At 37.4% G+C, this 57,671-nt stretch carries 49 protein-coding genes and 2 pseudogenes (1 of these 51 only partly in view); 32 read left to right on the forward strand and 19 right to left on the reverse strand.

Translation table 11 applies throughout. The annotated features are described in order from the left end of the window. Together HMPREF0693_RS01200 and HMPREF0693_RS01205 are read left to right on the forward strand one after the other, a co-directional pair. A pseudogene (locus tag HMPREF0693_RS01200) lies at positions 1 to 631 on the forward strand (hypothetical protein); the annotation flags it as partial. Between the two features lie 71 nt (positions 632 to 702). Further along, a complete protein-coding gene (locus HMPREF0693_RS01205) occupies positions 703 to 2,154 on the forward strand; it encodes an AMP nucleosidase (protein ID WP_004242872.1) in 1,452 nt (483 codons plus the stop codon). An 82-nt stretch (positions 2,155 to 2,236) separates the two neighbouring features. Here the strand turns inward: HMPREF0693_RS01205 and HMPREF0693_RS01210 are convergent, their stop codons facing one another. Together HMPREF0693_RS01210 and HMPREF0693_RS01215 are read right to left on the reverse strand one after the other, a co-directional pair. Then, positions 2,237 to 3,229: a tyrosine-type recombinase/integrase gene (locus HMPREF0693_RS01210; protein ID WP_004242875.1), complete on the reverse strand. Its 993-nt coding sequence runs from the start codon at positions 3,227 to 3,229 to the stop codon at positions 2,237 to 2,239. 307 nt (positions 3,230 to 3,536) lie between these two features. Further along, positions 3,537 to 4,574, reverse strand: coding sequence for an isoaspartyl peptidase/L-asparaginase family protein (locus tag HMPREF0693_RS01215; RefSeq protein WP_004242876.1), 1,038 nt, complete (start codon positions 4,572 to 4,574; stop codon positions 3,537 to 3,539). Between the two features lie 713 nt (positions 4,575 to 5,287). Between HMPREF0693_RS01215 and HMPREF0693_RS01220 the strand changes: the two genes are divergently transcribed. Genes HMPREF0693_RS01220 through HMPREF0693_RS01230 form a run of 3 tightly spaced genes read left to right on the forward strand, consistent with a single transcriptional unit; the run spans position 5,288 to position 10,254 of the window. Next, positions 5,288 to 6,361 (forward strand): HlyD family secretion protein, encoded by a 1,074-nt coding sequence (locus tag HMPREF0693_RS01220; protein ID WP_004242877.1) that lies wholly within the window; start codon positions 5,288 to 5,290, stop codon positions 6,359 to 6,361. Further along, positions 6,358 to 9,126: a ribosome-associated ATPase/putative transporter RbbA gene (rbbA, locus tag HMPREF0693_RS01225; RefSeq protein ID WP_004242879.1), complete on the forward strand. Its 2,769-nt coding sequence runs from the start codon at positions 6,358 to 6,360 to the stop codon at positions 9,124 to 9,126. The genes HMPREF0693_RS01220 and rbbA overlap by 4 nt, the downstream gene beginning before the upstream one ends. Continuing rightward, the gene (locus HMPREF0693_RS01230) at positions 9,127 to 10,254 is read left to right on the forward strand and encodes an ABC transporter permease (RefSeq protein ID WP_004242881.1); all 1,128 of its coding nucleotides are present in this window, start codon (positions 9,127 to 9,129) and stop codon (positions 10,252 to 10,254) included. Between the two features lie 27 nt (positions 10,255 to 10,281). On the opposite strand, the gene kdpE is transcribed toward HMPREF0693_RS01230, so the two are convergent. Genes kdpE through kdpA form a run of 5 tightly spaced genes read right to left on the reverse strand, consistent with a single transcriptional unit; the run spans position 10,282 to position 18,042 of the window. After that, on the reverse strand, positions 10,282 to 10,965 hold the full coding sequence (kdpE, locus tag HMPREF0693_RS01235; RefSeq protein WP_004242882.1) for a two-component system response regulator KdpE: 684 nt from the start codon (positions 10,963 to 10,965) through the stop codon (positions 10,282 to 10,284). Beyond that, on the reverse strand, positions 10,962 to 13,664 hold the full coding sequence (kdpD, locus tag HMPREF0693_RS01240) for a two-component system sensor histidine kinase KdpD (RefSeq protein ID WP_004242883.1): 2,703 nt from the start codon (positions 13,662 to 13,664) through the stop codon (positions 10,962 to 10,964). The genes kdpE and kdpD overlap by 4 nt, the downstream gene beginning before the upstream one ends. Positions 13,665 to 13,668: 4 nt before the next feature. Continuing rightward, a complete protein-coding gene (gene kdpC / locus HMPREF0693_RS01245; protein ID WP_004242884.1) occupies positions 13,669 to 14,262 on the reverse strand; it encodes a potassium-transporting ATPase subunit KdpC in 594 nt (197 codons plus the stop codon). A gap of 10 nt (positions 14,263 to 14,272) precedes the next feature. Further along, complete coding sequence (gene kdpB, locus HMPREF0693_RS01250; protein WP_004242885.1) at positions 14,273 to 16,330, reverse strand: potassium-transporting ATPase subunit KdpB; 2,058 nt, start codon at positions 16,328 to 16,330, stop codon at positions 14,273 to 14,275. Positions 16,331 to 16,341: 11 nt separating this feature from the next. Further along, entirely contained in the window at positions 16,342 to 18,042 is a 1,701-nt protein-coding gene (kdpA, locus tag HMPREF0693_RS01255) for a potassium-transporting ATPase subunit KdpA (protein ID WP_004242886.1), read from the reverse strand. Positions 18,043 to 18,377: 335 nt separating this feature from the next. Here kdpA and HMPREF0693_RS01260 point away from each other — a divergent pair, with 335 nt between their 5' ends. Together HMPREF0693_RS01260 and HMPREF0693_RS01265 are read left to right on the forward strand one after the other, a co-directional pair. Beyond that, positions 18,378 to 19,064: an ankyrin repeat domain-containing protein gene (locus HMPREF0693_RS01260; RefSeq protein WP_004242887.1), complete on the forward strand. Its 687-nt coding sequence runs from the start codon at positions 18,378 to 18,380 to the stop codon at positions 19,062 to 19,064. Then, positions 19,064 to 19,525: a nucleoside deaminase gene (locus tag HMPREF0693_RS01265; RefSeq protein ID WP_004242888.1), complete on the forward strand. Its 462-nt coding sequence runs from the start codon at positions 19,064 to 19,066 to the stop codon at positions 19,523 to 19,525. The genes HMPREF0693_RS01260 and HMPREF0693_RS01265 overlap by 1 nt, the downstream gene beginning before the upstream one ends. A 63-nt stretch (positions 19,526 to 19,588) precedes the next feature. Here the strand turns inward: HMPREF0693_RS01265 and dmsD are convergent, their stop codons facing one another. From dmsD to dmsA, 4 genes are all read right to left on the reverse strand, one after another. Further along, on the reverse strand, positions 19,589 to 20,200 hold the full coding sequence (gene dmsD / locus HMPREF0693_RS01270; RefSeq protein ID WP_004242890.1) for a Tat proofreading chaperone DmsD: 612 nt from the start codon (positions 20,198 to 20,200) through the stop codon (positions 19,589 to 19,591). Between the two features lie 139 nt (positions 20,201 to 20,339). Continuing rightward, positions 20,340 to 21,200 (reverse strand): DmsC/YnfH family molybdoenzyme membrane anchor subunit, encoded by an 861-nt coding sequence (locus HMPREF0693_RS01275; protein ID WP_004242891.1) that lies wholly within the window; start codon positions 21,198 to 21,200, stop codon positions 20,340 to 20,342. 1 nt (position 21,201) lies between these two features. Then, complete coding sequence (locus tag HMPREF0693_RS01280) at positions 21,202 to 21,819, reverse strand: DMSO/selenate family reductase complex B subunit (protein ID WP_004242892.1); 618 nt, start codon at positions 21,817 to 21,819, stop codon at positions 21,202 to 21,204. Between the two features lie 11 nt (positions 21,820 to 21,830). Beyond that, positions 21,831 to 24,275 carry a dimethylsulfoxide reductase subunit A gene (gene dmsA / locus HMPREF0693_RS01285; RefSeq protein WP_004242893.1) on the reverse strand — a complete coding sequence of 815 codons (2,445 nt, stop codon included), beginning with the start codon at positions 24,273 to 24,275 and terminating at the stop codon, positions 21,831 to 21,833. Positions 24,276 to 25,000: 725 nt separating this feature from the next. On the opposite strand from dmsA, the gene HMPREF0693_RS01290 reads away from it, so the two are divergent. The 7 genes from HMPREF0693_RS01290 to HMPREF0693_RS01320 all read left to right on the forward strand — a co-directional run bounded on the left by HMPREF0693_RS01290 (position 25,001) and on the right by HMPREF0693_RS01320 (position 31,903). Continuing rightward, on the forward strand, positions 25,001 to 26,314 hold the full coding sequence (locus tag HMPREF0693_RS01290; RefSeq protein WP_020945636.1) for a PfkB family carbohydrate kinase: 1,314 nt from the start codon (positions 25,001 to 25,003) through the stop codon (positions 26,312 to 26,314). Beyond that, positions 26,314 to 27,258 carry a tripartite tricarboxylate transporter substrate binding protein gene (locus HMPREF0693_RS01295; protein WP_004242895.1) on the forward strand — a complete coding sequence of 315 codons (945 nt, stop codon included), beginning with the start codon at positions 26,314 to 26,316 and terminating at the stop codon, positions 27,256 to 27,258. Before HMPREF0693_RS01290 ends, HMPREF0693_RS01295 begins: the two co-directional genes overlap by 1 nt. A gap of 30 nt (positions 27,259 to 27,288) precedes the next feature. Beyond that, positions 27,289 to 27,723, forward strand: a complete 435-nt coding sequence (locus HMPREF0693_RS01300) for a tripartite tricarboxylate transporter TctB family protein (protein ID WP_004242896.1) — start codon at positions 27,289 to 27,291, stop codon at positions 27,721 to 27,723. 18 nt (positions 27,724 to 27,741) lie between these two features. Further along, positions 27,742 to 29,229 carry a tripartite tricarboxylate transporter permease gene (locus HMPREF0693_RS01305; protein WP_004242897.1) on the forward strand — a complete coding sequence of 496 codons (1,488 nt, stop codon included), beginning with the start codon at positions 27,742 to 27,744 and terminating at the stop codon, positions 29,227 to 29,229. Between the two features lie 132 nt (positions 29,230 to 29,361). Continuing rightward, positions 29,362 to 30,357 carry a dihydroxyacetone kinase subunit DhaK gene (locus HMPREF0693_RS01310; protein ID WP_004242899.1) on the forward strand — a complete coding sequence of 332 codons (996 nt, stop codon included), beginning with the start codon at positions 29,362 to 29,364 and terminating at the stop codon, positions 30,355 to 30,357. After that, positions 30,357 to 30,968 (forward strand): dihydroxyacetone kinase subunit L, encoded by a 612-nt coding sequence (locus HMPREF0693_RS01315; protein WP_004242903.1) that lies wholly within the window; start codon positions 30,357 to 30,359, stop codon positions 30,966 to 30,968. Before HMPREF0693_RS01310 ends, HMPREF0693_RS01315 begins: the two co-directional genes overlap by 1 nt. A gap of 23 nt (positions 30,969 to 30,991) precedes the next feature. Then, a complete protein-coding gene (locus HMPREF0693_RS01320; protein ID WP_004242905.1) occupies positions 30,992 to 31,903 on the forward strand; it encodes a dihydrodipicolinate synthase family protein in 912 nt (303 codons plus the stop codon). Between the two features lie 94 nt (positions 31,904 to 31,997). Here the strand turns inward: HMPREF0693_RS01320 and HMPREF0693_RS01325 are convergent, their stop codons facing one another. From HMPREF0693_RS01325 to HMPREF0693_RS01335, 3 genes are all read right to left on the reverse strand, one after another. Next, positions 31,998 to 32,969 (reverse strand): threo-3-hydroxy-L-aspartate ammonia-lyase, encoded by a 972-nt coding sequence (locus HMPREF0693_RS01325; RefSeq protein WP_004242906.1) that lies wholly within the window; start codon positions 32,967 to 32,969, stop codon positions 31,998 to 32,000. Further along, positions 32,966 to 33,364: a RidA family protein gene (locus HMPREF0693_RS01330; protein WP_004242908.1), complete on the reverse strand. Its 399-nt coding sequence runs from the start codon at positions 33,362 to 33,364 to the stop codon at positions 32,966 to 32,968. Before HMPREF0693_RS01330 ends, HMPREF0693_RS01325 begins: the two co-directional genes overlap by 4 nt. A gap of 314 nt (positions 33,365 to 33,678) precedes the next feature. After that, entirely contained in the window at positions 33,679 to 34,437 is a 759-nt protein-coding gene (locus HMPREF0693_RS01335; RefSeq protein ID WP_004242909.1) for a GNAT family N-acetyltransferase, read from the reverse strand. Between the two features lie 839 nt (positions 34,438 to 35,276). Between HMPREF0693_RS01335 and leuE the strand changes: the two genes are divergently transcribed. The 5 genes from leuE (at position 35,277) to yqfB (ending at position 38,695) form a co-directional block, all read left to right on the forward strand. Further along, positions 35,277 to 35,924, forward strand: a complete 648-nt coding sequence (gene leuE, locus HMPREF0693_RS01340) for a leucine efflux protein LeuE (RefSeq protein WP_004248051.1) — start codon at positions 35,277 to 35,279, stop codon at positions 35,922 to 35,924. 104 nt (positions 35,925 to 36,028) lie between these two features. Next, positions 36,029 to 36,646, forward strand: coding sequence for a pyridoxamine 5'-phosphate oxidase family protein (locus tag HMPREF0693_RS01345; RefSeq protein ID WP_004242912.1), 618 nt, complete (start codon positions 36,029 to 36,031; stop codon positions 36,644 to 36,646). 120 nt (positions 36,647 to 36,766) lie between these two features. After that, the gene (locus tag HMPREF0693_RS01350) at positions 36,767 to 37,378 is read left to right on the forward strand and encodes a DNA-3-methyladenine glycosylase family protein (RefSeq protein WP_004242913.1); all 612 of its coding nucleotides are present in this window, start codon (positions 36,767 to 36,769) and stop codon (positions 37,376 to 37,378) included. Between the two features lie 79 nt (positions 37,379 to 37,457). Further along, a complete protein-coding gene (locus HMPREF0693_RS01355; protein WP_004242916.1) occupies positions 37,458 to 38,321 on the forward strand; it encodes a methylated-DNA--[protein]-cysteine S-methyltransferase in 864 nt (287 codons plus the stop codon). A gap of 44 nt (positions 38,322 to 38,365) precedes the next feature. Further along, the gene (gene yqfB / locus HMPREF0693_RS01360; protein ID WP_004242917.1) at positions 38,366 to 38,695 is read left to right on the forward strand and encodes a N(4)-acetylcytidine aminohydrolase; all 330 of its coding nucleotides are present in this window, start codon (positions 38,366 to 38,368) and stop codon (positions 38,693 to 38,695) included. A gap of 94 nt (positions 38,696 to 38,789) precedes the next feature. Here the strand turns inward: yqfB and HMPREF0693_RS01365 are convergent, their stop codons facing one another. Next, on the reverse strand, positions 38,790 to 40,532 hold the full coding sequence (locus HMPREF0693_RS01365; RefSeq protein ID WP_004242918.1) for an ABC-F family ATP-binding cassette domain-containing protein: 1,743 nt from the start codon (positions 40,530 to 40,532) through the stop codon (positions 38,790 to 38,792). 472 nt (positions 40,533 to 41,004) lie between these two features. Here HMPREF0693_RS01365 and ddlA point away from each other — a divergent pair, with 472 nt between their 5' ends. The 6 genes and pseudogenes from ddlA to HMPREF0693_RS01395 all read left to right on the forward strand — a co-directional run bounded on the left by ddlA (position 41,005) and on the right by HMPREF0693_RS01395 (position 46,305). Next, on the forward strand, positions 41,005 to 42,105 hold the full coding sequence (ddlA, locus tag HMPREF0693_RS01370) for a D-alanine--D-alanine ligase (RefSeq protein ID WP_004242920.1): 1,101 nt from the start codon (positions 41,005 to 41,007) through the stop codon (positions 42,103 to 42,105). A 35-nt stretch (positions 42,106 to 42,140) separates the two neighbouring features. Next, positions 42,141 to 42,524: a VOC family protein gene (locus HMPREF0693_RS01375; RefSeq protein ID WP_004242922.1), complete on the forward strand. Its 384-nt coding sequence runs from the start codon at positions 42,141 to 42,143 to the stop codon at positions 42,522 to 42,524. A gap of 257 nt (positions 42,525 to 42,781) precedes the next feature. Continuing rightward, positions 42,782 to 43,159, forward strand: a complete 378-nt coding sequence (locus tag HMPREF0693_RS01380; protein WP_223231925.1) for a lysozyme inhibitor LprI family protein — start codon at positions 42,782 to 42,784, stop codon at positions 43,157 to 43,159. Between the two features lie 189 nt (positions 43,160 to 43,348). Continuing rightward, positions 43,349 to 43,870, forward strand: a complete 522-nt coding sequence (locus HMPREF0693_RS01385) for a carbapenem self-resistance protein CarG family protein (RefSeq protein ID WP_004242928.1) — start codon at positions 43,349 to 43,351, stop codon at positions 43,868 to 43,870. A 216-nt stretch (positions 43,871 to 44,086) separates the two neighbouring features. After that, positions 44,087 to 44,886 (forward strand): annotated as a pseudogene (locus HMPREF0693_RS01390) (MetQ/NlpA family ABC transporter substrate-binding protein). Positions 44,887 to 45,021: 135 nt separating this feature from the next. Beyond that, positions 45,022 to 46,305 carry a cystathionine gamma-synthase family protein gene (locus tag HMPREF0693_RS01395; RefSeq protein WP_004242933.1) on the forward strand — a complete coding sequence of 428 codons (1,284 nt, stop codon included), beginning with the start codon at positions 45,022 to 45,024 and terminating at the stop codon, positions 46,303 to 46,305. Positions 46,306 to 46,373: 68 nt separating this feature from the next. Here HMPREF0693_RS01395 and HMPREF0693_RS01400 read toward each other — a convergent pair whose 3' ends face one another. After that, the gene (locus tag HMPREF0693_RS01400) at positions 46,374 to 46,919 is read right to left on the reverse strand and encodes a GNAT family N-acetyltransferase (protein WP_004242934.1); all 546 of its coding nucleotides are present in this window, start codon (positions 46,917 to 46,919) and stop codon (positions 46,374 to 46,376) included. Between the two features lie 196 nt (positions 46,920 to 47,115). Here HMPREF0693_RS01400 and HMPREF0693_RS01405 point away from each other — a divergent pair, with 196 nt between their 5' ends. After that, the gene (locus HMPREF0693_RS01405) at positions 47,116 to 47,961 is read left to right on the forward strand and encodes a helix-turn-helix domain-containing protein (protein ID WP_004242935.1); all 846 of its coding nucleotides are present in this window, start codon (positions 47,116 to 47,118) and stop codon (positions 47,959 to 47,961) included. A gap of 6 nt (positions 47,962 to 47,967) precedes the next feature. On the opposite strand, the gene ydeE is transcribed toward HMPREF0693_RS01405, so the two are convergent. Beyond that, the gene (ydeE, locus tag HMPREF0693_RS01410; protein WP_004242937.1) at positions 47,968 to 49,152 is read right to left on the reverse strand and encodes an efflux MFS transporter YdeE; all 1,185 of its coding nucleotides are present in this window, start codon (positions 49,150 to 49,152) and stop codon (positions 47,968 to 47,970) included. A 262-nt stretch (positions 49,153 to 49,414) separates the two neighbouring features. On the opposite strand from ydeE, the gene accA reads away from it, so the two are divergent. Together accA and HMPREF0693_RS01420 are read left to right on the forward strand one after the other, a co-directional pair. After that, positions 49,415 to 50,377, forward strand: coding sequence for an acetyl-CoA carboxylase carboxyl transferase subunit alpha (gene accA, locus HMPREF0693_RS01415; RefSeq protein WP_004242938.1), 963 nt, complete (start codon positions 49,415 to 49,417; stop codon positions 50,375 to 50,377). A 72-nt stretch (positions 50,378 to 50,449) separates the two neighbouring features. Beyond that, positions 50,450 to 51,337 (forward strand): LysR family transcriptional regulator, encoded by an 888-nt coding sequence (locus tag HMPREF0693_RS01420; protein WP_004242940.1) that lies wholly within the window; start codon positions 50,450 to 50,452, stop codon positions 51,335 to 51,337. Positions 51,338 to 51,340: 3 nt separating this feature from the next. On the opposite strand, the gene HMPREF0693_RS01425 is transcribed toward HMPREF0693_RS01420, so the two are convergent. Continuing rightward, on the reverse strand, positions 51,341 to 52,843 hold the full coding sequence (locus HMPREF0693_RS01425) for an MFS transporter (RefSeq protein WP_004242941.1): 1,503 nt from the start codon (positions 52,841 to 52,843) through the stop codon (positions 51,341 to 51,343). Positions 52,844 to 52,997: 154 nt separating this feature from the next. Between HMPREF0693_RS01425 and HMPREF0693_RS01430 the strand changes: the two genes are divergently transcribed. Together HMPREF0693_RS01430 and HMPREF0693_RS01435 are read left to right on the forward strand one after the other, a co-directional pair. Then, complete coding sequence (locus HMPREF0693_RS01430; protein WP_004242942.1) at positions 52,998 to 53,594, forward strand: TetR/AcrR family transcriptional regulator; 597 nt, start codon at positions 52,998 to 53,000, stop codon at positions 53,592 to 53,594. A gap of 433 nt (positions 53,595 to 54,027) precedes the next feature. After that, positions 54,028 to 55,032, forward strand: a complete 1,005-nt coding sequence (locus HMPREF0693_RS01435) for a hypothetical protein (RefSeq protein ID WP_004242943.1) — start codon at positions 54,028 to 54,030, stop codon at positions 55,030 to 55,032. Between the two features lie 132 nt (positions 55,033 to 55,164). Here HMPREF0693_RS01435 and HMPREF0693_RS01440 read toward each other — a convergent pair whose 3' ends face one another. Then, positions 55,165 to 56,763 carry an ABC-F family ATPase gene (locus tag HMPREF0693_RS01440; RefSeq protein WP_004242947.1) on the reverse strand — a complete coding sequence of 533 codons (1,599 nt, stop codon included), beginning with the start codon at positions 56,761 to 56,763 and terminating at the stop codon, positions 55,165 to 55,167. 251 nt (positions 56,764 to 57,014) lie between these two features. On the opposite strand from HMPREF0693_RS01440, the gene HMPREF0693_RS01445 reads away from it, so the two are divergent. Together HMPREF0693_RS01445 and HMPREF0693_RS01450 are read left to right on the forward strand one after the other, a co-directional pair. Beyond that, on the forward strand, positions 57,015 to 57,470 hold the full coding sequence (locus HMPREF0693_RS01445; protein ID WP_004242949.1) for a YaiI/YqxD family protein: 456 nt from the start codon (positions 57,015 to 57,017) through the stop codon (positions 57,468 to 57,470). A gap of 56 nt (positions 57,471 to 57,526) precedes the next feature. Further along, positions 57,527 to 57,671, forward strand: the 5' portion of a protein-coding gene (locus HMPREF0693_RS01450; RefSeq protein ID WP_004242950.1) for an amidohydrolase. Its footprint extends 1,256 nt past the window's final position; 145 of the gene's 1,401 nt are visible here — the first part of the coding sequence; it begins with the start codon at positions 57,527 to 57,529; its stop codon lies beyond the right edge, outside the window.

Raw genomic sequence — 57,671 nt, forward strand, 5'->3', positions numbered from 1 at the left:
AAATATAAAAAAGGCACTAATAAAAGATATAAATAGAAATACTTATATTATCAATGGTGAAGAAATAAAAAGTAAAGATCAAGACGAGGCAATGAAAGAATTTGAAACTTTAACTAAAGATATCTCAGAGGAAAATAAAAAGGCAATTTATTATTTACTAAATCAAGAAGGGATAACCTTAATTAAATCATATAATGATTCTTTTGATTACTACACATTAACAACATCTTTTTCTATGAGTAATGTTGTTAAGCAAGAACAAATTTATAGTATAAAGACTCTTTCTGATGATTTAATTGAATTAAAAATAAAATTTTTTAAAAAAAGTAGCGATAAAATAAATCTAGCTATTCCCTTAGCTCAACCATTTGAAAGTAAGTTATATAATTTTATCTATGATATGGTTGCTATTAATAATAATATCGAAATAACTTATGATAAAATTTTAAATGAAAAGATGAAAGAGATAATAAAACAACTAAATAATAAAAAACCAAGGCTAGGAGAGCTATTCTCCCATCTATTGAGTCGAAATAAAATCATTAAAGAAGACAGCGTTGATATTACGTTAAAACTAAATAAAGGACAACTAGTCTCATTAGGTGGAGAATGCTCATATAATTTTTATTAATTTTATTCTTTGGTCAAAATAGAGCTTCTTGCTATGATGTGAAAAACGTGAGAATAAGTAGAGGCTCCTTTATGTCAAAACCTCATAACCCAGAAATTCAAAAAATTATTAATGAGTTAAAACAACAATATCAAAATGCTGTTGATGCCTTACGTAATGCTATTATTATGTATGCTCAAGATGGAAAATTACCTGATATAAAACAAAGGGCTGAAGGTCTATTTGCTTATCCGCAATTAACCGTACATTGGTATGGTGATGTTAAAAAAGAAGATAAAACAAGAGCTTATGGGCGTTTATCAAAATCAGGTACCTATTCTACTACTATCACCAATCCAACTTTATTTGAAAATTATTTAACTGAGCAACTGCAACTTATTGCGGATGCTTATCATGTCTCTTTTGAAGTGACGGCCTCAAAACAAGAGATACCATATCCTTTTGTCATTGATGGCACTGGCATTGGTTTTGATCGGTCAATGAGCGCCTCTTTAGCAAAATATTTTCCGACTACCGATCTCTCTAAAATTGGTGATGATATTACCGATGGTTTAATTGATGACAGCGAGCTTTTACCTCTTTCACATTTTGATGCACTACGGACGGATTTTTCTTTGGCTCGTTTAAAGCATTATACCGGAACTTTACCTGAAGATGTGCAACCTTATATTTTATTCACCAATTATAACCGCTATGTGGATGAGTTCGTTCGTTGGGCCTGTGCACAAGTTGCTGATAAAAATAGTCCATATTGTGTACTTTCTTGTGCAGGTTTTCAGCAAATAACCGCCGATACGGTTGATCCGGAAAAATTAATTTCTGATCTGACATGGAAAAAATATCAAATGCCCGCCTATCATTTAATTGCAAAAGAAGGGCCGGGAATAACATTAGTGAATATTGGTGTTGGGCCGTCAAACGCCAAAACAATTTGTGATCATCTGGCAGTTTTACGTCCTCATGTTTGGTTAATGATTGGTCATTGTGGAGGCTTAAGAGAAAGCCAATTATTAGGTGATTACGTTTTAGCTCATGCTTATTTACGAGATGATCATATTTTAGATGCTGTATTACCGCCAGATATTCCTATTCCTAATATTGCTGAAGTTCAGCGTGCACTTTATGATGCCACTAAAGCTATTAGCGGTAAGCCTGGACATGAAATCAAACAACGATTAAGAACAGGAACGGTTGTGACAACAGATGATCGCAATTGGGAATTACGTTTTTCAGCAACATCAAGGCGATTTAGTTTAAGTCGAGCCGTTGCCGTGGATATGGAAAGTGCCACTATTGCCGCTCAAGGTTATCGTTTTCGCGTTCCTTATGGCACTTTGTTATGTGTATCTGATAAACCGTTACATGGTGAAATAAAATTACCAGGACAAGCTAATCACTTTTATGAAGGTGCGGTATCAGAGCATTTGCAAATAGGTATTCATGCAATTGAGTTATTAAAAGACGAAGAAGATAAATTACATTCTCGTAAATTAAGAACCTTTAATGAGCCGCCATTTAGATAAGCCATAGCTAAAATTAATAAGATGAAAATTTATATACCCAATATCATTGATTGAATTGGGTATATTTTTACAATATAAAAGGCTAAAAACGTAAATGTCGAGCCGCTTTTCTAAGACGATCATCACCACGTCTATCATAGCGCTGTGTAGTCATAATACTGGCATGACCCATGGCATCTTTTACGGTTACAATATCTTCGCCATTATCTAACATTGCAGAGGCAAAAGTGCGTCGCAGATCGTGAGGAGCAAATTTATCAATGCCACTTTCTTGTTGGCGTGTCTCTAAAATATAATAAATGGCTTGGTCTGTTATTCGTTCATCCGTTACATCATCAAAGCGGCGAATACGTGTGAAAAGGGCGCCATCTTGTGATCCCCTTATTTCATCGATCCATAATTGAACACGCTCCCAAGTATCTTCTGGCATATAGGATATTCTTTCTTTATTACCTTTTCCTCTAACAATAAAAGCTTGATCACGAAATTGAATATGCTCGTAATTAAGCGCAACAATTTCTGAACGGCGTAATCCACAGCCAAGTAGTACACTTAATATGGCCGCATCTCTTAAACCTTTTGAGGAGTGGTCTTTTTCACAACAGCGAAAAAGTGCGCGAATTTCATGTCCAGTAAGCGCTCGACCTTTAGGTAATCGACTGCCTCTTACCGATTTAACTTGGCGAATATGTTGATAGCTTTCTGTATCCATCAATTTCATCGCCCATGCTTCTAAAGCGACACCTTTTAGTGCAGCTAAATAAGTGTTAATCGTGGCGGGTGCTTTATCCGCATTAGATAACATGTCGATAATTGCTTGAATATGGTGGCGGCGAAGTGCTCCCCATTGGCAATGCTTTATTGAAGAGAAGCCAATCATTTTTGCCACGATTGTTAAAAACGATCCCATCGTTTGGCGACTACGTTTAGAGCCTAAACTGCGTAAATAAGCCAGTGCAGGGTTAGTTTGTGTCGGAGAGGTGAAAGTTGCATTGAGATCTAATAATGGTTGTTTTTCCGCCAATACAAGTGATGTTTCTGGTGTTATTTCTTGATCGTCGTGGTGAAAATCCACAGCAATTTCCTTATTAAATTAATATAACTATGCTGAATATTCTAACAGATCTAAAAAAGAAAAAAGCTACTTTTTCAAAGGATCATTTTAATAAGTAGAGGCGATCATGTTTGTTTTTAGTGCATAATGTTTGTTTTATAAACGGTTTTAGAGTGCAAAGTGAACAGTGGGTTTTACCCATGAAAGGAATAAAGAGATCAAAATAGGGGGATGATCGTGGAAATGGCTTAATATTATGCCCTTGGTTTATCTGTATTTTTTATAACAGTCGCTAAAAACCAAAGGCATAGTTTTAAAATAATGAAGGTTAATCTTTATAAATGGCGACTAGTGGTTTGCCATCATTACCAATGGTGCCTCGATACATTCCTTCAGAGTTAAAGCTCATCGTATAGTTTCCAGATTTGTCTAATACGATAACACCACCACTTCCATTTATCGCTTTTACTTCATCAAGTGCATTTTGTGCCGCTTGCTCTAGAGGTAGTTTTTGATATTTAACTTGGGCTGCAATATTAAATGCGGTCAGCGTTCTAATAAACATTTCACCTGATCCTGTTGCCGATACCGCAACCGTTTCATTATCCGCATAATTACCTGCACCGATAATAGGAGAATCGCCCACACGACCATAACGTTTATTGGTCATCCCACCTGTTGATGTTCCCGCCGCTAAATTACCATGTTGGTCTAATGCAACAGCGCCAACAGTGCCATATTTATAATCATACATCATCGGATCAGCAAAAAGAGCCGCAGTTTTACCATCATGATCTAATACAACTTGTTCTTTTTCTAATGCTTTTTGTAGTTGTTGCCAACGATATTCAGTACGAAAATAACTCGGATCAACGATGGTTAACCCTTGCTCTTTGGCAAAAAGATCAGCCCCTTGAGAAACCATCATAACATGTGGACTTTTTTCCATTACCGCAATCGCGGCATTAATCGGATTTTTTACTGTGGTAACACCAGCAACAGCACCCGCTTTGCGCGTTTTACCATCCATAATAGAAGCATCAAGTTCGTTTCTACCATCGTGAGTAAAAACAGCACCTTTACCTGCATTAAAAAGAGGAGAGTCTTCCATAACATTAATCGATTTTTGTACGGCTTCAATACTGGTGCCTCCACTATTTAAAACAGCATATCCAGCATTTAATGCTTCGGTCAGTTTGGCTTTATATTCTTTTTCTTGCTCTGGGGTGATGGTATCTTTCGTTATTGTACCTGCACCACCATGAATAACGAGGCGGATAGGGGCTTGTGTATTATTAGCTAACGCAGAAGAGGCAAAAAGAGTACAAAGGGTAAGTGTAGCGAGCTTATAGTTAATGTTTTTCATATAAACCTTCTCTTAATCGGATTGAGTTGTGTATTTGCAGGGAAGTTATTACTTTAATTGTATATTGTTATTTGATATATAATTATTAACTGCAATAATCACTATATAAAAACTTTACCTAATAAGTGGTCTGATGACAGGCAAAAATAACAAATAATTTCAATTTAAATTAATGCTATAATAATCAAACTGTTATATTTAAGGAGTTTTATGCAATTAATTTAAAATTAAATCTTGCAAATAAAATATTAAAATAAAAGTATGTTGGTTATTATTTATTTTTAATGTTGTTAAATTTATAGCAAAATCAAAAAATAGCTAACTCCATCAACATTAAATATGTGACTTCGATCAATTATCGTAACCAAGTGTTATTATTATATTTTGATTTTAATGAAGCTAATGGATGCTAAATTTTATACATTTTGTGTGTTATCTCGAATAATCAAATTTTGATAGTGTATTATGTGATAAAAGTACTACATTAAATTCACACAACACACTATCATATTCTTATTATATTTTATAATTCATATGGTTAACTTTTGTTTTTCTCTTTTTTTATTTTATTTTAATTCGCTTTATATATATAAATGGACTATTTTTAAAGAAGATGAAATAAAATTAAAAATTGTTATTTAACTATTTTCTTACACACAGTAAATCACAAAAAATTGGGTTATTTATGGCAAAAGGAAGGTTAAATAATTTATATGAAAAATCAAAAAACGAATCGTTTTTTTGTTTACGGCATTATTATTGTTGCAATTATTGCAGCAGGTATTTTTTGGTGGAAAACACAAGCACCAGCACTCCCTGATGGGTTTGCTCAAAGTAATGGGAGAATTGAAGCTACTGAAATTGATATTTCAACCAAAACACCAGGAAGAATTGACACTATTTTGGTCAAAGAGGGGGATTTTGTTAAAGCGGGTGAAGTGTTGGCAACAATGGATACTCGTACCTTAAAAGAGCAACTTCATGAAGTTCAAGCCCAACTAGAGCAAGCCAAAAGTAGCGTTATGACGGCAGAGTCGGCACTTTCTCAACGTCAAAGTGAGCAAGTTGCAGCGCAGGCGGTTGTTCGTCAGCGTATTGCAGAGCTTGACGCATCAGTAAAACGCCTTAATCGCTCTCGGGCATTAGTTAAAACAAAAGCAATTTCCATTCAACAACTGGATGATGATATAGCAAGAACCGAAGGGGCTCGTGCTGCTGTTGAAGCTGCAAAAGCACAAGTGACTGCAACCATTGCGGCAATTGATTCGGCAAAGTCTGGAATTATTCAAGCAAAAACCAAAGTTGATGCAGCAACAGCTACCGAACGACGTATTATGGCTGAGTTGGATGATAGTATCTTAAAAGCTCCTCGTAATGGCCGTGTACAATATCGTGTTGCGGAACCCGGTGAAGTGCTAGGCGCTGGCGGTCGAGTGTTAAATATGGTCGACCTTAGTGATGTGTATATGACATTCTTTTTGCCAACTGAAGCCGCTGGTAAAGCAGCCTTAGGCAGTGATGTCCATATTATTTTGGACGCAGCCCCACATATTGTGATCCCTGCGAAAACGACTTATGTTGCCAGTGTTGCACAGTTTACCCCTAAAACGGTTGAAACTGACAATGAACGTTTGAAACTGATGTTTCGTGTAAGAGCGAGGATCTCCCCTGAATTACTAGAGAAACACCTTGAATATGTCAAAACAGGTTTACCGGGACGTGCCTATATTCGCTTAGATAATAGCCAACCTTGGCCGACTGATTTAGAGGTGAAATTACCACAATGAGTCAACTAATGAGAACGCAAAGTCATTCTCATATCATTGAATTGACTCATGTATCCCAACATTATGGTGATACCAAAGCACTTGATGATGTGACATTGACTATTCCTGCCGGAAAAATGGTCGGCTTAATAGGCCCGGATGGTGTCGGAAAATCGAGTTTAATTTCTCTTATTTCAGGAGCCAGAGAAATTCAGCAAGGGCAAGTGATAGTACTTAATGGTGATATGAATGATGTTAATCACCGGCGAGCTGTTTGCCCCAAAATTGCCTATATGCCACAAGGGTTAGGTAAAAATCTTTATCACACACTTTCTGTTTTTGAAAACGTCGATTTCTTTGGTCGCTTATTTGGTCAATCCAAACAAGAGCGAGAAGAGCGCATCAATGATTTACTTGAAAGTACGGGGTTAGCGCCTTTTAAGGATAGACCTGCGGGTAAACTATCTGGTGGTATGAAGCAAAAACTGGGGCTTTGCTGTGCATTAATTCATGATCCACAATTGCTGATCCTCGATGAACCCACCACAGGGGTTGACCCATTATCACGGGCGCAATTTTGGGAGTTAATTAATCGTATCCGTAAACGTCAAACCAATATGAGCGTATTGGTTGCGACGGCTTATATGGAAGAGGCTGAGCGTTTTGATTGGCTGGTTGCAATGGATGCAGGTAAGGTTTTAGCCACAGGTCATGCGGAAGAATTAAAGGCGCAAACGGCGACAGATGAATTAGAAGCTGCTTTTATTGAGCTTTTACCGGAAGAAAAACGCAAAAACCATCAAAAAGTGATTATTCCTCCACGGGATAAAAGTGATGACGATATTATCGCCATTGAGGCCAAAGAATTAACAATGCGCTTTGGTCAGTTTGTTGCTGTTGATCATGTCAGTTTTCGTATTCCTAAAGGCGAAATTTTTGGTTTTCTAGGCTCGAATGGTTGTGGTAAATCCACCACCATGAAAATGCTTACAGGTTTACTTGAGGCAAGTGAAGGGCGCGCTTGGTTATTTGGGCAAGAGGTTGATCCAAAAGATATCGAAACCCGTAAACGCGTTGGTTATATGTCGCAAGCATTCTCACTGTATAGCGAATTAACGGTTCGACAAAATTTAGAGCTACATGCCAAACTCTTTCATATCCCAGAACAGGATATTCCTCAACGTATCAAAGAAATGAGTGAGCGTTTTAATTTGACCGATGTGGAAGATATGATGCCTGACGGTTTACCTTTAGGTATTCGACAACGCTTATCGTTAGCGGTGGCAGTGATCCACAAACCAGAAATGCTGATCCTTGATGAACCCACCTCTGGGGTTGACCCTATCGCTCGAGATATGTTCTGGAAGCTGATGGTTGATCTCTCAAGACGTGACGGTGTCACTATTTTTATCTCTACCCACTTTATGAATGAAGCGGCGCGCTGTGACAGAATGTCTCTGATGCATGCCGGAAAAGTGCTAGTGACAGATACTCCGGCTAATTTAGTGAAAAATAGTCAATTTGATACACTAGAAGAAGTATTTATTGATTATTTGAAAAAAGCATCCGGTGAAACAGAAACGCCCGATATTGAAGATAAACAGCTACAATTGCCTGCCTCTAGTGAAGAAAGTGCGGAAAAAGCGTTAAAACAACGATTTAGTTTACGCCGTTTATTTAGTTATAGCATTCGTGAGGGGATGGAATTACGCCGTGACCCAGTGCGCCTTACCTTAGCATTACTAGGCACGGTAATATTGATGTTTATTATGGGTTACGGCATCAGTATGGATGTTGAAAACCTACGCTTTGCCATTATGGATAGAGATCAAACAGGGCTAAGTCAGGCTTATAGTCAAAACCTATCAGGCTCTCGCTATTTTATTGAAAAAGCGCCGATTACCGATTATAACCAACTTGAGCGTCGTCTCCGCAGTGGTGATATTACTGTTGCGATTGAAATTCCGCCTAATTTTGCTCGAGATGTTGCTAAAGGACATGAAGTAAAAATAGGGGTTTGGATTGATGGCGCGATGCCAAATCGTGCAGAAACTGTCCGTGGGTATATTCAGGCAATGCATCTAACTTGGATGTTAGATATGGCCATGCGTCAACCTACCAATATGGTTGATCAATTTTCCCCCATTGATATCGAAACCCGTTATCGTTATAACCCTGATGTAAAAAGTTTACCCGCTATAGTACCTGCGGTTATTCCGTTGTTGTTGATGATGATCCCCGCGATGTTAAGCGCCTTGAGTGTGGTACGTGAAAAAGAGCTAGGCTCTATTATTAATTTATACGTTACTCCGGTCACTAAAGCCGAGTTTTTATTAGGCAAACAGATCCCCTATATTTTATTGGGAATGTTTAACTTTTTTATGCTCTGTGCGCTTTCGGTATTTGTTTTTGGTGTCAGTTTTAAAGGAAGCATGTTGACACTCTCATTAGGGGCGTTGCTTTATATCACTATTGCTACGGGAATGGGATTACTGATTTCTTGTTTTATGAAAAGTCAGATTGCGGCTATTTTTGGTACTTCAATTATTACCTTAATTCCTGCTACACAATTTTCCGGCATGATTGACCCAGTATCATCCTTAGAAGGTATTGGTAAATGGATAGGGCATATTTATCCGACTTCTCACTTTCTTACTATCACTCGAGGAACGTTTTCAAAAGGACTTAACTTATTTGATTTGCCTTGGTCTTTTATTCCGTTACTTATCACGATCCCCATTGTGATTGGGCTGAGTGTCTTTTTCTTGAAAAAGCAGGAGGCTTAAATGTGGCATACCGTACAAAATATTTTTAATTTAGGAATAAAAGAGTTACGAAGTTTATCCCGTGATAAGGCGATGCTGGCATTAATTGTGTTTGCCTTTACCGTATCAATATACTCATCGGCTACTGTAACACCGGGCTCATTACACCATGCGCCGATAGCGGTGGCTGATCAGGATAAATCTCAACTTTCGGCTCGTATTGTCAATAGCTTTTATATGCCTTACTTTTTACCCCCTGCAGATATTACACCCGAGCAGATTGATGGTTTATTAGATAGAGGAACTTATACTTTTGCGTTAGATATTCCGCCTAATTTTCAACGCGATCTACTCGCAGGACGTAAGCCAGAAATTCAAGTCAATATTGATGCAACACGGATGAGTCAAGCTTTCTTAGGAAATAGCTATATTCAAAATATCGTTATGGGAGAAGCGAAAACTTTTCTTGCTAAAGAGCGCACTAACGATCCACTGCCTGTGGATTTAGAAGTTAGAATGAGCTTTAACCCAAACTTAACACAATCTTGGTTTGGCTCTGTTATGGCGATAATCAATAACATTACCATGCTATCTATTGTATTAACCGGAGCGGCATTAATACGAGAGCGAGAGCATGGCACTATTGAACACTTATTAGTTATGCCTGTCACACCATTTGAGATCATGCTTTCTAAAATATGGTCAATGGGATTGGTTGTATTGTTAGCGTCAGCCATGTCTTTAGTACTAGTGGTTAAATCACTGCTACATGTGCCGATCGAAGGCTCTGTTTTGTTATTTATGTGTGGGGTGGCGTTAAGTTTATTTGCAACGACATCCATTGGTATTTTCTTAGGCACTATGGCGCGCTCAATGCCACAATTTGGTTTATTGATGATTATGGTATTGTTGCCATTAAATATGTTGTCTGGAGGGATGACCTCAAGAGAGAGTATGCCTCAGTTTGTACAAGATGTGATGCAAACTATGCCAACCACACATTTTGTCAGCCTTGCACAAGCGATATTGTATAGAGGCGCAGATTTCTCGATTGTTTGGCCTCAATTTATCGTTTTAATTATTATTGGCTCAGTCTTTTTTGCATTGGCACTGTTACGTTTTAGAAAAACGATATCTGCAATGGCTTAGTCGTTATGATAAACCGAAAAAAGAGACTTAAGGCATAAAACGATAACCGATCCCCGTTTCAGTAATTAAGTGCACTGGACAGGTGGGATCGGTTTCTATTTTCTGACGTAGATGCCCCATATAAATTCGCAAATAATGGCTATGCTCTACAAAGTTAGGCCCCCAAACATGCTGCATTAAATGACGTTGAGTTAATACTTTTCCACTATTGTTGACAAGTTCACTGAGTAGACGAAACTCGGTCGGAGTAAAGTGAATGGGTACGCCTTGGCGAGTGACTATTCTTTTAACCCAATCAATAGTGATATCACCAAATGTAAATTGAGTCGTTTCTGTTTCTTGTTTGACAAAGCGACGTAATGAAGCACGAACCCGAGCTAGTAATTCACTCATACCGAAGGGTTTAGTTAAATAATCATCAGCTCCAGCGTCTAAAGCATCAACTTTATCTTGTTCAGAATCTCTGGCGGATAACACAATAATCGGCGTGCTACTCCATTGACGGAAATCTTGAATAAAGCAAAGCCCATCTTTATCAGGTAATCCCAGATCAAGAATGACTAAATCAGGTTTTCTTGATGCTGCCTCTATTAATCCTCGTTGACATTCTGAGGCGTCATAAACACGAAAACCTTCGTTCTCTAATGCAAGGCGAACGAATCGTAAGATCTCTTTTTCATCTTCAACAATCAATATGTTATATGGCGTCACTGTTTTATTTCAATCTCATCAATATTCGGTAGTGATTTTAAAGGTAAAACAAAGTGAAAACTGGCTCCACCTTTTTTATTATTTTCAGCCCAAATTTTACCTTCATGTAAGTGGATAATAGCACTGCAAATAGCAAGACCCAGCCCAACCCCCGGAATGGCGGACTCTTTTACTGCACGTGAAAATTTATTAAAAATAAGCTGCAATTGTTCAGTGGGAATACCTGCGCCTTCATCCCAAACTTCAACATGAATTTGATCCTCTTCAACCGTAGCTTTTATGCCTAATTTGGTTTGTGATGCGGTATATTTGACTGCATTTTCTAACAAATTAGTTAACACGCGCTCAATTAACAGACTATCGCAATAGAGTAATAAATCAGCTGGAATATCAATTTGTAATGGGTGTTTATCAAGTAAATAAGAGAGTGAACGTACTGCACTTCCAGCAATTTCTTGCAGTAAATTCCACTGCAGGTTGACTTGGATACCCCCTGATTGAATACGTGCCATATCCAGTAAATTGTTGACTAAGCGAGAGGTCGTCAAAATTTGTTGGCGGATCTGACTGACTTGTTCAGTATGAGCAGAGCCTTCAGCACTTAAGTCTAGAAGAAGAATTTCAGACTGGCCAAACAGGACGGTAAGTGGTGTTTTTAGATCATGAGAAAGGGCGGCTAAGAGCGCATTTCTTAATTGTTCTCGTTCTATATTAATACGAGATTGTTCGGCCATTTCCGCCTGCTGTAACCGTTCAAGAGCATTGGCAATTAGGCCATTAAATGTCTGTAGGAGTTGCTGTTGTTCAGGAATAAGTACTTGGCGTAGATTATTTGGCTCAATCGCTAAAATCGCTAATACTTGTTGAGATGCGCTAATAGGGTGCAACTGATAAGGGACACTAGGTAGGGTATCCGTTCCTGCACCTGCGATTTGATCTTTATCCCAACACCAACGGGCAATACCACTATCAATGGGAAGTTGTCCCATACCTTCAGCATTGTATGGCGTTAATTCACCATGATGATTAGGCATTAATAAACAAACTTTGGCATCAAAAGCACTTGATAAAAAATGATAACTAGTACGTACCACTTCTTCTAAAGTCAGTGCCCGACTCAGCTCTCGGGTCATTTCAAATAAATGACGAGTACGTTGTTCTCTATAACGAGCAACCCGGGTTTGATAACGCATTCCCGCAGTTAAATTGCCCACCACTAACCCAACAATGAGCATTACGGAAAAAGTCACTAAATACTGCATATCTAATACAGCCAGTGAAAAATGCGGTTGTACAAAGAACAAATCAAAACTTATCACATTGATTAAAGCGGCAAAAATAGAAGGGCGACGACCAAAAAATAGCGCGATAAGAACAACGCCTAATAAATAAAGAGTAACTAAATTCGCCTTATCTAACGCTAACAAAAAAGTACGTGAAAAAAGCGTAATAGCTAGACATAAACCAATAGCTGTTAGATAGCCTTTAAGATTTTGACGCCATTTATCATTTTGTGGCACAAATGTTTTTGTTTTATAACGCGGCTCTTCTTCATTTAAAGCGACACTGATAACATGTAAGTCAGGTGCATAACGCGCTAACCTTTCTGCGAAACGCATGCGAACCCAACGTTTTAACCATTGCCACTTTTGATAGGGGCGTTGACCGATAATCACCTTGCCTAAATTATGCTCTCTGGCATAGCGGATCACCGCTTTTTCCGCTTGATTATCAGAAAGGATCGCCGTTCTTGCCCCTAGGTGTTGTGCTAACTTGAGGGAATGTAAAATAGCACGGCGTTTATGCTCACCTATCTGATGTAGCTTTGGTGTTTCAACATAAATAGCATGCCATTGGCAACCAAAAGCAGCAGCATAACGAGCAGCAGTACGCACTAATTTATCATTTCTTCCATGAGCACCAAGACAAACCATTAAACTATCAGTAGTATGCCAAACAGGCGTACCACCTTGGCTATCACGGAATTCTTTTACTTGGGAATCAACGCGATCTGCCATTCGTCTTAGGGCAAGCTCTCGTAATGCAATCAAATTACCTTTACGAAAAAAATGCTCTATTGCACGCTCTGCTTGTCCTGCCAGATAAACTTTGCCTTCATTTAAGCGCTGTTGTAGGTCGTCTGGTGGTAAGTCGACCATAACTACTTCATCGGCATTATCAAAGATATAATCAGGAATCGTCTCTTGAACGCGAATGCCAGTAATACTACCAACAATATCATTAAGACTTTCAATATGTTGTACATTAATGGTGGTTAAAACATCGATGCCCGCATCAAGTAACTCTTCAACATCTTGCCAACGTTTTGGATGACGACATTTATGTGGATTACTAAAAGCCAATTCATCCATTAAGATCACCGCAGGATGTCTTGCTAAGGCCGCATCTAAATTAAAGGCAGAGAGCTTTCTACCACGATAATGTAATTTTAATGGCGGTAATAACGGTAATCCCTCAAGTTGTTGTGCCGTTTCTTGGCGCTGATGGGTTTCTACAACCCCAGCTAAGACATCAATACCTTGCTGATGTAAACGTTGAGCTTCTTGTAACATGGCGTAGGTTTTACCTACGCCGGCACAGGCACCAAAAAAGATCTTTAATCGTCCTCGATGGGGTGCTCGCGTTAATGCCAGCAAATCATCAGGAGAAGGGCGTTGCCACTGCGGAGCTTGTTCCATTTTATTACCCGCTCACTTTATTGTTTTTTTCTGCACTCAATCTATCAAGTGCCTGATTGAGTTTAAAGACATTCACCACAGGTTCACCTAAAAATGGTATTAATGGCGATGTCGTATTTTCTGTAATTAATTGTTTTATTTCATTTATTGTGAATTGACGTAATAACGCAATATGCGGTGCTTGGTAATAAGCGGCAGCCAATGAAATATGAGGATCAAGCCCACTGGCGGAAGCAGTCACTAAATCAACAGGAACGACTTGATGATTATCAACCCTTTTTTGCCATAAACGAACACCTACAGCCACTTTCTCGCTTAAGAGTGGATTTGATATAGCAAGTTGGCTAGCGCCGGAAGCCATACTATTGTAAGGCATTTCACTTGTCATTGAGGGGCGACCTTGAAAGTAATCGGCTCGATTAAATGACTGTCCAATCAATTCAGAGCCAATCAGTTTATCGTCCTGATAAACCAGTGAACCATTTGCTTGCCAAGGGAAAAACAATTGAGCTAATCCGGTTATAAATAAAGGATAGGCTAATCCAGTGATAAGTGTCAGTAATACTAACATCACTAAAGATGAACGAAAAAGATGCATAGTATTCTCCTTAAAGCCCAATAATAGCTAAAATCATATCGATGAGTTTAATGCCTAAAAAAGGAACAATTAACCCACTTATTCCGTATAAAGAGAGATTACGGCGTAATAATGAATGAGCAGAAACAGGACGATAATGCACACCTTTCAACGCTAAAGGGATCAAAAAGACGATGATCAAAGCATTAAAAATAACGGCTGATAACATCGCGGATGCTGGGGAGTGTAATCCCATAATATTGAGCATATTCAATTGTGGATATGTCACCGCAAAAGCTGCGGGAATAATGGCAAAATATTTTGCGATATCATTGGCAATACTAAAGGTGGTTAGGGCGCCACGGGTCATAAGCATTTGTTTACCAATATGAACGACTTCAATTAATTTGGTGGGATTTGAGTCCAAATCAACCATATTGCCTGCTTCTTTAGCGGCTTGCGTTCCTGAATTCATGGCCACAGCAACATCGGCTTGCGCTAAAGCCGGCGCATCATTAGTACCATCTCCGGTCATAGCGACAAGTCGACCTTCTGATTGATATTGACGGATCAACGCCAGTTTAGCCTCTGGAGTGGCTTGCGCAAGAAAATCATCTACACCGGACTCGGCAGCAATGGCCGCCGCAGTAAGATGGTTATCACCGGTGATCATCACGGTTTTAATGCCCATTTGGCGAAGTTGAGCAAAGCGCTCTTTGATACCCCCTTTGACGATATCTTTAAGTTCAACTACACCAAGGATATTTTGATTTTCAACGACGACTAATGGCGTAGCACCAGCTCTTGCGACTTGCTCGACTATGGTGTTGACTTCATCGGGAAAATGGCTATGACTAACTTCGATATGGCGACGAATAGCATCAACCGAGCCTTTACGTATAATACGCTCGCCAATATTTACGCCACTCATTCTGGTCATCGCTGAGAATGGAACAAAAGAGGCTCCCATCGAAGTTAAATCTCGTTCACGTAAATTAAAGCGCTGTTTGGCTAATATAACGATGCTACGACCCTCAGGTGTTTCATCTGCTAAAGAGCTTAATTGCGCCGCATCTGCCAATTGTTTTTCAGTTATTCCTGATAGAGGAATAAAACGAGAAGCTTGGCGATTACCTAAAGTAATTGTCCCTGTTTTATCGAGTAATAAAACATCAACGTCTCCTGCGGCTTCTACTGCACGTCCACTCGTCGCAATCACATTAGCGTCTAACATCCGGCTCATACCTGCCACACCAATAGAAGAGAGTAGTCCGCCGATGGTTGTAGGGATCAGACAAACTAATAATGCGATTAACGTTACAACAGAAATAACCTCACCATGCTCTTGGAATTGCACGGCAAACACACTAAAAGGATAGAGTGTGGTACAAGCGAATAAAAAGATCAGCGTTAGGGCCGTTAATAAAATAGTTAATGCAATTTCATTCGGCGTTTTTCTGCGTTTAGCCCCTTCCACCATACCAATCATACGATCGAGGAAAGAGTTACCCGCTTCAGCACTACAACGAATAATCAACCAGTCAGATAACACACGAGTCCCTCCAGTAACAGAAGAAAAATCGCCACCTGACTCACGAATAACGGGAGCTGATTCACCGGTGATCGCACTTTCATCAACAGAAGCGCCGCCTTCAATCACTTCACCATCACAAGGAATTACCTCGCCAGCATTGACCAAAACAATATCGCCTTTATGTAATAAAAGTGAATCAATGATTTCTTGGGGAGCGTGAAGATCAGCATGCTGTAAGCGCACCGCTTTAGATTGTTGTTTCGCACCTCGTAAGCTTGCCGCCTGTGCTTTACTACGACTTTCTGCTAAAGATTCAGCAAAATTGGCAAATAGTAGGGTTATCCATAACCAAAGCATGACTTGAAAAGTAAAATGATTATCTGGTGGTAGATACCCCAGTAAAACGGCAAACCAAATACCCGTAGTGAGTAGTGCACCAACATAAACAATAAACATCACCGGATTATGCCATTGCGCTTGAGGGGTGCATTTTTTGATAGCATCCAAGAAAGCCGACATCATTGTTTTTCTATTAAAAAGAGGTGTTTTTTTCATGATGAGTGTCCTTATTTAGCCCATAACAACTGTAAATGCTCAGCAATAGGGCCTAGTGCTAATGCCGGAACAAAGGTGAGCGCACCAATCATTATTACTGTGAGGAACAATAGAAAAATAAATAGCGGTGAAGTAGTGGACAATGTGGCTAAACTTTCAGCTTGGCGTTTTTTTATTGCCAAACTACCGGCGATAGCTAAGACAGGCAACATGACACCAAAACGTCCGACAAGCATAGTGATACCTAATAACAGATTATAAAAAACAGAATTAGCATTCAGTCCGGCGAAAGCACTGCCATTGTTATTGGCAGCTGAAGTAAAAGCGTATAAAACTTCACTAAAACCATGAGGACCAGGATTTAAAATCGCTTCGCGACCTACTTCGCTAAAGAGGGCAAGTGTTGTACCTAATAAGGTGATTGCTGGTGATATTAAAATAGCGACAGCAACCCATTTCATTTCTGCTACACCAATTTTTTTGCCGAGATATTCAGGTGCTCGACCCACCATTAATCCAGCGATAAAAACAGCTAACAAAACATACAAGATCATGCCATAAAAACCAGAACCAACACCGCCGAAGATGACTTCTCCAGTTTGCATTAACCACATAGGAACCATACCTCCTAATGCAGTTAATGAATCATGCATGGCATTTACTGCACCACAAGAAGCGGCTGTAGTGACGGCAACAAATAACGCACTGCCTATTAAACCAAAGCGACTCTCTTTACCTTCCATATTTAATGAACTATCCGCACCCATTAAAGTAAATTGTGGGTTACCTCGCCATTCAGCCCAAACAATCACGCTAACCGCAACAATAAAAATCAATGTCATTACCCAAAGTAAGGTATAGCCTTGCCGTTGTGTGCCACTCAGTCGGCCAAAGGCGAAGCATAGCGCGGTAGGTAACAGGAATATGGCAAGTATTTGCAAAAAGTTACTGAAAGAGGTTGGGTTTTCATAAGGATGAGCAGAGTTTGCTGCAAAATAGCCTCCTCCATTGGTTCCTAACAGTTTAATTGCCTCTTGAGAAGCAACGGGGCCCATTGGTAACCATTGCTGATTTTCAAGTCCTTGGCTTAATAGCGCGGGATGGAAATTTTGGATCACGCCTTGGCTAACAAATAACAGTGACCAAATAATGGCTAAAGGTAGTAACAGATATAGGGTAATACGACCGATATCTACCCAAGCATTACCAATGGAATGGCAAGAAGATTGTGTTAATGCTCTGATCAATACAAAGGCAACAGCGATCCCCGTTGTTGCTGATAAGAAATTTTGTACTGTAAGCCCCATCATTTGGCTTAAATAGCTGACGGCTGTTTCACCGCTATAGGCCTGCCAATTGGTATTAGTAATAAAACTAATGGTGGTATTTAATGCTAAATCCCAACTCATATTAGGTGCAAACTGTGGATTTAAAGGTAAATAACCTTGATTAAGTAAAATTACCAATAATAAAAGTGCTCCCATTGAGTTAAAAATTAACAGGGCGAACATATAGTGATACCAACTCATAGGCTGAATTGCTTTGCCGGCAGGTTTAAAACCACAGCTACGCCAAATAACCTGTTCTGTTTTTGTTACCCAATGAGGTAAATCACCTTCTATGAGACGAGCAAGATAATTGCCAATCACTTTTCCCATAATCAGTAAGACGGTGAGAAAAACGGCAATATAGATCAACGTTGTTGTTGCCATTTTTAAAATGCCTCTGCATGAAACAACACATAAATAAGATAAGCAGTGAGCACAATAACTAATGCCACAGCACCGAATATCAACATTTGAACTATCCTTTTGCGATTTAGATTGAGTAAAGCTACTGAAAGAGGTGTAAAGATGTTGATAAAAGCGCTCTGACGGATGTAAAAAAAGTATAAAAATGCTGACCAAACCTAAATCAAGGCTTAATGGTGGAATATTTTATTCCTCAATGGGTTGAAATAATGCCATCCCTTTGTTAGATGTAATAAATAGTCGAATAATCTGCTGATTAAGCAGGCTGAAAATACCCCTTCACGAGGAGAGATTGAATGAATGCTATCTATTTAAAGACCAAGTGGTTTTTCTACTTCTTAGGCCTATTAATGGTTTCATCTATCTTTATGGTAAAAGCAATGGCAAATTCTGATAAAGCAGATCTAGTAACACTGGCACAAGAGGGAAACTTGCCAGAATTAAAGCGCCAGATAGCGCAAGGAGAGAATATTGAACAACGAGATATCAAATTGCGTACACCGCTAATGGCGGCTACTCATGCGAATCAAATTGAGGTGGCAAAATACCTGATTGAACAAGGGGCTAACGTCAATGCCCGCGATGCTATCTATGATTCACCTTATCTTTATGCTGGAGCGAGAGGATTGCAGGAAATTTTAGCTTTAACCTTAGCCCATGGCGCAGATCTGAATAGCATCAACCGTTATGGTGGTACGGCATTGATTCCTGCGGCGGAGCGCGGCCATGTTGCCACAGTAAAAACCTTGATTGATGCCGGTGTAGATGTCAATCATGTTAATCGCCTTGGTTGGACTGCGTTAATTGAAGCCATTATTTTAGGTGATGGAAGTCAAAAATATGCAGATATCGTGACGTTGCTGATCGATGGTGGGGCGGATGTTAATTTGGCTGATGGATCTGGACGTACACCATTAACCTTAGCGAAAGATAAAGGCTATACCAATATCATCAATATTCTTCAACAAGCAGGGGCAAAATAATGTCAGATAAGCAATTTATACAGCAAGCCATTTCGCTTGCCACAGAGAATGTGAAAGTTGGTGGGCGTCCCTTTGGCGCGGTGATCGTGAAAAATGGCCAAGTGATTGCTCATGCTGTTAATCAAATTACAGCGACAAATGATCCAACTGCACATGCAGAATTATTAGCATTACGAGAAGCCGGAAAAGTGTTAGGACGAGCAAAATTGGATGATTGTGTGGTTTATGCCAGTGGTCAACCTTGTCCAATGTGTTTGGCGGCTATGCGTATGGCGGGGATCTCACAAATATTTTATGCTTACTCTAATGATGATGCCCAGCCTTATGGATTATCGACAGCCAATATTGCTAAGGCATTAAGAGTCGCTCCGGAGCAACAAGAAGGGTTGCAATTTGTGCAAATAAAACCTGAAGACGAAAAACAACCGGCACTTTATCAGCTGTGGTCTCAACAATCTTAACTAAAAATAACAGCCCAATAAAACGTTATTTAGGGCTGTTCTTCTTTTTATCGAATCAGTTGATTAGCAAAATAACTGTTTTTCAACAGGAGTAATCGAGAGTAGGGATTGCCAGCTTTTAAGCGTTAACGTTGCTAACATGGCAAGACCTTCATAATAAGGGAATGCCCCTTGTAATGACAATTTCTCTAGATAGCGATAAGCCCAAGGTAATAAATGTTCAGCAAGTAGTTCAGTTAATTTTTCAGGGCGTGTTTCTGCAACCCATGCCACCATCATCACCATTAAACCAAAGTGATCTTCAGGTTCATTTTGAGTCAAGGCAATATCAATACCATTCTCCAGCATCCATTCACGTAAATCTAAGGTTGAATCACCAAATAAGACATTCTCATGATCAAGATACACTGATCCCCAAGGTGGTGCAGGTAGCGCATAAGGCCCAATAAATAAACGTTGATAGGCTTGTGCTAATGTTTCATCTTGATAGGTAGTTTGCGCCAATAATGAGGCAATGCGTTGTTTTTCTTCTTCAGAGCCATAAGGCCATTCAGTTAACCATTTGCCGCTTGAGAGTAACTCAACAATGTCACTTTTTTCAGTTGGTGGGTAATAGAAAGCAGCCCCAATAATACGGGCAGAGAGAGAAATATCTGTAATAACTTGTTGTTCCATAATATTTTTATTATCCGCTGAAATGTATATTATCTATAATAGGTTATTCCCTATATAAACATAATGACTAAGATTAAAAAAGGGTAACACAGTAAAAGAAAACCGCCATTACGGCGGTTTTTAAGGATAAATAGGTTGATTAACCTACAACAGCCATTCCTACTGTCATATGTAAGCCATAGAATACGCCACGACCAATAAATTCACCAACAAACACCAAAATAAAACCTAACACCATTAAAGAAACAGAAGGATTATTTTTGCGTAATAACGGTGCTATCCAACAAGCTAACCCTAATGTTAGGGCAATCAATTTAATGCCCATTAAAAAACCGTAATCAGGAACTAAATCAACCGCTTTTTGTACGGAGGTTTGAATTGAACCCAATTCAAAGCCTTGAGAGGTAGCCACAATAGCACTGATAATAATGGCGATGACACTTAATAGCGGTAATGCACTAATACAATTTAAGTTAAAACCGGCAATACGCATTAACAGTGCCGCTAAAATAGGACCACCAATAAATGCGGTTAGTACGAAGTTAACTGTGGTATAGCCATTATACCAAGTAGGTACAGTATCAATTTGATAAACTCGCGAAATAGCCGTGATAAATAGCACCGCAAGTATCATGACAACCACTAGCCACAATTTACCTAATGCAGCAGGCATTTTATTTAACACACTAATTAGCCAATATAGGCCACCTAAAGCAAAGAATGTGGCACCACTGGCAATTTCATTACTTAATGATGAATGACCAAAACGGATAAAAGAGTTAAAGGCACGCATTGGGGTTCCCATGTGGATCATGGAGAGTAAAAAACCAATCCCCATTAATAACCACAAACCAAACATGCTGTAATGCACTTTGCGATTTAACGCTTCAGGCAGTTTGCCTGAAAGAATGGCGCACCCCATAATAATAAAGGCGCCAGCCACACTTTGACCAATAACGGTAAAGAACATCAGTGGCCATTCATGTAATCCCATGCCCATCTTAAACCTCCTCTGGGTTAGCCAGATGCCCGGTGGTGTCACCTACAGGTCGGCTATTGGCATTTAATTTAAGAACAATATTCGGTTTAGTGTATTTCGCAGATGGAAGAGGGGCTATTTCAGCAAGATCACCATATTTAGCGCGTAACTCTTCAATCGGTGCCATATCTAATGCACGCAATGGGCAAGATCCGACACAAATTGGCTTTTTACCTTCAGCAACACGCTCATAACAACCATCACATTTGGTCATGTGGCCTTTGACTTCATCAAACTGTGGTGCACCATAAGGACATGCCATATGGCAATAACGACAGCCTATACACACTTCTTCATTTACCACCACAAAACCATCTTCGCGTTTGTGCATGGCGCCACTTGGACAGACTTTTACGCAAGCCGGATCGTCACAGTGGTTACATGAAATAGATAAGTAGTAAGCAAAAACGTTTTGCGTATACACACCATCTTGCTCGGTCCAATCACCACCGGCATATTCATAAATACGGCGGAAATTGACCTCAGGGGATAAATTTTTAAAATCCTTGCACGCGAGTTCGCAGGTTTTGCAGCCGGTGCAACGACTTGAATCGATATAAAAACCATATTGCGTTGACATAACCAGACTCCTTACGCCTTGACGACTTCAACAAGATTACTGTGAGAAGGATTACCCTTAGCAAGTGGTGAAGGGCGTTGGGTCGTTAACACGTTAATGCAACCTGCATGATCAATACGGTTACTGTCTGGGTTATACCAAGCCCCTTCACTTAATCCCACAACGCCCGGCAAAATACGTGGTGTCACTTTAGCGTTGATACGTACTTCACCGCGATCGTTATAAATACGAACTAAATCGCCGTGTTTGATACCACGTTTTGTAGCATCAACAGGGTTTATCCAAATTTCTTGTGGACAAGCCGCTTTTAATACATCTACGTTGCCATAAGTTGAGTGGGTACGAGCTTTATAGTGAAAACCCGTCATTTGTAATGGGTATTTATCCATAGCAGGGTCGCCATAGCTTTCAAAACCTGCGGAGTAGATTGGCAGTGGATCAATCACATCGTCTGCCGCTAATTCCCATGTCGCTTTAATTTCAGCTAATTGCGAAGAATAAATTTCAATTTTTCCTGATGGCGTTGTCAGCGGATTGTTGAGTGGATCAGCGCGGAATTCACGGTAAGCCACATGATGGCCTTGTGGATCACGTTTTTTAAAGATACCTTGTGCCCGAAATTCTTCAAAGGTAGGCAGTTCTGGTAAATTTTGACGAGATTGCTCATAAAGATGGCGTAACCACTCTTCTTGGGTACGATTTTCGGTAAATTTCTCACCCACCCCCATACGTTTAGCAATTTCGCTGGTCATCTCATAGATATTGCGACTTTCAAAACGTGGCTTAATCGCTTGGTCAGCGAAAATCACGTAAGCCATATTCCCCGCAGAAGCATCCATACAGAAATCCATTTGCTCTGATGCCGTGCAATCTGGCAGTAAGATATCTGCATATTTTGCCGATGCGGTCATATGATTATCGATAACCACAATCATTTCGCATTTTTTATCGTCTTGTAGGATTTCATGAGTACGGTTTATTTCTGAATGTTGGTTAACTAAGCAGTTCCCCGCATAGTTCCAGACCATTTTAATAGGTACATCCAGTTTATCTTTACCTCGCACGCCATCACGTGTTGCGGTCATTTCAGGGCCACGTAAAATGGCATCTGTCCACATAAACATAGAAATACTGGTCGTGACAGGGTTAGTTAAGGTTGGCATACGGACAAAAGGAATGCTGTAAGAGCCTTCACGGGCACCGGTATTGCCCCCATTTATTCCCACATTACCTGTTAAGATAGCGAGCATTGCAATAGCGCGAGAGGCTAATTCGCCATTTGAACGGCGTTGTGGGCCCCAACCTTGAGTAATATAAGCCGGCTTAGCACCGGCGATTTCACGGGCTAATTTAACAATACGTGCCGCGGGAATGCCGGTAATTTGTGCTGCCCATTCTGGGGTTTTGGGTTGACCATCTGCGCCATCACCTAAAATATAGGCTTTATAGTGGGCGTTTTTAGGTGCCCCTTCTGGCATCGTGGTTTCGTCGTAACCTACGCAGTATTTATCTAAGAAGGGTTTATCGACTAAATCTTCTTTGATCATGACATAAGCTAACGCATTAACTAAGGCTGCATCAGTACCTGGACGAATGGGGATCCACTCATCCTCACGACCTGCACCAGTATCAGTATAGCGAGGATCAATAATTATCATGCGAGCATCTGATTTTTCACGAGCTTGCTCAACATAATAAGTTACACCACCGCCACTCATACGTGTTTCGCCGGGATTATTACCAAACATAACAACCAATTTAGTATTTTCGATGTCTGAAGGACTATTGCCGTCAGCCCATCCCCCATAGGTGTAATTTAAGCCTGCCGCGATCTGCGCAGTACTATAATCGCCATAATGGTTGAGATAACCACCACAGCAATTCATTAAACGGGCAATAAGGGTTGCTCCTGGTGGCCAAGATTTTGTCATGGTGCCACCGAGGGTGCCTGTACCGTAATTTAGATAAATAGATTCATTGCCATAATCTTTTATCAGGCGTTTCATGGTGTGGGAAATAGTATCAAAGGCTTCATCCCAAGAGATACGTTCAAATTTACCTTCACCACGTTTACCTACGCGTTTCATGGGATAACGTAAGCGATCTGGATTATAAACACGTCGACGCATAGAGCGACCACGTAAGCAAGCTCGTACTTGATGGAACTCGTCGTAAACGTCATTGCCGGTATTGTCTGTTTCAACGTACTTAATTTCGCCATCAACGACATGCATACGCAATGGACAACGACTACCGCAATTGACGGTACATGCACTCCAGACAACTTTTTCTTTATTGGTAGATGTCGGCGCTGTTTGCTCCGAAGCCATGGCTTGGCTAAAGGGGAGAGATAATCCACCTGCCGTTGCAACTAATCCACCAGCAGCTCCCACTTTGACAAAGCGTCGGCGAGATAGGGGGGTGGAAAGTAACGTCATCTCTTTGATGTTTTTCATACATTACTCACTTAATTATATTTTTAAGAAGAAAAATAAAGAGCTTATATAGAAATTATTGTTATCATTTTTGTTAATAAATAAGCACGCTAACGTAAGATAATAAAACCCAACTATTAATGTGGATATTACTTACTTATAAAAAGTGGTAGTTGCTTTACATCAAAGAAACATGATTTATTACGAAGGTTATCAATTGTCGCTGTTTTCTTAACCCTATGTATTATTTAAAATTAATCAATTGATTAACATTGATATATAATTTAATACATATCGATTAATAAGAAAAAATAAACTAAATAACTAAAATAGCCTAATAAAGTCCAATTTATAATGTGTAATATACAGAATCATTAACTCATTATTTTTATCAATGATTACATCTGTGTTTTTTTTATTATTGTTATTTAACAAGTGTCATTTGATATCGAGTAAACATTAAAAAAACGTCGGTTAGCTTGAACTGCGTATCAATAATCTCTTATGTAATAAAACAAATAAACCTTCATTTAACATGGTATTTACAAAATAAGCTGGTTCTAAAATAGAACATTGAAAATCAATGCACTTATAATAGACTGATTTTTCTTACGCTTAACAAACTGCTCATCAGATAAAGATTCGTTTCATCTCTCATTTTCCAGCTATCACAATTGAATTACTGTTAAAAAAATGTGATCTAAGTTGTTCGGATTTGGTTTTGCTTCCGTTTTTGGTTTTTTGTTTTGAATGTTATCGCAAAATCATCGGCTGGATATCCTTATTCTCGTATTAATGATACGGAGGCACTTTATATGTTTTCAGAAGAAAGACGACAGGAAATCTATAGCATTATTAGGGAACAGAAAAAAGTTAAAGTGGCTCAGCTAGCGGAAAGATTCAACGTCACATTAGAAACGATCCGCAGTGATTTGAAATACCTCGAAAATGAAGGGTTGATCAAACGTTGTCATGGTGGCGCCATACTAGGGAAACAAGAAATAAAAAAGATCAGTAAATTTAGTGATAGTTTTGATATCTCATGCTTACTACATGATTTATTGATCGTCAAAGAACATAAAAAGAAAACACCAGAAGGTAAAGTGTGTGTATTAGGCTCTTTTGTGGTGGACATTATTGCTAATGTTGATGCATTTCCTCGTGTAGGGGAATTGGTAAATTCAAAAGGAAACTCAATAGGTCCGGGTGGAAAAGGGACGAATCAAGCCATTTCTGCCAGTTTTTCTGATGCAAAAGTGCATTTAATTACCAAAGTCGGTGAAGATCATTTTAGTAAGTACGCTTATAAATATTTGCAAGAGAGCGGTATTGATTCATTTACTATTTTTCAAACAGAAATAGAGCCGACAGGTAGCTCAATTAGCTATTTAGCAGATAAAACCCAAAATAATATTACGGCTACCTATTTAGGCGCAAATAACACTTTTACCCTGCAAGAGGTCGATATCTCACTGCCTTATATTAGTGAAGCTGACGTGTTATTACTGCAAGGGGAAATTAATATTGATGCTAATGTGAAAGCCGCTTCTTTTGCTCATTCTATTAATAAAACCGTCATACTTAATGTCGCTCCGTATAGCGATGATTTAAAACAACTTTATTTATATGTAGATTTTATTACGTTAAACGCTTACCAAGCTTCAGATTGGTCAGGTATTGAAATTAATACGATTAATGATGCCAAGCAAGCCGTAGAGATTATTGCCGGTAACGAAAAGAAAAAAGTGATTATCTACATAGATGAATTAGGCGTGGTGTATTTTGATGGGAGGAATACTTTTCATATTCCGCCACTACCTTCTCTACGTGTTGATACGATGGCAGCAACAGATGCTTTTAATGGTGCATTTGCCTCAAAAATAGCCGCAGGAGGCACAATGCCAGAAAGTGTTTTATTTGCTAGTGCTTTCTTGTCTGCATTTATAGAACAAAAAGGGGTGACTTCAATGCCTTCACTGTCACAAGTACAAGCACGTCTTAAATTAAGAATTGAAGATATTCGACCACAAGTAATCTGCAATGAGAAAAGGTGCATATAATGAAAAAAACTCTCTTAGCTCTGACCCTATGCAGTTCTGTTTTTACTGTTCCTGCTTTTGCACAATGGCCTGAAAAACCTATTACGATTATTGTTCCTTGGGCTGCTGGTGGCAATACCGATACCGTTGCTCGTTTAGCAGCAAAAGGATTACAAGAAGAATTAGGTGTGACGGTTAATGTCGTTAATAAGACCGGAGGAAGTGGCGTTGTTGGACATGATGCTATTAAAAATGCCAAGCCAGATGGTTACACATTAGGTATTGCCACGGTTGAAATTGCGATGATGCATCATCAGGGGATGACTAATTTAACCTATCAAGATTATACCCCGATCACACGTTTAGCGGTAATCTACGGTGGATTACAAGTTGCAAAATCATCGCCTTTTAATAATGCACAAGAAATTATTGATTATGCCAAAGCCAACCCAGGGAAATTAAAAGCGTCAGGGAGTGGATTAAACTCTATCTGGCATCTTAATAATATTGGTATGTTACGTGCAGCAGGTTTACCTGATAACGCAATCCGCTTTATTCCTTCCCAAGGAGCCAGTGCGGCATTACAAGAGTTAGCTTCAGGGGGCGTTGATATTGTAACGTCTTCATTAGGTGAGGCTGACAGTATGGTCAAAGCCGGATTAGTCAAACATATGGCCATTATGTCTAATGAAAAATCGGCATTTTATCCTGATGTTCCTCTCTTTAAAGAAGCAACAGGTTATGATTGGGATTTACAAGCATGGAATATGTTAGTTGCCCCTAAAGGACTTGATAAAGAAGCACAAGATAAGCTTACCGCAGCAATGAAGAAAGTTTATGCTTCAGGTGAATTAGCTGAATTTGCTAATAAACAAGGATTTGAAGTCATTGAATTGTATGGTGATGATGCGACACAATTTATGGCCAATGAAGATAAAAAGTTTGGCGAAATTATAAAAAAATAACTGAGGAAACGGCTGATAATAGCCGTTTTTATGCCTATGCTAAATCGTCATATATTATCATTTATATTTTGCCTATTTGGATTATTTCTTATTATTTATAGCGCCTATTCATTAGGTGATTTTAGTGAATATGGTGCGGCTTTTATGCCTTCACTAATTGGTGGAGGAATAATTATTTTTTCATTATTAGATATTTTTGCAAAAAAGCAGCAAATGGATACACCTTTGGTGACATGGCATGAAATAAAATTTGTGTTATTAATTATTGGTATCATTCTATTTTATGTGTTTTTTGCTGAATACCTTGGTTTTATTGTTACAGGATTTATTGTTATTGCACCATTAATGATGAAATACGCAAAAGTAAAACCGATATTTAGTTTTATTATTTCTGCTGGAATTGTATTAGGCGTTTACTATTTATTTACCGCTGTACTGTTAGTACCGCTACCTCAATTATTTTAATAAATAGAGAAAAACAGTATGGATATATTTATTAGCGCATTAGCTTATATTGATTACACGACAATACTTGTTGTCGTCGGCGCTTGCTTATTTGGTTTATTTGTTGGAGCAATTCCGGGATTAACATCAACCATGGCAATTGCTTTAATGGTGCCTTTTACTTTCTTTCTTGATCCAATTCCTGCATTAGCACTGATGATCTCCGTAGGTGCATCCTCGATATTTGCCGGCGATATTCCAGGGGCATTATTAAATATTCCCGGAACACCCGCCTCTGCAGCTTATACTAACGATGCCCATACATTGGTTAAAGAAGGTAAAACTAATCGTGTATTAGGGATGTCATTAACAAGCTCCGTTATTGGTGGGGTGATCGGCACAATTATTTTAGCGTCAACCGCTCCGTTGTTAGCCGAGTTTGCACTTAAATTTAGCTCTTACGAATATATGTGGCTTACTTTAATTGGATTAAGCTGCGCCACTATTGTTTCTGGCGCTCAAATTAGAAAAAGTTTGCTAGCACTGTTTTTCGGTATTGCTTTAGCCACTATTGGCTACGATGAATTTACAGGACAAGCCCGTTTTACCTTTGGTGAAGTCTCTTTAATGCAAGGTGTTAGTTTTATTCCCGCCATGATAGGGCTATTTGCTATCTCTGGTGCGATTAAATATTACGTCGATCGCTGGAAAGAAAAGCAAATTAAATTAGCAGTTAATACAGATAATAGCTCATATAATATTTTTAAAGGGGTGGGAAAGGTTGTTTGCCAACGTAAAGGGGGCATTTTCCGTAGTGGTATTATTGGTACATTGATAGGTGCTTTACCCGGTGCTGGTGCCGATATCGCTGCGTGGATCTCTTATGCAGTATCTAAAAAATTATCAAAAAAACCGCAAAAGTATGGGCAAGGCTCAGAAGAAGGTATTGTTGATGCATCAGCAAGTAATAATGCTAGTTTAGCAGGAAGTTGGATACCTTCATTGGTTTTTGGTATTCCCGGTGATTCTGCGGCAGCTATTATCATTGGTGTATTGTATATGAAAGATATGCAACCTGGACCAACTCTCTTTTTATTTAATCCAGATAAACTGTACGCCGTTTTTATCATTTTCTTTATTGCGAATTTAATCTTATTACCTATAGCTTTTATTGTTGTTAATTTTTTAAAGAAAATTGTTGCTATTGATAATGCAATTCTTTATCCAGCAATTATTTTATTTAGTATTGTCGGTTCATTTGCTATTACCAATACGATGTCATCCATTGTGGTTATGATGGTGATGGGAGTTATCGGCTATTTTCTTCAACAGCGTAACTTTCCTATCTCACCGATTATATTAGGGATGATTTTAGGGCCGATGCTAGAGAAGAATTTACTTTCTTCGTTGATGAAATCGGACGGAGAGCTAATTAATTTTGTTAATAGACCTATTTCAATTGTATTAGCCAGTGTTTTCCTATTAATTGTCGCTATGCAAATTAGGAGCGCATTTAAAACCAAATAACTAATAAGCTATTTATTATTTTCAAAAATATACACATATTCTATCCAATACCAGGGAAAATGCTTCTTAAATAATTAATTTTTAATTTAAGAGGGCAATATCCGTAGATAAATAAAAATATCGGGTGTTTTTATGAAAAAGATATTAAATAAACCAGAAAATTATGTTGATGAAACATTAGCTGGCTTATGCCTTGCACATAATGATATTTATCGTCAACCACAACCACGTTTAATTACGCGAGCTAACAGCTCAGATAAAGCTAAAGTGGGAATTGTTACTGGCGGAGGATCAGGGCACCTTCCCGTTTTCACCGGATATGTAGGTGAAGGTTTATTAGATGCCGCCGCAGTCGGTGATGTATTTGCCTCACCGTCAGCAGATCTAATGGCTGATGCGATACGCGCTGCGGATAATGGGCAGGGGGTATTACTGCTCTATGGTAATTATGGTGGCGATATTATGAATTTTGATATGGCCTCTGAAACGGTAGATTTTGAAGATAATATTCGATGTACAACGGTGTTAGCGACAGATGATATTGCTTCTGCAACACCAGAAGAAGCGCATAAACGTCGTGGTGTGGCTGGAATGATTTATGGTTTTAAAATGGCAGGGGCCAAAGCTCAAGAAGGGGCATCTCTTGATGAGGTGACCCGCATTGCTCAAAAAACCATGGAAAACACGCGAACAATAGGCTGTGCCTTAACATCTTGCACCTTACCCGCTGTTGGACATCCTACCTTTGAAATAGCTGACGATGAAATGGAAATGGGAATGGGGATCCACGGTGAACCAGGAATTTGGCGCGATAAATTACGTAGTGCAGATGATATTGCAGAAGAAATGTTTCAACGTTTACAAACCGAATTATCACTAAAAAAGGGTGATAAAGTCTCAGTATTAGTCAACTCGTTAGGTGCAACGCCTTTAGAAGAACTCTATATTTTATATAATAAAGTTGTTCAACTTATTGATAATACAGGGGCGACTATCATTCACCCATTAGTCGGCCGTTATGCAACATCAATGGAAATGACCGGTGCTAGCTTAACTTTTTGTAAACTTGATGATGAGCTTGAAGCTTTATTGAATGCACCTGCTCACTGTGCATTTTGGAGAGTGTGATGATGACTAATATTACACTCGATAATATAAAACTTGCTGTACAACGTATCGCGATTGCCTGTGAACAGTCTCAAAATAGACTATGTGAAGCAGATAGCCAACTTGGTGACGGTGATTTAGGGGTAACCATGCAAAAAGGATGGCGACAAATTGCTAACGATGCCCAAGATTGGCCTGACGATTTAAGCAAAGCGCTTTTTCAATGCAGTAAATCATTACAAAAAGCCTGTGCGTCTTCTTTTGGTACTTTGCAAGCAACGGCTTTTATGGCAATGGCCAAATATTGCAAAGAAAACCACCTGCAAGAAATAGCGCTTACTGATATTTCCCCACTATTGACGGTCGCATACCAAAGCATGATGGCGAGAGGAAAAGGGGAATTAGGGCAAAAGTCAGTATTAGATATTCTTTATCATTTATCTGAAGATCTAGCGTCAATCTCATCTCTGACTGAACTAAAACCCACTGCTTTAAAAAGTATTAATAATACGCTCAATGAATTTCGCCCTAAGCCTAATTTATTGGGACGTGCCCGTATGTTCCCAGAAAAATCGATAGGATTAGACGATCCCGGAATGTTAGCGATTAACGTTATTGTTGAAGCAATTTGATTGAATAAATAAAAGGCTCTTACATGAAAAAATTATTTGGCGTTACAGTGGCGATGGTTACTCCGTTTGATTCAAATGATCATGTGGACATCAACGCGTTGTCTGCATTAACTAATATGTTGATCACTAAAGGTGTTGATTGTCTTTATCCTTGTGGCACGACCGGAGAAATGTTGCGTTTATCCGCATCAGAGCGTAAAAGTGTGGCGCAAACCGTAGTAGAGACGGCAAATAAACGTTTACCTGTTTTTATTCATGTTGGCGCAATGACGGTAACAGAAACCATTGAACTCGCCAAACATGCTGTAGAAATTGGTGCCGATGGTATTGGTGTAGTGACGCCACAATTTTTTGCTGCCACAGACAGAGAATTAGAGCACTATTTTGTGACTATCGCCAATAGCGTACCAGAGAATTTCCCAATCTATCTTTATAACATTCCACAATGTGCGGCTAATAATATCAAGCCTGAATTAGCGGCTAAAATTCAGCAACAATGCAAAAATGTGATTGGTATAAAATACAGTTTTGCCGATAACAATACGACACTTGGCTATTTAGCGGTTACAGATAATTTTTCAGTACTTCATGGCTACGATAAATTATTCCTTGGTTTATTAGATGCAGGCTGTGATGGCACAGTTTCAGGATGTGCCTGTGTTTTCCCTGAGCCATTTGTGAATATGTATCAAGCCTATATTACGGGTAATTATCAAGAAGCGAAGCACTGGCAACAATTTTGTGTGAAATTTAGTGATGCTTTGAAATCAGGCGCGAACATGGCGATATTTAAGTCAGCATTAACTATGCGTGGCTTAAATGGTGGTCATATGCGTTTACCTCAACTTGATTTATTACCTGAAGAAAACCAACAATTGAAAGAAGATCTAACGCAATTATGCAAAGAAGCGGGGATCGCTTTTTCAATTAATTAACAGAGACTCAGCTTCAAAATATCTTTATTATATTAAGCAGTATAAAAAACAAGCTATACTGCTTTTTTATAATAAATAACATCTATTTATTCAATTATTTTTGTGATAAAAAATGACCATATTGCATAATATCGACATTGCCACCACTGATAATAATGCCAATTTTTTTGCCTTTTAACTTATCACCAAATTGACGAGCTGCAGCTAAACTTAAACAGCCTGTAGGCTCTACAATGATTTTCATTCTCTGAGCATAAAATTGCATAGCAGAAATTAGTTCTTCATCTGTTGCTGTTAAAATATCGTCTACGTTGTTGCGAATGATCTCAAAAGTATAATCGCCTAAATGCTGAGTTTGTGCGCCATCTGCAATAGTTTTTGGCGTATCAATATAAATTATCTCACCTTTGCGTAATGATTGTTGTCCGTCATTTCCCGCTAAAGGCTCAACACCAAAAATTCTACAATGTGGCGAAAGGGCTTTGGTTGATAATAATGAACCTGAAAGTAAACCACCTCCCCCTAAGGGAACAAACAGCATATCTAACTCACCAACTTCCTCGAATAACTCTTTAGCTGCAGTACCTTGACCGGCAATAACGTGAGGATGATCGTAAGGTGGTATTAAAGTTAATCCTTCTTCTTGAGCAAGTTTTTGTCCTATCTCTTCGCGATCTTGTGTATAACGGTTATATAGAATGACTCTACCACCATAACCTTTTGTTGCTTGCATCTTAGCGGTGGGGGCATCTTCAGGCATGATAATTGTAGCTGGAATACCTAATAATTTTGCCGATAGTGCAATAGCTTGAGCATGATTACCTGATGAAAAAGTTATCACACCATTTTTGCGTTGTTCGCCCGTAAATTGTGATAATGCATTCATTGCTCCGCGAAATTTAAAAGCGCCTATGCGCTGAAAGTTTTCGCATTTAAAATAGAATTGAGCACCCGTTAACTCATTAATAGTGCGAGAGGTTAAGATAGGTGTTTTATTAAGATATGGCAAAATACGTTGATGTGCTTCAACCACATCTGGGTAAGTAGGAAGCGCTAATTTATTCATAAAGTTTGCTCCTTGATCACCATGGCTTCAATTTCAATTTTACTGCCAAAATGAAGCTCTTTTACGCCCGCGACTAATCTGGCCGGTTTATGCTCACCAATCCATTTTGCATATAACTCATTGACAACAGGCCATTCGTTAATGTCTGTAATATACATCTTAACTTGGGCAATATCGGTTTTTTGTGCTTTTATTCCTATAAGGCAAGCGTTTAAATTTTCAAGCACTTGATTAATTTGAAATTCAATAGGTTTATCCGTTAATGGCACGCCGTTTTTATCTAAAGGTAATAGGCCTGAAATAAAGGACATATTATTGGCTGTAACAACATGAGAGTAGTGACCCCCTGGCGATGTAAGAGCTTCAATATTTTGCATCACAAGATGTGAACTCATAGTATTTTCCTATTTCACTCTGGTTAGATTAAATGTATAACAACTTATACATTATGTCTAACTCTAGATCAATAGTGTAGTTTTAGCTAGTAAATCAAATAATAAATACGAGGAAATTGACGATAGCTATGATAGCTATATAGAAAGTAGTTATTAGCAAGGTAAAATTAATCGCCACTGTTTGGAGGGAAAGTAATGGCTTAATGGTGTTATTTTAACATAGATAACATAGCATTAGCATTTGCTTTGTCGTAGGCCTTTTAAAGGTTGAAAGAAGGTTCAATAACTTGATTGAGCCTTCTTAATGTATGCGGTTATTCGTTAATAAAGCTTAAATAGTTAAAAAGTGGCTTAAAACCAAATTTACGATATAGCGCTAGACCATCCGCTGACGCATCTAAGAAACAACGCTCGACACCTTGCTCTCGACAAAACTCTAATACGTGAGTAATTAAATGTGTGGCATAACCATTGCCTTGATAGGCAATATCCGTCCCAATATCGTCAAATCTTGCTAGTTTATCATGTAATGTCAGTGTTAATGATGATACAGGCTGCCCTGCAACTAATAATGCATAATGAAGGATCGTCGCACCATTATCTAACGCTTTTTGGTGATAACGAATATATTCATTAGTTATCGTATCGTCACCAACAGGAAAGGCGGTTTTCAATGGTTGCGCCCACTGTTTAAGATCATGGTTAGTTAAAATAATATCGCACGGGTTATTTTTATAGGGGGGATAAGTCGCATCAGACAATGAGAGATACATAGCGGTTGTCATACCGTCACCCGTATAACCTGCTTTTTTTATTATCTCTTCAAATTCAGGCAACAGAGATTCCGGCAGAACCAGCATGTGACCTTTTTTTTGCGAGGAGAACAGCGTACTTGCTTGTTGGAAAGTATTTTCGCTAGCGCCTTGGCGAAGGTAGATAAAATTAAAAATAGGCGCGTCCATCGGTGTCATAAAGCAGTGGGTATGATCACCAATACGAATATTGTTTTCACATATCTCTGACCAAAACGCTTTTTCTATAATTTTAAACTCTTTATACAGTTGTGCATCCATAATGGTTCTCTAGATAAATCATGATAAGCGATAAGAGGCTAACAGAGGATCCGCTTGTGTAGATTAATTTGGTTCAACTTACTCACCTAATAAAAGTGACAGTGTCACCAATGTGTCTGTTGCTACATGTAAATCTTTTAGCAAATAAGGCATCGGGCTATAATCGATGTTCCATCTTTAGTAGTCGTTGCTGAGCAATTATAGCCTTTTTATCATACGTTTTCCGGTATCACTAAAGTTACCATAAAAAGTCATCTTAGTGGCTTAGCATTTGCTCAGGGTGATGTATATCACTAATTTCAATGTAATATGTGTAAGATTACGTTATCGGTAATCTACAATAGGGATAGATCTACTAAAGAATAATCACTTTGGTAAATCCTTGTGAATATTATACTCACTTTATGTGCTAAAAAATGCAAAATTTATAAAAAATAATTATTTTTCATAAAGATATATGGTTATTTCTATATAAAAAATGGCTTATAACAGTGATTCTCATCACAAAGAGATAAATGGACTATAACATTAACGATACAATAGGTTGTTCTCCCCATAAATAACCAAAAACCCAGTCAATAATTCTTATTAAAATGCTTTATTAAGAATTTTATCTATATAAAAAAAGCAATTTCAGCACCATACTATTACCTGCATTCAAACCAGTCATATAATCCAAATATAAATAAAAAAATGAACCATTAGACTATATTTAAGCTCCAAAACCAGTTTAATTTACTTATTTATCTTTAAATATAAGTTTATTGTTTTACAAAAAAATTAATATCGATATGATAGCCCACATATACAGCATATTATTTTTTAAAAAAAGGCGTCATATGTTAGAAAGTATTGGTATTTCAAATATTTGGACATACCTTTTAGGCGTTATTTTTATTACACTAGTACCAGGTCCAAATTCAATTTTCGTCCTAACTTCGAGTGCGAAGCATGGCGTGAAAGGGGGGTATAAAGCCGCTCTTGGTGTTTTTACGGGTGATGCATTATTAATCTTTTTGGCATTTTTGGGGGTTGCTTCATTAGTCAAGACTTCACCCGTTTTCTTTATTGTGATCAAGTATGCCGGTGCACTTTATTTAACCTATTTAGGTTTAAAAACACTCTATGCGACATTCCATAAGAAAAAAGAGCAGCCGGAACAGGTTGCAGTAGAGGTTGTAAAAGCGAAAAACGGCTTATATATCAAAGCGCTTTTCTTAAGTTTGTTAAATCCAAAAATGATCATCTTTTATGTGTCATTTTTTATTCAATTTATTGATCCTAAATATGAAAATGCAGGGGTTCCCTTTTTTGTATTAGGTGTAATATTAGAAATATGTAGCATGCTTTACTTATCTGTACTTATTTTTGGTGGCGTTGCTATTACTAATAAGGTTAAGCATAACAAACGATTAGCATCATTATCGAATAGTTGCATTGGTGCTGTGTTCTTATTATTTGGTGCCAAACTCGCTTTAACGGCTTAATAGATTGATGAGATTGATGAAAAGGTCACATTTTATGGTGACCTTTTTTTTATACGAAATTTGTATATGATGAAGAATGAGCTAAATGATAACAAGGCCACCTTATGAAAAATACCATTGTAAAAGATCTGAAAACACTGGAAGAGATTTATGGTCAACCTGCCGAACCATCGGTCTTAAAAGAAGTGGATTTTATTCACCCCCTTTATCGCCCTTATATTGAAGCTACACCATTTGTTGCATTAGCCACTTATAGTGCTGATGGTATGGATGTTTCTCCTCGTGGCGATGAGCCCGGTTTTATTCATATTGAAGACGATCATACTTTATTATTACCCGATAGACGTGGTAATAACCGCATTGATAGCATGCGCAATTTGTTAATTAATCCCGCGATTGCTTTATTAGTGCTAGTCCCCGGCATTAATGAAACATTACGAATTAATGGTCATGCGGAAATTTTAATAGATGAAGAAACACTCGCACGCTTTAAATATAACAATGCACTACCTCGCTCAGTCTTGCGCATCCATGTTGAGCGCGTATTTTTCCAATGTGGTAGGGCACTTATTCGTTCAGGTTTGTGGGAAAACAAATATTTAGCTGATAAATCAACTATTCCAGCACCGGGACAAATATTGAAATCCATTTCTCATCAACAATTTGATGGTGATAAATATGATGCACAATTGCCTGAACGTATTATGAAAACATTATATTAATCATATAGTTTGCTCTTTTTATATTAACATTTGCTAAAAAGAGCAAGAAACAGAGTGCATAATGGGGGGAAGTGCACGCTATACTGTTTTAATAAATACCTTAATTAGTAGCGTGATTTTATGTATTTTCAGTATGGTGAAAAAGAGATCTCTTTTTTAAAACAAAAAGATAAGCGTCTAGCCGCGGTGATGGAAAGAATAGGGGAAATTAAACGTCCACTTACCCCTGATTTATTTACCGCATTAATTAAAAATATTATTGAACAGCAAATTTCTGTTGCGGCTGCCACCACGGTTCAGCAACGTTTACTTACCCTATGTGATGGTATTTATACTCCTGTACATATTGCTAGTTTATCAGTGCAAGATATTCAGCAATGTGGAATGACAATGCGTAAAGCCGGTTATATTAAAGGTATCGCAGACTCAGTTATAAATCATACGTTAGATTTAGACCAAATCCCCGCTATGTCTGATAAAGCGGTGATCAATACCCTAATAAAATTAAAAGGTATTGGCATTTGGACCGCTGAAATGTTATTAATTTCATCACTTAATCGTCCTGATATTTTAAGTTGGGGGGATTTAGCTATTCAGCGTGGTATCATGCGTTTATATCGCCATCAAAGCTTAGATAGAACACGCTTTGAACGCTATCGTAAACGTTATTCTCCTTATGGTTCAACGGCTTCACTCTATTTATGGGCATTATCTAAAGAAAGCGCAGACTAAAGAGCAATAATCGGAGTGATCTAAATAGAAGTTTATTGATAATGGACTTCATCCAGCATACATAAATGTAGGAACTAAAATGGAAAAGAGACATTATCAACTTATTGAACAAGCCTGCCGTTTTATTGAAGAAAATCAGGGTGATGTTTCTCTTGCCGACATCGCCGCACATATTCAATCCAGCCCATATTATTTCCATCGACGATTTAAATCTATAATGGGAATTACACCTAAAGAGTATGCGAATGCTTATCGGCACAAACTAATTAAGAAAGCATTAGCTGGCGATAAAACAATTACAGATGCGATATATCAATCAGGCTTTAATGCGAATAGCCGATTTTATGAAAATGCGACAGCCATATTAGGTATGACGCCAACCCATTGGCGCAATGGTGGACAAAATATCGTGATTTTTTTTGCTGTAGGGATCTGCTCATTAGGCCATATCCTTGTAGCTCAAAGTGAAAAGGGCATTTGTGCGATAACACTTGGCGATGATCCTGCGTGTTTATTAGAAGAATTACAAAAACAATTTCCTCAAGCTGAACTTGTTGGTGCAAACCAAGAGTTTGAAAAATTGGTTGCCCAAGTCATTGGTTTTGTTGAACTGCCAACACAACCTTTGGCATTACCACTTGATATTCAAGGAACAGTATTTCAACAAAAAGTTTGGCGGGCATTATTAGATATTCCTTTTGGTTGTACCATGACATATCAAGAAATTGCTCAAAAAATTGGTTCGCCAAAATCTTATCGAGCAGTGGCGAATGCCTGTGCATCAAATAAACTAGCAGTGGCGATCCCTTGCCATCGAGTTATCAGACAAAATGGTGAAATATCTGGATATCGTTGGGGGATTGAGCGCAAAGAAAAATTATTACAAAGAGAAAAATCCCTTCATCATCAGCATGATAGATTGGCTATTAGCAAGAGCGATTAACCGTTATAATAAACATAATATCAATTTATAACAGATGAAATAAAATGGCATCAACAGCGATTGTACCAACAGATATTACATTTTTTGAGCGTTTAATCCCTTCAATTTTAGCCGGTATTAAAGTGATCACAATTAGGGATGAAGCAGAAAGCCACTATAAACCAAACACTATTGTTGATTTATTATCTAATGAACATGGCACTTATTATGGAAAGTTACAAATTATTTCTGTATCACCCTTAAATTTTAATGAGATAAATGAATTTCATGCTCAACAAGAGGGCATGAATTTGCCTACTTTAAAGGCCTTAATTAAAGACATTTATCCTACAACGGAAAATCTTTATTTAATAGAATATAAATTAATACAATAAGTAGTTCTCTCTTATTAGTTAATACCAATAAAAGCGGAGGAGTTCCTCCGCTTTGTATTATAACTTAAAATCAATAGGGTAATCGTTAGAAAAATTAAGCTAAATCAAGTTGCTGCTTTAAGATCTCTATTTCTGCTTGCCATTGAGCCTGTAATATAGGCTTTTGATGAGCAGATTTTCTTGCTAAATCAGCATTCAATTTATCTTCAAGTGCTATCAATTTCATTAGCAATTCATCTTCATTATGATGTTTTACTATTTCAACAGATGGAGCATGATGGCCATTTTGCTCATTAGAGACCGATGACATATCTTGTTGAGAAATAAGCTGATAAATTGTTTCAATATCATGATGTTCGCTAAGAATACCATTGTGAATATACCAAAAACGATTACAGCTTTTCTCTATCAATTCTCTATCATGGCTGACGAGTAAAATTCCCCCTGAAAATTGTTGAATTTGCTCAGCTAATGCCTGTTTACCTTCCATATCAAGATGGTTTGTTGGTTCATCTAGCATTAATAATGAATATTTTGCCAAACTGAGACCAATAAAAAGTAAACGAGCTCGTTCACCACCACTTAATGACTTTACTTGCTGATTATGGCGAGAATAAACAAAACCTGCATTTATTAATGCCATTTTCCTTTGCTCATCTAATAGCGGTGCAAAGGGCTTTAGTGCATCGGCAAGGGTATCATTATCATTAAGTTGTGCGAGACTTTGATCGTAATAACCTAACTCAACTCTGGGATGCAGCCTGATCACATTTTCTGTTGATGTGGTTGAACCATGAAATGATGACCAAATCATTTTTAATAATGATGACTTACCTGTCCCATTAGCACCAACAATAGCGACTCGATCACCACTTTTGATCCGTTGATTATCGATGGTATATAAAATCGGTGCATCTGGCGCAGGGATCACTGAAAGCTGATGCAGCTCAAGCAATCTATCTGCCCGTAATATTGTTCCTGATAACTGTAACGTCCATTGATTGCCTTCTGTTACATCGGCTTGTTCGTCTTTTAAACGAACAATTTGTTTTTCCATTTGTTTGGCTTTACGTGACAAACTTTCGTTATCATACACTTTTCCCCAGATGGCCAATTGCTTCGCACTTTGTGCAATACGATCTATCTCTTTTTGTTGTGCATCACAACGATGTTGCGCACTGATATCTTGTGCTTCTTGCTCTTGTCTTGCCTGAGAGCAGGGCAAGCGAAAAACAGATAGGGTTTTATCACGAATGATCCACGTACAATTGGTCACTTTATCTAACAACCTATTGTCATGTGAAACAAGAATAAAACTTCCTCGCCACTGTGTTAAAAATGTTTCTAACCACAAGATAGTCGGTAGATCTAAGTGGTTACTTGGCTCATCTAATAGCAGTAAGTCTGGTTGCAAAATCAATGCTCTCGCAAGTAATAAACGAGTATGTTGACCACCACTTAATTGTGAGACTAATAGATTGATTTCATTGGTTTTAAATCCCATTTCACTTAATAACAATTCACTACGCCAACTTTCAGATATGCGTAGCTCTTCAGGTAATTTATGAAGAACCGCATCAATGAGACGCATTGACTGTAGCTCACTTGGTAACTGTTGTTCGACATAAGCCATAATGACTTGATTGGCGATAGTAATAGAGCCATCTGTTGGTATTAATTGGTGTGATAAAAGTTTTAATAGTGTACTTTTTCCACAACCGTTGTAGCCAATTAAACCAATTTTCTCACCTTTAGTGAGGGCCAAAGAAATATTACTCAGCAATATACCGTGATTATTATGAAAAGAGAGGTTTTGTGTAGATAATAATGTGCTCATAGCTTACTCATTTTTTAAGCATAAAAATGCTTTGGGTAATATCACGCGATAACCCAGTAAGCTGAGGAGAGGTAATAGTTAACGTCGCTCAGGCAGGTTAACGCAGTAAAGAACTGTGAAAGCCTGAGCTATGGCGATTACCAAAGAAGTGTGAGTATTCAACAAGATCACACAACAACATAATTAGCCTCCTTTTAAAATTTATCAGTTAATCGGTAAAGTGAGTTTAGCAAGACAGGTTTCTTGATTGCAAGAATGTAATGATGAGAAACCGTGTCTTTTTGTGTGAAAGAGGAGGGAATAGGCGTTGCTGAATTAATATCAAAAATAGTTATTTTTTGCACACTAAATCATAGAATTTCATCATTTTATCGTAAATTTTCCTAGATAAGAACTATCTCCCTACATTGCGTGTTTTTATCATGATATATTGCTATTTATTCGCTATAGCTGTCCTATAAAAGGTTAGAAAATGAGTAAATTAAGAGTCGCTATTATTTTTGGTGGAAAATCAACCGAGCACCAAGTTTCATTACAATCAGCAAAAAATATTATCAATGAATTAGATCGAACGAAATTCGACCTTTGTTTAATTGGGATTAATGAACAAGGGCAATGGCATGAATATGCCGAAGACAATTATTTAATTAATAGCGATAACCCCTCAACTATCTCATTAAGCCAACCTTTGCGTCCAGTGGCTATTATTCCTGGCAGTACCCGTCAGCAATTTATCTCTTTAACTGATGGGCAACCTCTTGCACAAATAGATGTTGTATTTCCTATTGTGCATGGTGCTTATGGTGAAGATGGCACCCTACAAGGACTATTACATATGATTGATATGCCATATGTAGGCCCTAATATCATGAGTTCTGCAGCATGTATGGATAAAGATATCACTAAGCGCTTACTGGATGATGCAGGATTAGCGGTTGCACCATTTATTACACTGATGGCTCACCAATTAAATGATATTTCCTATAATGAAGTTGTTGAACAATTAGGGCTCCCTTTATTTATTAAACCAGCAAATTTAGGTTCTTCTGTTGGTATCAGCAAAGTCAATAATGAAGCCGAGTTTAATGCTGCATTATCCATGGCATTTGAATATGATCTTAAAGTAATTATCGAAAGTGCTATTGTTGGCCGTGAAATAGAGTGTGCCGTTTTAGGTAATGAAGAGCCTGAAGTTAGCCCTTGTGGTGAAATTGTGTTAAATGATGCTTTTTATGCTTATAACACAAAATACATTGATGACGATGGTGCAAAAGTAGTAGTACCTGCTGATTTAGATAATGCGATTAGCTTACATATTCGCCAAACGGCATTGAAAGCTTACCAAGTTTTAAACTGTTTAGGTATGTCGCGCGTTGATGTGTTTTTAACTGAAGATAATCAAGTCATTATCAACGAAATTAATACCTTACCAGGTTTCACTAATATCAGTATGTATCCTAAACTGTGGCAAAGTACGGGATTAGATTATCAATCACTCATCACGAAATTAATTGAATTAGCGCTAGAACATCATAAAAAAACAGCCGTATTAAAAACTAAGTGTGAGCTTTAATCACAATAATACGCTAACAGCGAAGTGAGGTTCAGATGAAAATTACACACCTTGATCATTTAGTATTAACAGTGGCTGATATCGAGGCGAGTTGTCATTTTTATCATAATGTATTAGGTTTTGAGATAATTACCTTTAAACAAGGGCGTAAAGCCCTTGCTTTTGGTCATCAAAAAATCAATCTTCATCAGCTAGGAAAAGAGTTTTTGCCTAAAGCTGCTAAACCAACGGCAGGCTCTGCGGATTTATGTTTTATTACTGAAACGCCATTGTTAGACGTGATAGAGCATATAAACCAGCAGGGTATCAATATAGAAGAGGGTCCTGTACCAAGAACAGGGGCTACAGGGCCTATTATGTCAGTTTACTTACGTGATCCAGATAATAACTTATTGGAAATTGCTAATATTATTGAATAGATTAACCACATATTCTAAATAAAATATAATAATATTTAGCTAAAAAGCTATAAGTGTTCTTTTTAGCTTAAATATTTTAAATTATTTATATTCAAAAAATGAACCCTCCAAATATGATAGTAATAAATAGACCTATTTGTGGCTATTTTCGCCTGATTAAAATAAAAATTAATAGATATAATTTAATGATATAGCCTTTCTTATTATAATAATGTTAGCATTATTCAATTATTTTTCAGGTAACAATGGATGGTATGATGAAAAAAGTTATTTTTGTAAGTGCAATATCAGGGGGGATCTTATTTTGGTCAATACATTTACAAGCGGATAATTTTGATTGTCGTAATGCGGAAACACAAACAGAAATTAACCAATGTGCATACCAAGATTTTCAACAAAAAGATGAAGAGCTGTCACAAATTTATCAACAATATTATGCGAAATTAGAAACTAAACGACAACAACAGTTACAGCATGCACAGTCAGTTTGGATGACATTTCGTGACCTCTCATGTCAATATGAGGCAGACTATTACCAAGGTGGCAGTTTGGCTCCGATGGTTTACAGTAGCTGCTTAAAAGATAAAACCATAGAAAGAATTAATGATCTGAAAAACTATATTGCCTTATATTAAGACTAAAGTACTTTTCATCTTGAAAATAGGCTACTCATTTTAAAAGTATTGTTTTTTATCAAAATCTATCGTTTTTAGTTATATAAAATTACTATTTTTGTATTATTTTGAAACATTAAATAACTTGACTAATCCCACCTGTAAAGTACTCTAAATTATAAAGTAGCAATTAAAAATAGAAGATATGATATGAATATAATGACGAAATTAGGCGCAGCAGTATTGCTTACATCCTTATCCACTATTGCTATTTCTGCAGATATAAAACTAACATACGGTATTAATTTGATTGATTTTAACGGTGATGGTGTAAAAGATATTGTCGTTAAATCTAAGCGTATATTAAATGATGCATCATCAATTAATATGGTCACGGTTTATATAAAAGATGCAGATGAACAAGTTTATATTGTACCTTCAATTTATGATAATGCTCTTAGCTTATTTGATAATAAAGCTGAAAACAGCGATATTAAAATCTCTAACTTCAAATTTATAGAGAAAAAAAATCAAGTTATCTTAGTCAGCGGTGAGAAAATAGGTAATGATATGTTACAATCAACACCTATACGTTTTTCAAGTTACACTATCACGAAACAAGATAAACAATATAAATGGGCATTTTCTGCATATTGCGTAACCAATTCTACTTATCTTAATGTTGATGATGCTTTTGTTGATCCCTGCATAAATAAATTAATTCGAGATTGATACACGCATAGGTTGTAAATGCGTTGACTTTATTGAATTATTTTTCTTTTTAATATCAACCAATTACCTTATTTCCTCTCATATACCTCTCTTTATATAGTACGATCACTTGTATCATTTGGCATTCCTTGTTATTAATCTACACTTAGGATATTTCTTAATCATCAATATGCTGATAATTTTGTGTTTGTCATGTTCCGTTTTTAAGAGGGAGTTATGAAGGAAATTATTACAGGTTTGCTTCTAGCCTCAATAAGCTTATTTTCTGTCTCTTGTTCGCAAGAAGATACAGATGTCGTCAAAGTAGCAATCAATACTGGACCAGACCAAGTCTTTGGGATGAAGTGATCCGTTTAGCTAAACTTACCGAAGGATTAAATGTTGAAGTTATTGCATTTAACGACTATGAACGTCCTAATAAAGCCCTAGAAAATAGAGAAGTAGACGTAAATGTATTTCAATCTATTCCTTATTTACAATCAGAGATAAAAGCCCACAATTACAAATTTCATATTGCCAGCAAAACGTACATTTTCCCGTTAGCCGCGTATTCAAAGAAAATAAGCGATATTAGCGAACTCGAATATGGTGATGTGGTTGCCATTCCTAATGAAGCAAGTATGAAAGGGCGAGCTTTATTATTACTTGCAGAAAATCACCTCATTTCTTTAAAAGAGGGAGTTGGTTTTTTACCTTCCGTTGAAGACATTATTGATAATCCTAATGCCTTGATATTTCATGAAGTTGAAACTCCCATGTTAGTTGAAGCCCTTGATGATCCTGAGGTTACGATGGCGGTTATCAACAATAATTTTTCCTCTCAAATTGGCTTACTTGCTACCCGCGACGGTTTAATTATGGAGAATAAACATTCGCCTTATGCCAATGTTGTTGTTACTCGTATAGATAATATGAATGATGAAAAAATAAAGAAATTAATTACTGTTTTACATTCAAGACAAGTCGAATTAAAGGTGCAAGAAATGTATAAAGGGGACGCGGTTAAGGCGTGGTAGAACATATTTCAGGTTAAAAAACAAACAGTTCAATATAACTATGAGTTTCTATACCTAATAAAACAATCTAACAATATGAAGTTTTTTCAGTATGATGATAGAAACTTTATAATTCATAAATAGTAGAAATAAAAAATGTCTAGTTCTCAACTGAAAAAACAATATATTGGCGAACATCAATTATCTCCAGAAACGTTAATGATGAGCTATGGATACGATCCATTGTTATCGGAAGGCTCTGTCAAACCTCCTGTATTTTTAACATCGACATTTATTTTTAAAAGTGCAGAAGAAGGGAAAAATTTTTTTGATACGGTAAGTGGAAGAAAACCCCTTCCAGAAGGAGAAAAAGCGGGTTTAGTCTATTCTCGTTTTAACCAACCTAATAGTGAGATCGTTGAGGATAGATTAGCAGTTTATGAAAACACAGCATCATGTGTCCTCTTTTCATCGGGAATGTCAGCTATTACAACGACATTAATGACTTTTACACAACCTGGCGATGTTATTTTACATTCTCAACCACTTTATGGTGGAACAGAAACATTAATAGCCAAAACATTCGCTAAGTTCGGTATTCAAGCAACACCATTTACAGATGGTTTAAATTTAGCACATATCCAATCGCAAGCTGAAATGGCTAGCCAAAAAGGGAGAGTTGCGGTGATATTTGCCGAAACTCCCGCCAATCCAACTAATTCACTGGTTGATATTCAAGCGTTAAAAATCGTTGCGGATAAATTAGAAACAAGCCAAGGCTATCGACCTATTATTATTTGCGATAACACCTTATTAGGACCTGTTTATCAACATCCTATAGAGCAAGGCGCTGATATTTCACTCTATTCATTAACAAAATATGTGGGTGGACATTCTGATTTAGTCGCCGGTGCTGCAATGGGATCACGCGAGCTTATTAATCAAGTTCGCCTATTAAGAGGTGCAATAGGGACACAACTTGATGCGCATTCTTGCTGGATGTTAGGCCGCTCTTTAGAAACATTGCAAATTCGCATGGAAAAAGCCAATCAAAATGCGCTATTAGTTGCACAATTTCTACGTGACCATGAAAAAGTTAAAGTGATCCACTATTTACCTTTTGTAGATGAAAATAGTATTGAAGGTCAAGTATTTGCTAGACAATGCACAGGCGCGGGATCAACATTCTCCTTTGATATTGTTGGTGGTGAAGCAGAAGCTTTTCGTTTTCTCAATGCGATGAAAATATTTAAATTAGCGGTGAGTTTGGGAGGAACCGAGTCATTGGCATGTCATCCTGGCTCTACCACACATTCAGGTGTTCCTATGGAATTACGTCACAATATAGGTATTCAAGAAACAACCATTCGTTTATCTATTGGTATTGAAAATCCTTATGATCTTATTGCTGACTTATCTCAAGCATTAGATCATGTTTAATGGATAAACAATAGCAAAACAGCGGATTATAAGATTTATAATCCGTTGTTTTTTTGCTTTGCTGTTTTTTATTGTTGTTTTTGCCATTCACTTTTGGTTAAACGACAAATAACTTCTGTTCTTATTTCGTCTAAATACTCCACATACTGATCTTTAATTATGTGATGATATTTAAATCCACACTTTTCTTGTACTCGCTTCGAGTTTACATTGTCTGCAAAATAACCACACCATAGATTATCTAATTGTAGAGTCTCAAAGCTATGACAAATAAGCGCTTTCACTGCTTCAGGAATAAGTCCTTTCCCCCAAAAAGGAGTACCAATCCAATAAGAAATTTCGGCATCATTATCCCCTATAGGGAAATTGCTCTCATGGCAAAAAGATAAGCCAATTAAACCAATCGCTTTATCATCATCGAGCAATGTGACAGCATAAACTTCATCACGCATAAATATAGTCTGGATAATTTCGGTACTTTCAGCAACACTTTTATGTGCTGGCCAGCCAGCGATAGGGCCTACTCGCTTATCCCTCGCATAATAATAGAGGCTCTCAGCATCTGATATTCGCCATGGACGTAATAATAATCGTTCTGTTTGTAATTTTTTCATACAATTTAGCTCTGTTATAACGTATGTTTCATTATGTTAGGATGTTCGTATTTTAAAGAGAGCCAATATAAAACTGAATGGATTAATTAAGGTGTTATCGGTACTTTTGACAACTAAATCCATTAATGCTCTTGTGATTAACATTGAGATCATTAAAAATAAAAACAGTAGCAATATGCAATAGAGTGAATAATTTATGTTTAGTCAATCATTATTAAAGTTAAATATCCCTTCGGAGTATGCCGTTATTGGTGAAAGCGATATGCATAATGAATTAGGCTATCCATTAGCATTATCTTATGTTGTGGTTATTATTTGTTTAGATGGCAGGGCTGTTATTAATATAGATTTTCAAACAAAAACCATTAAAGCGAATGATATAGTGATACTCGGTGATGATAGAATGGTCACATTGCAACGTAAATCAGCTAATTTTCGTATTTTTTATTGTTTTCTTAAGAAATCTTTTGCCTCTGAGATCGCTTATGCACTTTCAAATAGTTTGTTTACATTTTTGCATGAAAACCCCATTTGTCGCCCTTCAACGGTTCACTTAAACGCCATAAACAATTGGGTGGAACAATTAAAATATATAGATAAAAGTTATACTGATCATAGAAAGTTAATGTTGAGAGGGCAGTTACAAAATCTTTTTTTTGCGATAACAGAATTAATACCATCTCATTATTCCTTATCTAAAAAAGAATTCAGCCGTAAAGAGCACTTATGTTGGCAATTTTGGGAATTAGTTATAAAACATAGCCACCAGCACAGAGACGTTGCCTATTATGCAAATCGCCTTAGCATCACACCGTTTTATCTATCACAGCTCACTAAACAATATTTTAATGATGTTCCTAAGACGCTGATTAATAGACAAGTAATTCTTAAAATAAAAGCGTTATTGACGCACACTACGCTATCAGTAAATGAGATCGCCATAAAACTCCATTTTGACGATCCCTCATATCTATGCCGTTATTTTAAGCGCGAGACTGATTGTTCCTTATCTGGATATCGCCAACAATATCAACGGCAATAAAATATATTAAGCAGCTATTCTTTTTTCACTGTAGTTCATACCTTGCAGCATACAAAGCCAAGCTAGTACTGCGATCCCCATTAAAATAGCGAATAACGAAATAGGGGGCAAGGTTGTCAGGATATAACCACTAGCAAGTGGATTTAATGCAGCACCTAACCAACCTAGAGATTGTGCAGAGAAATAACTTGCTTTCATTCCTAACGGCGCAATATTATCGATCATCATATACTCACCAGGTGCATAAATCAGTTCACCAAAGGTAAATATTGCTATCGCCATTGCCCAGAAAATTAAATTATCACCCGCCAGCATAAAGCCCGCTAATCCTAAGATAAAAAAGAGTGTGCCTAAGGTCATTAATTTACGTAGTCTTTCAGCAACCACTTGTTTACCGACGATATATTGTAATGAGACGACAATGGCCGCATTGACGGGGAGGATCACCGCAATAGCAGATTCAGCCAATTTAGCATCATAAACAACTAAAAGGTATTGCGAAATACACGAAGCAAATGTACCAAAAGTTAATGTGCCAAAAAAAGTTGAAAGCACAAACCAGCCTAATGCTTTATCTTTTAGCATTATTTTCGGATCCCACTTTACACTATTTTCTTCTGTGGAATGGTCTACCACTGAACGTTGCACAAAACATTGGATCATAAATAAAGGAATACTGGCGGATATTGCCGCTAACCAAAAAGGTAATTGGGTACCATACATTAATAATAATGTGCCAATAGGTGGGCCAACCGTCCATCCGATATTAATAAAAGTATAGTTTAGTGAAAATATTTTAGGCTTTGCTGATATTGATAAAGTTTCAGAAAAATAAGCTTTCAATACCGTAGAAAAGACTAAATAGGAACAGTTAATAATTGAGAAGAAGATAACCACTAAAATAGTACTATTGACCATTGGGATAGCAGAAAATGCGATAATAAAGGTAATAATAGAAAAAACCATATAACGTTTTTTTTCAAATTTATCTGCCAGCATACCAAAGGCAAGGCTGAATACTATCCCCGTAGTCAGTGAAATAGACATTGCGATACCAATATCATCAACAGGCAATTTATATTGTCGTGATAAGTATATCGCCATAAAAGGCAGTGTTGCACCTCTTCCTATAGTCAGAATAAGTGATGAAAACAGTAGTGCAGTTGTAGAACGAGATTTTTTTGAGAACATATTATCATTTTAATTATTTGTATTAATGGATTATTGTTGTGTTTGGTGATTTTCTGGTGAAAACTGTCCAGCTGTATATTTATACATAACTTATAAATAACTGTATAGAGATAAAAGCTAGAAAATAAATTTTTTTAATCACTACCTATTTTATTATCCCATTTTTGATAACACTGTTTATCAAAAATATCTCTATAACAATAAGTTAGTTTTCTCTAGACTAAATAGTTTGATATAACCCGATTTAGCTAAGAGGCAAATTATGTCTATTATTCATCTTGAATTTGAAAAGCCTATTGTTGAATTAGACGAGAAAATAGATGCATTACTTGCATTTAAACAGTCTCAAGATGAAACAACGGTAGTTGATATAGACGAAGAAATCGCCAAACTTCGCCAAAAAAGCCTTTCATTAACACGCTCTATATTTTCTGATTTAGGGGATTGGGAGATCGTACAGTTAGCACGTCATCCTATGCGCCCTTATACATTAGATTATATCAAAGCTATTTTTACTGATTTCCAAGAGTTGGCCGGCGATCGTGCTTATGCTGATGATAAAGCGATTGTTGCAGGGTTAGCGCGTTTAGATAGAAAACCAGTGATGATTATCGGTCAACAAAAAGGGCGAGACACTAAAGAGAAAGTAAAAAGAAACTTTGGTATGCCATCACCAGAAGGTTATCGGAAAGCATTACGCCTGATGAAAATGGCTGAACGCTTCCATTTACCAGTGATTATTTTTATTGACTCCGCGGGTGCTTATCCGGGGGTTGGTGCTGAAGAGCGGGGGCAATCAGAAGCCATAGCACGAAATATTCTTGAAATGTCCCGATTAAAAACACCGATAATTTGTACAATAACAGGGGAAGGTTTTTCTGGTGGTGCATTAGCAATAGGTGTGGGGGATCGAGTAAATATGTTGCAATATAGTACTTATGCTGCCATATCGCCCGAAGGCTGTGCCTCTATTTTATGGAAAAATGCTGATAAAGCACCTATTGCCGCCCAAACCATGGGAATGACGGCACCTAAATTACAGGCATTGGGTATTATAGACTCAATTATTCCTGAACCATTGGGAGGCGCACATCGCCACTACCAGCAAGCGGCTGAATTCGTAAAAAAACAGCTCCTCGCAGATTTAACAGAATTGAATAGTTATTCTAAAGAAGAACTGCTTGAGAAACGTTATCAAAAATTAATGTCCTATGGTTATTGTTAATTCTTTTCAAGTGAGAGAGCAATCAATGTTACACTGCCTATATTCAATACTCCCCATATAGGCAGTATTTTTATGTCAATTGACCTTAATTTATTACGTATTTTTTCTGCGGTTGCAGAGCAAGCACAGTTTGCCAGTGCTGCACGATCGCTTTCTATGCCAACATCTAATGTCAGTAGAGCAATAAAACAGCTAGAACAACAGCTTAACTGCCGATTAATTGATAGAACCACGCGAAAAATGCGTTTAACTGAGCAAGGGAAAATCTTGTATCAGCAAGCCAAAAAGACCTTATATGAATTAGATAATGTTGTAGAACATATAACGAGTGATGGACCATTAACAGGAACCTTTAGACTCACGATACCCAGTGAATATGGCAGTGAGTTACTTGCCGATATTTTAGCGGATTTTGCTGCACTTCATCCTAACTTAACCATTCAATGTGATACGCAGCTAATGCCAAGAAATGTTATAGAAGATGATATTGATTTACTTCTAACATTTCATCGTGGCCAATTAGCCGATAGTAGCTACCATTCACGTCTCATAAAGTCGTGGCGTAGTATTGTTGTTGCCTCAGAGAGCTTATTAGCAAAAACGGGTATCCCTACAGATATTGAACAACTAAGCCAATTACCTTGTATTTCCAGTTTAAGTGCATTAGAAGGGCAGCCGTGGATCTTTATTGATAAAGAGCAGAACCCTGTAAAAGTGACAATTAATAGCTGTTATCGTGTAAATAGTGCTATCTTAGCCAAAGCTGCCGTATTAAAAGGTTTAGGTTTTGCTATTTTAGCTGAACATTGTTGCCTTGATGCGATAAAGGCAGGCAAATTGCGAGCCATTTCTTTTCCTCAACAGCCCGCATCAATTAGTTTAGTCGCGATATATGCAAGTCGTCGTTCGCTTTCACGTAATATTGAACATTTTCTTGCATTTTTAACTCAGCGTTTATAATAATTAATCCGCTATCTGCTGAGAAAGTGCACCTTGTTTCTCTTTGCAAGGAAAAAGCATAATAAACAGAGTAATAAAACAGGAAAGTCCTGCGGTTAGCATGGCATAGGCAAATCCTGAATTAAATGCTTCAGGTAATAGGGCAACCAACTGATTATCTAGGGAAGCGGTTTTATTTTCTGTTACTAACGTAATAATATTAATCGGTTCTGCCACTATTCCTAATGCTTGACTTTGTATCATCATATAATTAATTGCTTGCTGTATCATTAATGTACCTAATAACGCAATTCCCATTGTCATACCGGTTTGTCTTAATGCATTCATGGTTGCAGACGCCATGCCCGAGCGGGACGGTGCTACACTTTTCATCACTAAAACCCCGATTGCGGGTGTCGCTAATCCCATTCCTGCACCTAAGATAAATAAATAGCTTCCTGTTATTGTGTAAGAGCTATTTGTTGCTAATGTTGCCAATAAACAAGAAGATATTGCAATCAACAAAAAGCCAAAGATCATTAATTTTCTAACAGATATATAACGAGAGAACCGTCCAAATAACATAGAAAAAAGAGCCATGGCGATAAACTCAGGAGCCATTCTTAAACCTGTTTCTAATGCACTCCAGCCTTGTGCTTTTTGTAGGAAAAAAGCGATAAAAAAGACATTACTATAAGTGGCAAATCCCAAAGTAAAAGAGGAAAGGTTATATTGGAAAAACGAGCGATCTTTAAATAACGATAGCGGTAATAACGGGCGTTCAATACGTTTTTCGACTATAACAAACAGGGTAATAAAAATCAGACCGACAATTAATGCGAATACAGTACGATAATCAGACCAACCTACAGAGCCAGCTTCAATAAAACCATAGGTTAGTAAACCTAATCCCAAGATACTGGTTAATTGTCCTAGGGGATCTAACGCAACATCCTCAGGATCGGCACTTTCACTTAATCCATACCAGCCTAGTAATACTGTAATAGCACCAATAGGAATATTAATAAGAAATATACTTGCCCAACCACTGGCATGAACTAATGCACCACCAAGGATAGGGCCAATAATCAGCGATAATGCACTAACCGAAGACCAAATACCAATAATACGGATACGTTCAATATCAACAGGAAAGGCATGTGTAATAAGTGATAATGCGCCAGGAATAAGGGCTGCAGCTGCAATACCTTGGATAATACGCCCAAGGATTAATATTTCATGTTGTTGTGCAATAGCACAGATAAGGGAGCCTAGAGTGAAAATAATCACCCTCCAGAGCCACACTTTTTTTCGTCCGAAACGATCACTTAATGGCCCTGAAGACAAAATACAAGCTGATAGACATAGTGCATAAGCATCCACAATCCACTGTAATGTAGCCATATTGGCATTAATATCATTCTGAATAGTAGGTAGAGCAACATTGACGATACTAATATCAAGAGTGGCCATAAATGTGCCTAAACAGATAGCACAAATAAGTGACAACCGTTTTGTATAACTCATAAGTTTTATTACCTTTATGGTGAAATAATAGTAGTATCACAATATCCGACTGACCGTCGGTCAATCAATTGATGATAATAAGTTTCATTTACGGTTATTGTGGCTATTCTCAATATGGAGTACCCTTTAACAGCCACTTAGAGGGAGATGAGCAATGTCATTAGAAGAAAAAAATATCGATAAACCAAGAACAAAGCCAGCCGAAGTTCGTTTAGAAGAGTTAATGAACGCCGCAGAAACACTATTTCTTGAAAAAGGATTTGATGCCACAACCGTCAGCGATATTGTAAAACAAGCGGGGGTCGCTAAAGGAACGTATTATCACTATTTTACGGCAAAAACAGATATTCTCGACGCACTGCGAACTCGATATATGGATTGGTATATTGATAAAGTTGAGCAAGCAATGGCAAGCTGCCAAATTCAAGATTTTCGCGCTAAATTAAAACAGTGGTGTGAAACTAGCGTTATTGCTTATGTTGAAAAACAAGAATTACACGATATGCTTTTTCATCAAGTCTTTCATCAAAGCGGTAATATTCATGAAAATAGGGCGCTACAGCAGTTACAAACGATATTAATGGGGGGGACAGAGAATAAAACGTGGCAAGTCCTACAGCCTGAATTAACCTGCACGCTTATTTATCATGGTATGCATGCTGCCGTTGATAATTTAGAACACAGTACGGAATACACACCACAAACATTAGGTGCGCTATTATATCGACAATTTACACAATTATTAAGTTAACCAGACTATTAAATAATGAATATTCGGGTTGTTGACATAAAATAGGCGTGACATTGTTACAAAAAAGAAAATTGGGCGCGATTAACAACCGAAATCATTTATGGTGTTTCTAATATTGTTGCATCACTTTTATGCGGTTGTCTGTTTCTTAGCAACATAACCATAAGGTAGGACTTCAAAAGAGCAACATGGTAATTTCATCAAAAATGAAAGGGGATTATGATTGACTCGTGGTTGGTAACATATAACAACAGAATGTTAAATTTCAAACAAAAAAACATGTATTAATCTTTATATATTTAAATGCCACATGAAATTAATATTACCTATATTTTTAATATAATGATGTAATTAAAAGATAAAATAAAATATTTTCCCAATATAAATAAACAGAAGCATTTCAATTAATATGTAATTATCATTAAGGTGTTATATGAGTAAATTAACAATTGGTGGAGTGAATATATCAACTTCGCAAATAAACAAATTATCACACGCATCTAAAGCTAGAGATGCAATGTCTATTTGGGAAAAAATAAAAGACTGGTTTAATCATGGTCAAAAAGAACATGTGCTTAAATTACTTTATCATACCTATTTCAATCCTAAAAATTCAATATTTGATAAGGTTGATTGCTTTGCAGAATTATATTCTATGACAGGGGAACAATATAAAGATAATTTTCATTTATATTTAAAAGATGGTTATGATTTAAAAATGAAATTTGTTATAAAAAACGTTTATAATGGTGAGGTATCATTAGATAATTTAATTAAAGACATGATAGATCGGATACATAATAAAAATCCAAGTATAAAAGAAGACATAGAAAACATAAGAAGTTATATAAAAAAAAGACTGCATGAAATTCCTAATGAAGCCAATTATGATATTAATCAATACAATGTCTATTTATCCCAGATAAAAAACGACTTACTACCAAATAATTATTTTAACGTAGAGCGTTATTTGGATGGTGTAACAGATTTTGTTCGTTTATATAATATAAATAATTCTAGAATTAATGTAGACGATAAAATTGAAGACCGTTGTAAATTACAAAAACTTATGAATATAATACAGCATATTGATATAGAATATAGAAAAAATATTCAAATAAAACTTGTGAAGAATACTGTTGCTTTAAATATAAAAGATAAAAATTCAAAAGAGTTTTTGAATTTAATTAAAATCGAATTATTGTCATTGTACAATCCTCATGTAGGTATAATAGAAGGATTTATAAAACATGGAATGGAAACTTTATTTAAAGATGAAGACAAAAAAGAAAAAGCCTGTGGATCATTAAGGAAAGCTATTATTGATTATAACTTTCCATTTATTAGAACACTTGAATTCAATGTTACTGATGAGACTATAAATAATATTTATATAAATAATATAGTACCAAGTGAGTATATCTCCTTCCGCCAATAACAAACGCCCATAATTACAATGAATTAAGTGACAATAGCTACAGCTATAACTCTATCTTTAAATAAAATAAAGGCTTGGAACGTAAAATAACACCAAGCCTTTTATTTTTTATATTAATAAATAAGTGGGGTACTAACCATCAATCCCTTTCTTAGCCAAGAACTCATCATAAGTGCCTTGGAAATTAGTCACTTTTTCAGGCGTAATTTCAATAATGCGGTTAGCCAATGAGCTGACAAACTCACGATCGTGAGAAACAAAAATTAACGTCCCTTGATAGAGTTCTAACGCCATATTCAGTGACTCAATAGATTCCATATCTAAGTGGTTGGTAGGTTCATCCATAATCAGAACGTTTGGTTTTTGCATCATTAATTTACCAAACAGCATTCTGCCTTTTTCACCACCAGATAATACTTTGACTGATTTTTTAATATCATCTTGTGAGAAAAGAAGGCGACCCAATACACTACGCACCGACTGTTCATCGTCTTCTGGCTTCATCCATAAACTCATCCAATCGAAAACGGTCATATCAACTTCAAAATCAGTGGCATGATCTTGTGCATAATAACCTATAGTGGCATTTTCAGACCATTTAACGCGTCCATTATCAGGCGTTAATTCACCCACTAATGTTTTGATCATGGTTGATTTACCCACACCATTGGTGCCTAAAATCGCCACTTTTTCGCCCACTTCCAGCATCATATTTACGTCTTTAAATAAAGGCGTATTTGCTTCATAACCTTTAGCAATATTCTCTACTTCTAACGCATTACGAAATAATTTCTTCTCTTGCTCAAAACGAATAAAGGGATTTTGTCGGCTGGAAGCTTTAACTTCGGTTAATTGAATTTTTTCAATTTGTTTTGCACGCGAAGTGGCTTGACGAGACTTTGATGCATTAGCACTAAAGCGGCTAACAAAGGATTGTAATTCACTAATTTGTGCTTTTTTCTTTGCATTATCAGCGAGTAAACGTTCACGCGCTTGTGTTGCCGCTAACATATACTCATCATAATTACCTGGGTGAACTGTTAATCCACCATAGTCAAGATCGGCCATATGAGTACACACCATATTTAAAAAATGGCGGTCATGGGAAATGATGATCATAGTGCTATTACGTTCATTTAATGTTTGTTCTAGCCAGCGGATCGTATCAATATCTAAGTTATTCGTCGGTTCATCAAGTAATAAGATGTCAGGATCAGCGAATAGGGCTTGTGCAAGGAGCACACGTAGTTTCCATCCTGGCGCCACTTCACTCATTGGGCCATTATGTTGCTCAAGTGGAATACCAACGTTTAATAATAATTCACCGGCACGTGATTCAACGGTGTAACCGTCCATTTCACCGAATTTCACTTCAAGATCGGCAACACGTAAACCCTCTTCTTCGCTCATTTCCGGTAAGCTATAAATACGTTCACGCTCTTGTTTAATTTCCCATAACTCAGCGTGCCCCATAATTACCGTATCAAGCACGGTAAACTCTTCATAAGCAAACTGATCTTGTTTTAGCTTACCCAAACGCTCATTAGGATCAAGGAATACGTTACCGCTAGTAGGCGCGAGATCACCACCGAGAATTTTCATAAAGGTGGATTTACCGCTGCCGTTAGCACCGATTAAACCATAGCGATTACCGCCACCAAACTTAACAGAAATGTTTTCAAACAGTGGCTTCGAACCAAACTGCATAGTGATATTATTACTTATTAACAAGACGAATACTCATGATTAGTGAATGATAAAGATAATGGGGCGGCATTATGCCATAAACTTACCCCATTAAGACAGTAGAGTAAGGTTAGCCGATGACTTATTTTACGATATCATGCACTTTTACGCGTTAATCACTTAACACTTAACTCAAAAAGACTATGTGATTTATCTGCTTTAAATAACGATATGAGTGGGAATGTGTTATTTTAATAGGATTAATTTTCAAAAAGAAACAATCAAAGAGAGTTACTATGCCGATATGGGTTGATGCTGATGCCTGTCCTAAAGTTATTAAAGAGATACTTTATCGGGCAGCAGATAGAGAAAAAGTGATGATCACTTTTGTGGCAAATCAGCGATTAAGTATACCCGCATCGCCTTATTTGCGCACATTGCAGGTTTCTGCAGGTTTTGATGTGGCTGATAATGAAATTGTACAACGTGCAAACCAAGATGATTTGGTGATCACTGCCGATATTCCTTTAGCGGCTGAAGTGATCGAAAAAGGGGCTATTGCACTAAATCCTCGAGGTGAACGTTATACAGAGTCAACAATCCGCGAACGATTAAATATTCGTGATTTTATGGATACGATGAGAGCAAGTGGCATTCAAACAGGAGGACCGGCAAGTTTATCACAGCGCGACCGGCAACTTTTTGCTAATGAGTTGGATAAATGGTTACTACAGCAAAAACGTAAAAAATAATAAATTATCAATAAAATAATAAACTTTTGAATATTCTTACCATCCGAGAGGTAGTTATGTCATTTACTAAATCAATACTTGCACTCGCTGTTATGGCGGTTTCTTTTACTAGTCACGCAGCCAAACAGGCTGATTTAATGATTGTCGATGGCACAGTGTTAACAATGGACGCACAAAATCAGGTTATCGAACAAGGAACGG

This window comes from Proteus mirabilis ATCC 29906, from assembly GCF_000160755.1.
Taxonomy (GTDB): domain Bacteria; phylum Pseudomonadota; class Gammaproteobacteria; order Enterobacterales; family Enterobacteriaceae; genus Proteus; species Proteus mirabilis.

What these genes read in the sequence shown, in the direction of transcription:
- HMPREF0693_RS01205 (WP_004242872.1), top strand. Translation starts at nt 703, where the DNA reads ATGTCAAAACCTCATAACCCAGAAATTCAAAAAATTATTAATGAGTTA.
- HMPREF0693_RS01380 (WP_223231925.1), top strand. Translation starts at nt 42,782, where the DNA reads ATGAAAAAAGTTATTTTTGTAAGTGCAATATCAGGGGGGATCTTATTT.
- HMPREF0693_RS01215 (WP_004242876.1), bottom strand. Translation starts at nt 4,574, where the DNA reads ATGAAAAACATTAACTATAAGCTCGCTACACTTACCCTTTGTACTCTT.
- HMPREF0693_RS01260 (WP_004242887.1), top strand. Translation starts at nt 18,378, where the DNA reads ATGAATGCTATCTATTTAAAGACCAAGTGGTTTTTCTACTTCTTAGGC.
- HMPREF0693_RS01315 (WP_004242903.1), top strand. Translation starts at nt 30,357, where the DNA reads ATGATGACTAATATTACACTCGATAATATAAAACTTGCTGTACAACGT.
- leuE (WP_004248051.1), top strand. Translation starts at nt 35,277, where the DNA reads ATGTTAGAAAGTATTGGTATTTCAAATATTTGGACATACCTTTTAGGC.
- HMPREF0693_RS01405 (WP_004242935.1), top strand. Translation starts at nt 47,116, where the DNA reads ATGTTTAGTCAATCATTATTAAAGTTAAATATCCCTTCGGAGTATGCC.
- HMPREF0693_RS01420 (WP_004242940.1), top strand. Translation starts at nt 50,450, where the DNA reads ATGTCAATTGACCTTAATTTATTACGTATTTTTTCTGCGGTTGCAGAG.
- kdpB (WP_004242885.1), bottom strand. Translation starts at nt 16,330, where the DNA reads ATGAAAAAAACACCTCTTTTTAATAGAAAAACAATGATGTCGGCTTTC.
- HMPREF0693_RS01350 (WP_004242913.1), top strand. Translation starts at nt 36,767, where the DNA reads ATGTATTTTCAGTATGGTGAAAAAGAGATCTCTTTTTTAAAACAAAAA.
- dmsD (WP_004242890.1), bottom strand. Translation starts at nt 20,200, where the DNA reads ATGGAACAACAAGTTATTACAGATATTTCTCTCTCTGCCCGTATTATT.
- HMPREF0693_RS01305 (WP_004242897.1), top strand. Translation starts at nt 27,742, where the DNA reads ATGGATATATTTATTAGCGCATTAGCTTATATTGATTACACGACAATA.
- HMPREF0693_RS01335 (WP_004242909.1), bottom strand. Translation starts at nt 34,437, where the DNA reads ATGGATGCACAACTGTATAAAGAGTTTAAAATTATAGAAAAAGCGTTT.
- dmsA (WP_004242893.1), bottom strand. Translation starts at nt 24,275, where the DNA reads ATGAAAAACATCAAAGAGATGACGTTACTTTCCACCCCCCTATCTCGC.
- accA (WP_004242938.1), top strand. Translation starts at nt 49,415, where the DNA reads ATGTCTATTATTCATCTTGAATTTGAAAAGCCTATTGTTGAATTAGAC.
- HMPREF0693_RS01365 (WP_004242918.1), bottom strand. Translation starts at nt 40,532, where the DNA reads ATGAGCACATTATTATCTACACAAAACCTCTCTTTTCATAATAATCAC.
- HMPREF0693_RS01355 (WP_004242916.1), top strand. Translation starts at nt 37,458, where the DNA reads ATGGAAAAGAGACATTATCAACTTATTGAACAAGCCTGCCGTTTTATT.
- HMPREF0693_RS01430 (WP_004242942.1), top strand. Translation starts at nt 52,998, where the DNA reads ATGTCATTAGAAGAAAAAAATATCGATAAACCAAGAACAAAGCCAGCC.
- HMPREF0693_RS01320 (WP_004242905.1), top strand. Translation starts at nt 30,992, where the DNA reads ATGAAAAAATTATTTGGCGTTACAGTGGCGATGGTTACTCCGTTTGAT.
- HMPREF0693_RS01395 (WP_004242933.1), top strand. Translation starts at nt 45,022, where the DNA reads ATGTCTAGTTCTCAACTGAAAAAACAATATATTGGCGAACATCAATTA.
- HMPREF0693_RS01275 (WP_004242891.1), bottom strand. Translation starts at nt 21,200, where the DNA reads ATGGGCATGGGATTACATGAATGGCCACTGATGTTCTTTACCGTTATT.
- HMPREF0693_RS01445 (WP_004242949.1), top strand. Translation starts at nt 57,015, where the DNA reads ATGCCGATATGGGTTGATGCTGATGCCTGTCCTAAAGTTATTAAAGAG.
- HMPREF0693_RS01220 (WP_004242877.1), top strand. Translation starts at nt 5,288, where the DNA reads ATGAAAAATCAAAAAACGAATCGTTTTTTTGTTTACGGCATTATTATT.
- yqfB (WP_004242917.1), top strand. Translation starts at nt 38,366, where the DNA reads ATGGCATCAACAGCGATTGTACCAACAGATATTACATTTTTTGAGCGT.
- HMPREF0693_RS01345 (WP_004242912.1), top strand. Translation starts at nt 36,029, where the DNA reads ATGAAAAATACCATTGTAAAAGATCTGAAAACACTGGAAGAGATTTAT.
- HMPREF0693_RS01230 (WP_004242881.1), top strand. Translation starts at nt 9,127, where the DNA reads ATGTGGCATACCGTACAAAATATTTTTAATTTAGGAATAAAAGAGTTA.
- HMPREF0693_RS01385 (WP_004242928.1), top strand. Translation starts at nt 43,349, where the DNA reads ATGAATATAATGACGAAATTAGGCGCAGCAGTATTGCTTACATCCTTA.
- ydeE (WP_004242937.1), bottom strand. Translation starts at nt 49,152, where the DNA reads ATGTTCTCAAAAAAATCTCGTTCTACAACTGCACTACTGTTTTCATCA.
- kdpC (WP_004242884.1), bottom strand. Translation starts at nt 14,262, where the DNA reads ATGCATCTTTTTCGTTCATCTTTAGTGATGTTAGTATTACTGACACTT.
- HMPREF0693_RS01400 (WP_004242934.1), bottom strand. Translation starts at nt 46,919, where the DNA reads ATGAAAAAATTACAAACAGAACGATTATTATTACGTCCATGGCGAATA.
- HMPREF0693_RS01310 (WP_004242899.1), top strand. Translation starts at nt 29,362, where the DNA reads ATGAAAAAGATATTAAATAAACCAGAAAATTATGTTGATGAAACATTA.
- HMPREF0693_RS01375 (WP_004242922.1), top strand. Translation starts at nt 42,141, where the DNA reads ATGAAAATTACACACCTTGATCATTTAGTATTAACAGTGGCTGATATC.
- ddlA (WP_004242920.1), top strand. Translation starts at nt 41,005, where the DNA reads ATGAGTAAATTAAGAGTCGCTATTATTTTTGGTGGAAAATCAACCGAG.
- kdpD (WP_004242883.1), bottom strand. Translation starts at nt 13,664, where the DNA reads ATGGAACAAGCTCCGCAGTGGCAACGCCCTTCTCCTGATGATTTGCTG.
- HMPREF0693_RS01330 (WP_004242908.1), bottom strand. Translation starts at nt 33,364, where the DNA reads ATGAGTTCACATCTTGTGATGCAAAATATTGAAGCTCTTACATCGCCA.
- HMPREF0693_RS01295 (WP_004242895.1), top strand. Translation starts at nt 26,314, where the DNA reads ATGAAAAAAACTCTCTTAGCTCTGACCCTATGCAGTTCTGTTTTTACT.
- kdpA (WP_004242886.1), bottom strand. Translation starts at nt 18,042, where the DNA reads ATGGCAACAACAACGTTGATCTATATTGCCGTTTTTCTCACCGTCTTA.
- HMPREF0693_RS01425 (WP_004242941.1), bottom strand. Translation starts at nt 52,843, where the DNA reads ATGAGTTATACAAAACGGTTGTCACTTATTTGTGCTATCTGTTTAGGC.
- HMPREF0693_RS01265 (WP_004242888.1), top strand. Translation starts at nt 19,064, where the DNA reads ATGTCAGATAAGCAATTTATACAGCAAGCCATTTCGCTTGCCACAGAG.
- HMPREF0693_RS01300 (WP_004242896.1), top strand. Translation starts at nt 27,289, where the DNA reads ATGCCTATGCTAAATCGTCATATATTATCATTTATATTTTGCCTATTT.
- rbbA (WP_004242879.1), top strand. Translation starts at nt 6,358, where the DNA reads ATGAGTCAACTAATGAGAACGCAAAGTCATTCTCATATCATTGAATTG.
- HMPREF0693_RS01280 (WP_004242892.1), bottom strand. Translation starts at nt 21,819, where the DNA reads ATGTCAACGCAATATGGTTTTTATATCGATTCAAGTCGTTGCACCGGC.
- HMPREF0693_RS01435 (WP_004242943.1), top strand. Translation starts at nt 54,028, where the DNA reads ATGAGTAAATTAACAATTGGTGGAGTGAATATATCAACTTCGCAAATA.
- HMPREF0693_RS01325 (WP_004242906.1), bottom strand. Translation starts at nt 32,969, where the DNA reads ATGAATAAATTAGCGCTTCCTACTTACCCAGATGTGGTTGAAGCACAT.